The sequence below is a fragment of the Pseudomonas sp. 28 E 9 genome (assembly GCF_900004785.1).
GTDB lineage: Bacteria > Pseudomonadota > Gammaproteobacteria > Pseudomonadales > Pseudomonadaceae > Aquipseudomonas > Aquipseudomonas orientalis_A.
Genome location: NZ_CVTK01000040.1, coordinates 274,851 through 332,521 on the forward strand (window position 1 = coordinate 274,851; position 57,671 = coordinate 332,521).

Here is a 57,671-nt window from a genome sequence, read left to right on the forward strand (position 1 = left end):
CGAGCGGCCTCGTTGATAGATGGCACCCTTTACGCCCATTATTACGACATCGACACGAACCAACTGGCGATCCTTCCCGATAAGCCGAAATCAAAGAGCAGAAACTATTTCCAGCGTGACTTGGATACCAGTGATGCATTGGCGAACCTGTGCGCACAGCGGGCTAATGCACCCTTGGGTGGACGGCATTCAGCAACCAACGGCAGGATCATCGAGCAACAACAGATTTTGACGACGCAAAACCTTTCGCTTCTATTTGGTGATCTCGGTTTGAAAGCGCTGCTACATCATCGCTTGGGCTCACTTGCTCAGGAGTGCTTTCAATGGATATGCATGCGGCAGCAGATGAAAATCAAGTTCTATCACTCTAGCTTGGTGATGCTCAAAAATACCGCTTATGCCTGGCGCCAGATGGTGTTTTATTTATCCATGCAGGATGACGCCGAGAGGCGTTGCGCAATCGATAGCATCGAAGCTCATTTCGCGGCTCAACCCATTGCATTCCGAGAGAGATTTCTACCGGCAATTATGGGGTTGCGTGTGGCAGCTTCCGGGCTCCCGTTGACCCTGAACCGCCGGAAAAGTGAGGGGGCTCAGGTTTTTCTCGGATGGACCACCGAACGACATTGGTTGTTACCGCCGCAAACGAATGACATCAGTTAACCGCTCGGCTGTATCGATGAGGCGTGCTTGAACGCCTCAAAAGCGATATCTGTTAGCTGGCTGGAGTTCTTGTACAGACGGGGTAAAACTTTTATGCATACATCAGGGACCGAAGTCAGGAAGGACGTCCAACGATAAGAGCCTGAACGTCTGCAAAAATCGGAAGGTGGTGGCGCGTGACCTCAAGCACAAGTATAGAGAGTTCCACCCTGACACCTAATTTAACATAATATACATTATGCGAACTGTTCTATACGGAGACCGGGTGCTCTGGCGGTCAGATTCCAAGGCCGGGAATCCCTCTCCGATCCCTGCAACGATGCCCTGGCACGATTTGCTACGCACACGCTACGTTCTCTGTTCGAGTCTCGGCATGCCCAGCGGTTTTCTGCATAATTACAAGTTTTGCAGTGAGCTTGTCTGCCAGCACTCCAATGGGATGAAAGGTGATTAGAAAATTCGAGCATGACGACACGGAACGCGTTCTGGAAATCTGGTTGAGCGCATCAATCAAGGCCCATGACTTTATTGATGCTTCGTTCTGGCAATCCCATGTTGCAACGATGCGTGAAGTTTATATCCCGGCATCAGAAACGTTTGTCATCGAAGACAAGTCCCAGGTTCTGGGTTTTTGTAGCTTGCTGGATGACCAACTGGCGGCATTGTTTGTAGATCCTGATCACCAAGGCATTGGCCTGGGCAAGCAATTACTTGGGCATGCTAAAACGTTGCGCAGTGAGTTGAGCCTGGCGGTTTACAAGGAGAATGCGCCCAGTTTTACCTTTTATCAGTCACAGGACTTTGTGCTGCTCAAGGAGCAGATCGACTTGCAAACAGGCCATGCTGAATACCTGATGCACTGGCCATCGGACCGTTTTTTTGACGACTGACGAACATCTTGCTCCGCCGATATTGACTTCAATCACGGCGCCCGCTCATTTCCTCTTGGCCGAGGGTTGATTTATATGCCAGAAAACGATAACTCAACTAAATGACTATTTAGTTGAGTTATAACGCTTCAATAACCACTCGCCGCCGTCATCGCCCCGCCCACAATCGCAATCCCTGAGCTGCTGCCCAAGCGTGTGGCCCCGGCCTCAATCATCTTCAATGCAGTCGGATAATCGCGCACGCCACCAGAAGCCTTCACCCCAACCCCGGCACCCACAGTTCTACGCATCAGTGCCACGTCTTCGACCGTAGCTCCGCTTCGACTGAACCCGGTGGACGTCTTGACGAAGGCCACACCCAGGTCACGGCAAATCTCGCAGGCTTGAACCTTCTGCTGGTCGTCCAGCAAGCAGGTTTCCAGGATGACCTTCAACGGCACGGTGCCGCAAGCCTGGTGGACCAGGGCGATGTCTTCGCGCACGGCGTCCAGCAACCCGTCCTTCAACCAGCCGATATTGAGCACCATGTCGATCTCCCCTGCCCCGGCTGCAATCGCCTGTTGGGCTTCGAACGCCTTGGTATCGCTCAGGCCGGCGCCGAGTGGAAAGCCGACCACGGCGCAAATCACCACCCTGTCGTCGGTCAGGCACGAAGCCGCGTAAGGCACCTGACCGGAATTGACGCACACCGAATAAAAGCCATGCTCGCGGGCTTCCTCGCACAAGGTGCGGATCTGTGCCTGGGAGGCGTCGGGCGCCAGTAATGTGTGATCGATGTACTTGGCCAGTGCAGCGGGTGGGAGACTGTTCATTTAATGGGCCCTTGCCTGTATGTTGCCAATGATAGTGAGGCGCTTGTCACAGCGCTCACGTTAATTAGTTATAATAATAACAAATAATGTTACTTATTTAACACTAACAATCAAGCCCTGGAAGACTCGTGGACAGTAGAAAAGCCGAGCGATTGAAGCTTATCCAACAAGCCCTGCAGGACCAGAACGCCATTCACCTGAAGGAAATGGCCGCACTGCTGGACGTTTCCGAGATGACCCTGCGCCGCGATCTCAACCACTTCAGCGATCACCTGCGGTTGCTGGGTGGCTATATCACCCGCATCGGCAATGAGAGCGGCGATTACCGGGTGGCCGAGCAGGACACCCGCCACGTCGAGGAAAAACGCCGCATCGGCAAACTCGCCGCCGCGTTGATCCAGGCCGGCGATACGGTATTTTTCGACTGTGGTACCACCTCACCTTTTGTCGTTGATTTCATCCCCGATGCGCTGGAGTTCACTGCGGTGTGCAGCTCATTGAACGTGCTGCTCAAACTGCAGAACAAACCCAATTGCCACATCGTGTTGTGCGGCGGCACCTTTCACCGCAAGAACCAGGTCTTTGAAAGCAGCGCCGAAAGCAGCATCCTCGATAGCGTGCGCCTGACGTGGGCCTTTGTGACCGCGGCCGGCGTCAGCCAGGCGTTTGGCGTAACGTGCTTCAACTTCAATGAAGTCGAGGTCAAGCAAAAGGTCATGCGCCAGGCTCAGCAAAGCGTATTGCTTGCCGATTTCAGCAAGTTCGACACAGTGCGCACTGCGCACTTCGCCGCTCTTGAGGATTTTCAGTACGTGGTCAGCGACAAGAAAATCCCCCGCAGCTATAAGGACGTCATTCAGGCCAGTGGCGCGCAACTGCTGGTTTAATCCAGCAACCGTCGCCGTTCCTGCGCACTTAAATACCCGGTACTGACACTGAATGAAGCGCTGGCTCCGGCCGCCAGCGAACGCACATGGCCTTTGGCTTTCTCGGCGTTATAGCCCTCGGGTTCACAGGTAGACGGCAACACGAACGCCGCCACTTGTTGATCTGGCGTGTGCAGGATCCAGCGTGCGGCGTGCGCAAATTGCTCGGGACGGTAGCGGGTGTAGAACGCCGCACCGCTGGGATGATCCAGCAGAAAATGCGCCTGGCCCGTGGGATCTGTGCCAACCCCGTCGAAGAAAAACACGATCTCGGGGTCGTACAATGCCGGTTGCTCCAGGCAGGCCAATTGCGCAGGCTGCTCGGCCAGCTGCGCCATATAGGCACTCCATGCCGGCGTCGGCTTGACATGGTCCGGCACGCTGGTGCGCAGACGCTGGCGCTGTATGCCCAATGGCTCGACAAAGCGGGCGCCGTCCACGTACGCGTAGTTCATGTGGGCCATGTACATCAGGTCCATGGGCTTGCCGGCCAGGTTCGTCACCTGCATGTCGATATCGAACACGGCCGAATCGGCGCGCAGCGTCACGCTGGGACTCGCTCGGTAGCGATCGCCGAATCCCTTGGCATATTCATACGAGCCGCCCAGGCGTACAACGCCCTCGTCCACCTCCAACCAGGCCGTATCCATGGGCGCGCAGGGCATTTCGCCGTGCAAGACATGCGTGTCATCCGACGCGGGGCAGCCGTTGCGCAGCAGGCCACTGTGAAACATGAAGCAGCCGTAAGTATCGATAATCGTCGGACTGGGCCGAGGTTGCTCGAACAGGTTGCTCATGGTCAAGTCGCAACCGTCGAACACGGCTGACCAGATCATCTGCCCTTGAAAAGGCAGTATCACCAGTCGCCCACGGCTATTCTCCAGGCTCACGGCCAGCACGCCGGACGGGTAGACCCAGGCACTGACCTTGAAGGCCGACGATTGCAGGAGGATCTTCTCCTGCTCGGCAAACACCGCAGGGTACAGCGCGATATGTGTATTCATGAGGCTACCGCCCTGGTCGCGCCCACCGGTAAGGTGCCGGATTGGCGCATGCACTTGAGCGCATACATCACGATCACAATGAAACACAGCAACGGCACGCTGTAAGCCAACTGCATGTTGCCGCCGCTGGCGTCGGACAACAGGCCCTGGAAGATCGGGATCACCCCGCCGCCGACGATGCTCATCACCAGCAATGAACCGCCGACGCCGGTGTCTTCACCCAGGCCATCGATGGTCAGGCCGTAGATGGTCGGCCAGCAAGGGCCGAGGAAGATGCTCACGCCAACCGCTGCATACACCGCCGAAATGTTCGGCACCAGAATGGTGTAGGCCAGCAGCACGATGCACAGTACCCCGTAGATCGCGAGTACCTTGGCGGGGTGCAGGCGACGCATCAACAGGTTGGCAATCAACTTTCCGACAAAATAGGCGGCAAACGTAGTCAGCAGAAACCATGATGCGCTGCGTTCATTCATACCGCCCATTTGCATGGCCAGGCGAATGGTGAAGCTCCATACGCCGACCTGTGCGCCCACATAAAGAAACTGCGCCAATACGCCAAAGGTAAAGCGCGGATTACGCCACAGCCGCCCCAGGCTTTGACCCAGGCTGCCGGGCTTGCTGCCGGCGGGCTTGTTGCCCTTGCACGCAGGGAACCGCGTAATGGCGATCAGGATAAAGATCAGCACCAGCACCGCAATCATCCATTTGTAGGGCAACAGCGTGGACTGGATCATTTGCAACTGCTGCACCGCTGCCTCGGAGGCGCTCATCCGAGCCAGTTGTTCAGTGGTGGCGTCGGTGTCCTTGAACATCACGAAACTGCCCACATACACCCCTGCCATGGCACCGAAGGGGTGAAAGGTCTGCGAAATATTCAAGCGCCGGGTCCCGGTTTCTCGGGGCCCCATCAGTGTCGAGTAGGTATTGCAGGCGGTTTCCAGGAACGACAGGCCGGCGGCGATCACAAACAGCGCCAGAAGGAACATGCCGTACTTGGCCGTGGAGGCGGCCGGAAAAAACAACAGGCAACCCAACATGTATAGCAGCAGCCCGATCAGAATCGTGCTCTTGTAGCTGAAACGACGCACCACCATCGCGGCCGGAATAGCCACAAAAAAGTAGCCCAGGTAAAACGCCGACTGCACAAAGGCCGTCTGGAAATCACTCAGCAAAAATGCTTTCTTGAAGTGGGCGATCAGCACGTCGTTCATGCTCGCTGCCGCAGCCCATAGGGCAAAGATGCTGCACAGCAGGATAAAAGCGAACCAGGGCGTGCGGTTCAGGTAGAAACCGTCGGGTGTCTGTTGCAGCGCAGGTGTGTTCATTATTGTTCTCCGGGCTGGGCTGGGCTGAGGGTGTCAGCGCTGTTGTTGCTCAAAGCGATTGAACGTTTCACTGTCGGGATAGGAACTCTGCGTACCCAGCCCCATGACCGAGCAGGCGGAATACGCCACCGCCCGCTCCATGGCCTGGCGAATATGGCGGTCGCGGTTCCAGTGGTGAATGAAACAACCGATAAAGGCATCCCCGGCACCGGTAGTGTCGCGGGCTTCAACCCGTACCCCCAGCACCTGGAACTCGCCCTCCTCCCCCACGTACAGCGCACCGTGTTCGCCGAGTGTCACGATCACGTGGCGGATGCCGCGGGTCACCAGGCTACGGGCGGCGGTCCGGGCTGATTGCGGCGAGTCCACAACGTGGCCGCTGATCAACGCCAGCTCCGATTCGTTGGGGATCAGGAAGTCAAGGTGCGCCAGGTGCTCACGACTCAAACCGGCCAGGGCCGGTGCAGGGTTGAGGAGCACCGCGATACCGTGCCGGTGAGCGAATTCGATGGCGTGGTAGACCGTTTCAAGATTGATCTCCAGCTGCAGCACGATCAGCGTGCATTCGCGAAGGTCGGCGGCAGCCGCCTCGATGTCCGCCGGCAGCAAATGCGCATTGGCACCCTTGACGATCAAAATGCTGTTGTGAGAGTCGGCCCGAACAAAAATCGGCGCGACGCCGCTGGAAACGCCAGGCACGCGCTGCACATGACGAGTGTCGATACCAAAGCGCTGGAAGTTGGCCACTGTGTTGTCGGCAAACATATCGTCGCCGACCTTGCTCAGCATCAGGACATCAGCCCCAAGCTTGGCGGCAGCCACCGCCTGGTTGGCCCCCTTGCCGCCGCAACCCATGGCAAAGCCAGGCGCTTCAAGGGTTTCGCCCTGAACCGGCATGCGGTCGATATAGGTAATCAAATCCACCATGTTGCTGCCGATGACTGCGATCTTGCTCATTGCTATTCCACCTTGTTGCGACCGGACCAGGCAGGCCATGCCGCTCTTGTTTTGTTATTTAAATAACATAAGGTGTGAATATTCAATCTTTTTTTTACGCGAACGATTCAAAGCGTCGTACGAACTGGCACGGACGATGGTCGGGCATCAAGCGCCGGGACGCGACCTTGAGCCGTTGCTGAATGATAATTTCACGCAAAAAAAAACCGGCCCACCAGGAGCCGGCCACGAAGACGCCCGCGTTACAGTCTGAACCGATCCACGGACTGCGACAGTTTGCTGGCCAAGCCAGCCAACTCATCGGTGGTCAAGGCGGTATCGCCAATAACGCGACTATTGCTTTGCGACATGCCGGCAATCATCTCCACCTGATGGGCGATCTCGTTACTGGCCAAACTCTGTTCACTGATGGTGCGGGAAATATCATTCACCAGCTCCGTGGTATTGAGCGTGGCCTGGAGGATCTCGCGAATAGCGCGTTCCACGTCGGCGGTGACGGCCATGCCCTTGTCGACTTGAGCAACGCCCTCCTCCATGCTGGTCACCGCTTCACGGGTGTTCTGCTGGATACGCCCGACCATGCTGGCGATTTCCTGGGTCGAGGCGCTGGTGCGCCCTGCCAGGCTGCGCACTTCGTCGGCCACCACGGCGAAGCCGCGGCCCTGCTCGCCGGCGCGGGCGGCTTCGATGGCGGCGTTCAGGGCCAGCAGGTTGGTTTGGTCGGCGATGCCCTTGATCACCTGGATAATGCTGAAGATTGCTTCGGATTCTTTGTCCAGGGTGCGAATCACCTGGGCCGATTGCTGGGCCGAACGTGCGATGCCGTCCATGTCGCTGACCACTTGATGAATGATCCGGCCGCCGTCCTTGGCCAGGGTTTCAGCCTGGTTGGCCATGTCCAGCGCCTGCCCGGCATGACGGGTGATTTCTTCGATGCTGGCGGTCATTTCACTCGCGGCGGCGGCCATGGTGCTGGCGGCCTCGCTTTGCTGCTGGCTGCTGCCTGCCACCTCATGACAGCCCTGGCTCAGGCGTTCGCTTACACCGTTGACCTCATGGGCATTGCTGCGTACCACGTCGATCATGCCGCGCAAATCGCGCTGCATGGTGGCGAGGCTGCGAATCAGCGTACTGGCTTCGTCCTGGTTGCGCGGCTCGACAATCGGTTCGCTCAGGTTGCCGCGGGCGATGCTGTCGGCAATGCGGCTGGCGGTGCGCAGCGGTCCCATGATGCTCATGATCACCCAGCGTCCCTGGGCCAGCAGCAGCAAAAGGCTGGCGCCCAGGACCACGCCCAGGATCCAGTTGGCGTTGCTGATCGCCTGCCGGGTGCCGGTGCTGGTTTGCTGGGTATGGGTTTCGATCAGCTCACTCAGCGTGGCCATCTGTTCCTCCAGCCGGCTGAACGCTGCATTGAAGGTCTCAAGCTCCCCACGCGCCGCCTCGGGGTTGGCCAGGGCCAGCGCGACGATGCGCTCGCCGGCGCTGACGTAAGTCTCCAGGCTGGGTTTGATTTTTTCCAGGCTGGCCTTGATGGTGGCGTCCAGCGGCAGCTGGAAATTATCCGCCAGCATCTGCCGGAAGTGCTCGGCATGCTCCTTGAGCGAGGCGCTGACGTCGGCCGGCGTGCTGGTGCTTTTGCCCAGCCCCACCAGCATGGCGGACAACACATCGGCACGCAGGGCGTCGTGCATCATGTCGGCTTCCATATGATTGCGCAGCACCGTCATGCTGACCTCATTGTCCTGCACGGCGGCGCCCATCCGGGAATTTCCCAGGTAGCCGGCCAGGCTCATGATCAAGGCGGTCAGCAGCCCGGTCGCAATCAACAGCATCAAGCGTAGTTTGATCGTCATCTGGTATCCCCATACCTGGACCGCCGGTTGGGAAACCAACCGTTCGAGCGCGTCATTAGTACCGTTATCGGCAAAGGCCTCTGTTAGTGAAGCCCAAGTTTGCGGATCTGCGCGAATCCCTTAAGCTGGGCGTCTTTTGCTCGGACTTGCCCATGCCTCGTAGCATCGCCCACCTCGCCCTGCTGTTGGGCTTGATCACCGCCGTCGGACCGTTTGCCATCGACAGTTACCTGCCGGCGCTGCCAACCCTTGGCGCCAGTCTCAACGCGTCGCCGGCCGCCGTGCAGATGAGCCTGACGGTGTTCTTCATGATCATCGGCGTGTGCCAGTTGTTCTACGGCCCGATCAGCGATGTCTTTGGACGCAAATTGCCGATCTATGCGGGGTTGGTGATCTTTACCGTGGGCAGCATCGGCTGTGCGTTGGCCCCCAGCATCGAAGTGCTGATCGGCTTTCGCGCGGTGCAGGCCTTTGGCGCATGCGCGGGGATGGTGATTCCACGGGCGATTGTCCGCGACCTGTACACCGGCCATGAAGCGGCGCGCTTGATGGCCTTGTTGATGCTGGTGATGAGCGTTTCGCCGATCCTTGCGCCATTGGCCGGCAGCCTGGTGATTTCGCTGTGGAGCTGGCGCGAGGTATTTGCCGCGTTGGCGGTGGTGGCGATGCTGTGTCTGGTGATGACGATCGTGCAACTGCCGGAAACCCATCCGGCGGAGCGGCGTCTGGGCAAGACCCTGGGCAGTGCATTCGGCAGCTACGGCGCCCTCCTCCGCGATCCGGTGTTCACCGGGCTCTCGGTAGTAAGCGGCTTTGGCCTGGCCACGTTCTTCGTGTTCATCGGCAGCGCGCCCTTCGTGTACATCGAATACTTCGGCCTGACGCCGACGCAATTCAGCCTGTGCTTTGCAGTGAATGCGGCGTCATTTTTCGCCATGAGCCAGCTGACGGCACGCCTGAGCGCGCGTTTTGGCCTGCCGCCGCTGATTCGCTGGTCGGTGATTGCCGTGGCAGCCGTGATGGCGCTGTTGGCGGCCACGACACTGTGGGGCAATCACCTGGCCTTGATGATGACCCTGCTGTTTATCGGCTTCGGTTTTCTCGGCCTGTTATTACCGGCCGCCGGCGTGTTGTCGCTGGAAGACCATGGCGCGGTGGCGGGTTCGGCATCGGCCCTGCTGGGCGCGATTCAGATGGTCACCGCCGCTGTCTCCATGACCCTGGTGGGACTGTTTGCCGACCATACGCCCGCGCCAATGCTGGTGGGCATCGCGCTGTGCGCGACCGCCGCCATGCTTACCGTGCTGTGGACGCTGCGCCGCTTGCCGCCGCACCTGGCGAGCGCCTGATCGCCGCGTCACGCCTACAAATCAAACCGGTCCACCGCCCGCCTCCGCTCGTTGTCGTCACGTACGTCATAGCTGGCGGTGGTCTGGATATTGGTGTGATGGGCCAGCTTTTGCGCAATCGACAGGTCATGTTCCTCGATCACCCGCGTGATGAATGAGCGGCGAAAGTCATGGGGCATGATCTTCACGCCCACTTGGTCCCCACGCTGGCGGGCGATGTAGTAAATCGCGTGCTTGGTGATACGTTCCCGGGTGATATGACTGCCGCGTCGAATGCGGTTGAACAGGAACGCGTCGTCCTCTTCGCCTTCCTTGAGTTGCCCGCGACGGAACTCCAGCCAGGCCTGCAGCTTGGCGAATGCCCAGTCCGGCGCGTATTTGACCAGTTCTTTGTTGCCCTTGCCGATCACGCGCAAGCTGCGCTGCTCGAAGTCGATCTGCGCCAGGTCAAGGTTGACCGACTCCGATTTGCGCATGCCCGAGCCGTACAGGAGGCCGATGACGGCGGCGTCGCGCAGGCCCTGGGGGCGTGGGTCGGCGGCGCAGACTTCCATCATTTCGCGGATCAACGTGCGGCGCAGGTTGCGTCCCTGCCCCAGCCGTGTCCCGGACGCGGCCTTGACCGAACGCATCTTCAACAGATGTTCCTGGCTGATCAGGCTCATCCGCCACGCTTCATTCATCACCCCGCGCACGGCATTCACATACAGGGACGAGGTGTTCGGCGCATAGCCGTCCTCACGCAACGCGGCGACCAAGGCAATCACCTGTTCGGGCTGCAGCAGGTGCCAGTCGATGTCTTCCAGGTTGACCTCGTCAAGGCCGAGGCGGTCGGCGGCGTCCTGCAGCACGTAACGCATGGTCAGTTGGCTGGACGGCGCAAGGCGGGTGAGGTAGAGGGTCAGCGGGTTGCGGATGGACTCAGTCAAGGTAGATCAGCCTTTGGATTAAATATCACGAGCAATCCATTGATTAACCGTAATATTTATTGAATTGGCGAAGGCCGAGTCTAGCGCAGTCCCGGCCCTGCCATCAAATCAGGGCGCCACCTCTTCTTCTTCGGCAGATGGCTGAGGTTGAGCCTGGGATTGGCTCCAATCGGCGTCCTGTTTCTGCATCAGGGCAAACCAGTGGCGACGCATGAAGGTCAGGTAGCTGTCCGGTGCCTTGGCGAAATCCTTCTCATCGGCGTAGCAGCCTGGCAGCGGCAGTTCGGTGCCCTGCTCCTTGTACTGGCTGACCAGCGCCTGCTGGGCGGCCACGCTGCAATCGGTCGGCAACGGCATGCCACGCAGGGCACCGGCGTCCTCGTCCCACCAGGCTGCGCCGTAGCGGTCAACGCCGCGCAGGCGATACTTCTCCGACTTGCCGACATGCATGATCAACTTGAATTCATTCGGGCTGACGTCGCTGGTACAGGTGCGCGAATAGCCAACGGTCGCCTGGGTAGTGCCGTCACCCAGCAGGTCGGTGACCTGGGTAGCCGCCCTGTCAAAGTGCAGCCTGGCGTCGAACTGGCACTGGCGTACGTCGTCATAGAGCATCCACACGCGCTTGGGATGCTCGCCCGCCAGCAGGTACTGGGCCGCGTAGACAAAGGCCGACTGGGTGCCATCGTCGTCCCGCTCGCCGACCTGTTCGGCCAGCACCAGCAGGTTCTTGCCCTGGCGGTCGTCCCAGGTATAGGCGGCGACTTGCTTGCCACGCACTTCGACACCCTCGGGTACCTGATCAATGTTCGCCAGGGCCACGCCTTCATCGGCCCGCACGGCCGTGACACAGGCGACGCATACCCACAATCCCATCAACACCGGCCGCAACTGGCCGCGTAAAAGCTGCACGCTATTCATCCGAGTACCCTGGCAAGAGATGGCTTACTTTACCGGCACTTGAAGGGCAATGCAGAGAAGATTGTTGAATAGATACACAGCGCCCCTCACGGGCGCTTCCCACGTGAACCAAATACTCGGCGGGCTGTTCCTATCTGCCTGAAAATTACAAGGTTTAACACCTTGGCCACATAGCTGAACCCTAGCTGTCTACCTGTCAAATAAACGAGTTTTTCATCCGCCTTTCATATTCGTTGAACATTTTTGCGCTTAACCTTGTATGCAACACTTCAGAGCAATCCGGGGTTAATCGACTAAGCTGTTGATTACGCTTTATCTTTATCGCCGCTTTGTCATCTGCGGGCTGTAGTTTTGCCCAATAAACGCTGCTGTATTTCGCGCTCCAAGTTGCTCCAGCCGAGGTCTTGAATCTTTGAAACCCTACCCTATTCATTGCGTATCGATCGTTATTCCGGTCTATAACGAGCAAGAGAGCCTGCCCGAATTGCTGCGCCGCACCACGGCCGCCTGCAAACAGTTGGCCTACGAATACGAAATAATCCTGGTGGATGACGGTAGCCGCGACGATTCGGCGCAGTTGCTCGAAGACGCCGCCGCCGAGGACGGCAGCAACGTGGTCGCGGTGATCCTCAACCGCAACTACGGCCAGCATGCGGCAATCATGGCCGGTTTCGAGCAGTGCCGCGGCGAAGTGGTGATTACCCTCGACGCCGACCTGCAAAACCCGCCGGAAGAAATCCCGCGCCTGGTGGAACAAGCCGCCCTGGGCTACGACGTGGTCGCTACGGTGCGTAACAATCGCCAGGACTCCGCGTTCCGTCGCTGGCCTTCTCGCCTGATCAACCTGGCCGTGCAGCGCTCCACCGGCGTGGCCATGACCGACTACGGCTGCATGCTGCGTGCCTACCGCCGCACCATCGTCGACGCGATGCTTGCCTGCCGCGAGCGCAGCACCTTTATCCCGATCCTGGCCAATGGCTTTGCCCGTCACACCACGGAAATCCTGGTGCACCATGCCGAGCGCGAACACGGTGAATCCAAATACAGCGCCATGCGCCTGATCAGCCTGATGTTCGACCTGCTCACCTGCATGACCACCACGCCGCTGCGCCTGCTGTCCATCGTCGGCTTCAGCCTGGCGGCGCTGGGCGTGCTGTTTGCCATTGCGCTGATCGTCATGCGCCTGGCCTTCGGTGCCGGCTGGGCGGGTGACGGCCTGTTCGTGCTGTTTGCCGTGCTGTTCGTGTTCACCGGTGGTCAGTTCATCGGCATGGGCCTGCTGGGTGAATACCTGGGCCGCATGTACAGCGATGTGCGGGCCCGCCCGCGTTTCTTCATTGAAAAAGTGCTGCGCAACCAACCGGCAGCACCGGCTCCCGTGGTCGTCGTTGATGGCCTGGTGTCTTCCCATACTTCTACTTCTACTTCTACTTCCGATCAGGTCCAGTCATGAGTTCAAAAGCCGTTGTCTTCGCCTACCACGATATTGGCTGTGCCGGTATTGAAGCCCTGCTCGATGCGGGTTACGACATCGCTGCGGTGTTCACCCATGCCGATGACCCCAAGGAAAACAACTTCTACGGCTCCGTCGCCCAGCTGTGTGCCCGCAACGGTATCCCGGTGCACGCCCCGGAAGACGCCAACCACCCGTTGTGGGTCGAACGCATCGCCAAGCTGAACCCGGATTTCATCTTCTCCTTCTACTACCGCAACCTGTTGAGCGAGCCCCTGCTGGCCACCGCCCGCCACGGCGCGTTCAACCTGCATGGTTCGCTGCTGCCCAAATACCGTGGCCGCGCACCGGCCAACTGGGTGCTGGTCAACGGTGAAACCGAAACCGGCGTGACCCTGCACCGCATGGTCAAGCGTGCCGATGCCGGTGCGATCCTGGCCCAGCAGACAGTCAGCATCGAGCGCAGCGACACCGGCCTGAGCCTGCACGCCAAACTGCGCGATGCGGCCAGCAACCTGCTGCGCGACGCCCTGCCGCAACTGGCGCTGGGCAAACTGAGCGAAACCGCCCAGGACGAAAGTCAGGCCACCTGCTTTGGCCGCCGTACCGCCGCCGATGGCAAGATCGACTGGAAAAACCCCGCCGAACAACTGTTCAACCTGGTCCGCGCCGTGACGCAGCCTTACCCCGGTGCCTTTTGCGCGGTCGGCGAGCACAAGCTCATCGTGTGGCAGGCCGAGGTGGTCAAAGGCAACGAAGGTTTGGCGCCGGGCCGCGTAATCAGCGTCAACCCGCTGCGCATTGCCTGTGGCGAAGACTCACTGGTGGTCAAGTTCGGCCAGCGCAACGACAACGGCCTGTACCTGACCGGCCCTTCCCTGGCCGATGAACTGGGCCTGGTGGACGGTTCCGTGCTGCGCGGCGCCGAGTCGGGCCGCAAGCCACGCCGTACCCGCGTGCTGATCCTGGGGGTGAACGGCTTTATCGGTAACCACCTGTCCGAGCGCCTGCTGCGCGACGACCGTTACGAAGTCTACGGCCTGGACATCGGCTCCGACGCCATCGAGCGCCTGCGCAGCCACCCCAACTTCCACTATGTGGAAGGCGATATCAGCATCCACACCGAGTGGATCGAGTACCACATCAAGAAGTGCGACGTGGTGCTGCCGCTGGTGGCCATCGCCACCCCGATCGAATACACCCGCAACCCGCTGCGCGTGTTCGAGCTGGATTTCGAAGAAAACCTCAAGCTGGTGCGTTACTGCGTCAAGTACAACAAGCGCGTGATCTTCCCATCGACTTCCGAAGTCTATGGCATGTGCCAGGACCAGTACTTCGACGAAGACACCTCCAACCTGGTGGTCGGCCCGGTCAACAAGCAACGCTGGATCTACTCGGTCTCCAAGCAGTTGCTCGACCGCGTGATCTGGGCCTACGGCGACAAGGGCCTGAAATTCACCCTGTTCCGTCCGTTCAACTGGATGGGCCCGCGCCTTGATCGCCTGGATTCGGCGCGTATCGGCAGCTCCCGTGCCATCACCCAATTGATCCTGAACCTGGTGGAAGGCACGCCGATCCGCCTGTTCGACGGGGGTGAGCAGAAGCGTTGCTTCACCGACATCGCCGACGGCATCGAAGCCCTGGCGCGCATCATCGATAACGAAAACGGTGTCTGTGACGGCCAGATCATCAACATCGGCAACCCGGAAAACGAAGCCAGCATTCGCCAGTTGGGCGAAGAGCTGCTGCGTCAGTTCGAAGCCCACCCGCTGCGCCACAACTTTCCACCGTTCGCCGGTTTCCGCGACGTGGAGAGCAAGGCGTTCTACGGCACCGGTTACCAGGACGTGGCCCACCGCAAGCCAAGCATCGACAACGCCAAGCGCCTGCTGAACTGGGAGCCGACCGTGGAGATGAGCGAAACCATCGGCAACACGCTGGATTTCTTCCTGCGTGAAGCCATGCTTGAAATAGCGGATAAAAAGTAATGCAGGCAGGTCTTCGCATCGACGTCGACACCTACCGTGGCACCCGTGATGGTGTGCCGCGGCTGCTCGAGTCCCTGGACGAAGCCGGGGTCAAGGCGACGTTTTTCTTCAGCGTCGGGCCGGACAATATGGGGCGCCACTTGTGGCGCCTGATCCGCCCGCAGTTCCTGTGGAAAATGCTCCGTTCCAATGCCGCCGGCCTGTATGGCTGGGACATTTTGTTGGCCGGCACCGCCTGGCCGGGCAAACCGATTGGCCGCGACCTGGGGCATCTGATGCGCCAGGCCAAGGCCGCCGGGCATGAAGTCGGCCTGCACGCCTGGGATCACCACGGCTGGCAGGCCAATACCGGGCGCTGGAGCGACGCACAGCTGGTCGAGCAGATCCGGCGCGGCGTCGACACCCTGAGCGACATCCTTGGCGAGCGTATCGACTGTTCGGCGGCCGCCGGTTGGCGCGCCGATGAACGCGTGGTGCAAGCCAAACAAGCCTTCAATTTTCGCTACAACAGCGATTGCCGGGGCTCCAGCCTGTTTCGACCAACCCTGGCCGATGGCAGCGCGGGCACCCCACAAATTCCGGTGGACCTGCCGACCTTCGACGAAGTCGTCGGGCCGGTGGTGGCTGCCACAGACTTCAACCGTTTCATCCTGGATCGGTTCAGCGCCTCGACGCTGAACGTCTACACGATCCACGCAGAAGTAGAAGGGATTCTGATGGCCAACGATTTTCGCCAGTTGCTCGCCCAGGCAGGGCAGCGCGGCATCGATTTCAAACCCCTGGGCGAGCTGCTGCCTGCGGATGTGACCACCCTGCCCCAGCAACAGTTGGTACGTGGCGCATTGAGCGGCCGCGAGGGCTGGCTTGGAGTACAGCAGGCATGATCCGGCGCTGGGCATTGCCTCTGCTTTTGTTGGCGTTCGGGGTGGTTTACCTGTTACCGCTGGCGACCCACGGGCTGTGGATTCCCGATGAAACCCGCTACGCGCAGATCAGCCAGGAAATGCTGCTGACCGGCAAGTGGGCCGCGCCGCACTTCATGGGCATTCGCTACTTCGAAAAACCCGCCGCCGGCTACTGGATGATCGCGCTGGGCCAGGCGATCTTCGGGCAGAACCTGTTCGGAGTGCGTTTTGCCTCGGCCTTGAGCACCGGGTTGAGCATTCTGCTGGTTTATCTGGTGTCACGGCGCTTGTGGAACGACCCGCAAAAAAGCCTGGTCAGCTGCGTGCTGTACATGAGTTTCGTCAGTGTGGCGATGCTGGGTGGCTACGCCAACCTGGACCCTCAATTCACGTTCTGGGTCAACCTGACAGGCGCTGCCTTGTGGTTCTGCTTCGACAGCACTACCCGTCGTGCTCGACTGGGGGCCTGGGCCTTGTTGGGCCTGGCCTGCGGCATGGGTTTCATGACCAAAGGCTTCCTGGCGTGGCTGCTGCCGGTATTGATCGCCCTGCCCTATGCCCTCTGGCAGAAACGTTCGGTTGAACTGTTCAAGTTCGGCCCGGTGGCCGTGGCCGTGGCGATCCTGGTCAGCTTGCCCTGGGCATTGGCCGTGCACCTGCAAGAACCGGATTACTGGCACTTCTTCTTCTGGCATGAGCATATCCAGCGTTTCGCCGGTGCAGATGCCCAGCATGCCGAACCGTTCTGGTACTACCTGCCGTTGCTGATCGCCTTCACGTTGCCGTGGGTGGCCCTGTTGCCGTCCACGCTCAGGCAGGCATGGTCGGACAAGCGCCTGGCGAAAACCGCGTTCCTGCTGCTGTGGCTGCTGATGCCGCTGGCATTCTTCAGCCTGGCCAAGGGCAAGCTGCCCTCCTACATCATGCCGTGCCTGCTGCCCCTGGCATTGCTGATGGGGTCGACCCTGAGTGACAAGCTCGCTCAAGGCCGGGGCCGCGTATTGCGCATCAACGGTTGGTTGAACCTGGCGATCGGTGTGCTCGTGCTGTTGGCGCTCATCTGGTTCCAATGGAAAAAGCCGCTGTACGAACCCGGTGAGGAAACCCTGAGCCTGGTGCTGGTATTTATCGGCGTGTTCGGCTGGATCCTGGCCAACCTGCTGCAGGCGTTACGCCCGGTGAAACTGTGGGCCGCGCCGCTGATCGGCAGTGGCTTGCTGGTGGTCTTGTTGCCCGCCGCCCTGCCCCATTCGGTGGTTTATAACAAGACGCCGGACCAGTTCATCATCGATCACGCCGAAGAGCTCAAGCCCTCCATTGCGCTGTTGAGCAACGACCTGGGTGCGTCCGCAGCGCTGGCCTGGCGGCTGAAACGGCCCGACATCACCCTCTACAACACCTCTGGCGAGGTGAAATACGGGCTGGCCTACGCCGATACCGCCCAGCGCCTGGTTGACCGCAATCAAATCCAGGCCTGGATGGCGCAAACCCGCCGCAGCGGTGCGGTGGGCGTGGTGATGCGCGTCAACAGCCAGGGCGAGAAGGAAGAACTCGCACTGCTGCCTCCGGACGGCCAGCGGTATGCCCAAGGCAATATCGTGATTCTGATTTTCCCGCAGGTCGCGCCATGATCACCTTGCTTCTATTGCTCACGGCCTGCCTGCTCACCTGCATGGGCCAGGTCTCGCAGAAGTTTGCCGTGGAAAGCTGGCGTGACGTGCCCGACGCTTGGGCGCTGAAGTTGCGCTCACCCTGGTTGTGGTCGGCGCTGGTGTGCCTGGGCCTTGGCTTGCTGGTGTGGTTGCTGGTGCTGCAGCGCCTGGAAGTGGGCATTGCCTACCCGATGCTCAGCCTGAACTTTGTGTTGGTCACGCTGATGGCGCGCTTTGTGTTTGCCGAGCCCATCGATGGCCGCCACTGGCTGGGCGTGGTGCTGGTCATCGCGGGTGTCGTGCTGTTGGGGCGCCAGGTATGAGCCGGACACGCGGTTTCACCCTGGCCCTGGGCAGCGTCGGCCTGGTCAGCGCCGCCCAATTGGGCATGCGCTGGAGCATGACGCGGCTGCCGCTGCCGGATCAGTGGCCCAACGCCCTGAGCACCGGCAGCATCGACCCCAGCGCTCTTTGCGTGGTGATCCTGGCGATCATCGCCTATGCGCTGTCGATGCTCTGCTGGCTCGGCGCGCTGAAGCACCTGCCCCTGGGGCGTGCCTATTCACTGCTCAGCATCAGCTACGCGCTGGTGTACCTGCTGGCGGCCTGCCTGCCGGTCTTCAACGAACACTTTTCGCTTTCGAAAACCCTGGGGGTGGCGTTGGTCATCCTCGGTGTACTGGTCATCAACTCTCGTCGTGCTAGCACCTCAATTCCCAGGAATACCCCATGAAAATCAGTGTATTTGGTAGTGGTTACGTCGGCCTGGTACAGGCCACGGTATTAGCCGAAGTCGGTCACGATGTTATTTGCATGGACGTTGACCAGCGCAAGGTCGAGTCGCTGCAGAAGGGCCACGTGACCATCTTCGAGCCCGGCCTGGCGGCCATGGTCAAGGAAAACCTGGAAAGCGGGCGCCTGCATTTCACCTACGACGAAAAACTTGCCGTCGAGCATGGTGAAGTGTTGTTCATTGCGGTGGGCACGCCGTCGGATGAAGACGGTTCGGCCGATCTCAAATATGTGCTGTCGGTGGGTGATGCAGTCGCCCGCCATCGCGTGGCACCGGTGATCCTGGTGGAAAAATCCACGGTGCCGGTGGGTACCGGCGATACCCTGCGCGACCACATCCGCAAGAACCTGCGCGCCGCCGGCCGTGAGTTGCAATTCGATATCGTCTCCAACCCGGAGTTTCTCAAGGAAGGCTCGGCCGTGGCCGACTGCCGCCGCCCGGACCGCATCATCATCGGCTGCGAGCGCGAAGAAGTACGGGAGGTGATGCGCGAACTGTACGCGCCGTTCAACCGCAACCATGACCGCATCATCTTCATGGACCTGCGCAGCGCCGAACTGACCAAGTACGCCGCCAACTGCATGCTCGCCACCAAGATCAGCTTCATCAACCAGATTGCCGAACTGGCCGAACACCTGGGCGCCGACATCGAAGCCGTGCGCCTGGGCATTGGTGCCGACTCGCGCATCGGCTACCACTTCATTTATCCAGGTTGCGGCTACGGCGGCTCATGCTTTCCCAAGGACATGCGCGCCCTGATCCACAGCGCCAAACAGGCCAACTGCTCCAGCGACCTGCTCGAAGCCGTCGAAGCGATCAACCAGCGTCAGAAAGGCAAGCTGTTCGAGCGTATCAACGCGTTCTTCAAGGGTGACCTGCGCGGCAAGACGTTCGCCCTGTGGGGCCTGGCCTTCAAACCCAATACCGACGACATGCGCGACGCGCCGAGCCGCGTGCTCATGGAAGCGCTCTGGGAGGCCGGCGCCAACGTACGTGCATTCGACCCCGAAGCCATGCAGGAAACCCAGCGCATCTATGGCGATGACCCGCGGTTGATGCTGATGGGCACGCCGGAGTCCACCCTGGGCGGCGCCGATGCGCTGATCGTCTGCACCGAGTGGCAGCAATTCAAGGCGCCGGACTTCGACCTGATCCACCAGCGCCTGAAAACCCCGGTGATCTTTGACGGGCGCAATCTGTACGACGGCGAGCGCCTGACGCGCAAGGGCTTCAAGTATTTCCCTATCGGCCGTGGTGACTCCTGCGACTTGCCGATACCCCAGCAAAACTGGATGCCACAGGCCAAGGCAGGCTGATAAGTGAACAACGCTCACCCGCCCCTGCTCAATCCGACACTCCGTCTACAGTCACTGGGTTTGGGGCTTCTGGCACTGGTGTTATTCATCGCCGGCAACTGGCACCAGGCAATTATCGGCTTCGACTCGCGCTTCGTGGTGTTTGCCCAGGAGATGCTGCGCCATGGGCCGAGCTTTTTTCCCACCACCTACGGCCAGCCGTATGCGGACTACCTGGCCACCTCAACCCTGCTGACCTGGTTGTTGTCCCTGCCATTGGGCGAAGTCACCAGCCTCACGGCCTGGCTGCCCAGCGCTGTCGCCTCGGCGTGCATCGTGGTGCTGGTGTATCGACTCACCGCGCCGTACTCCCCGCGCTGGGGCCTGCTGAGCATCGCCATGTTGCTGCTCAGCAGCACCTTTATCAGCGAAACCCGCGCCGTCTCCCTGGACCAGATGCTGGCGGCGGTGACGCTGGCCGTGTTTTACCTGGGTTATGCCCATGATCATTTCTCGGCGGGCAAGCGCCTGCACTGGGTGTTTGCGCTGTTGATGCTCGGTTTTGCGATTCGCGGGCCGATTGGTCTGGTCATCCCTACCGGAGTGCTGTGCAGCTATTACCTGATCAACCGTCAATGGCGGCAGTTGTTCAGCTTCGGGCTGTTGGCGCTGGCGCTGCTGGCGGCGTGTATCGGCCTGTTGCTGCTGCTGGCCAAGCTCAGCGGTGGCGAAGACTTCCTGCATGAAGTGATTCGCATGCAATTTCTGGGGCGCATGGATGGCAGCGAAGGCTCCAGCGGCGTGCTGTATTACTTCACCAGTTCCCTGGGCAACTACGCACTGGCCTACCCGGTGGCGCTTCTGGTCTTGCTGGCCGTGATGAGCGGTGGCCGCCGAGCCGCGGACCCGGCGCTGAAGCTGGTGCTGTACTGCGCGGCGGCCGGTGCCTTGGTCATGCTTGGCTTGTCGGTGCCCCAGGCGAAAAAGGCGCGTTATATCCTGCCGATGCTGCCAATGGCCGCGATCATTGCTGCGTATCCGTTCCAGGTCGCTCAGGGCCGAGTGTTCAGCGGGTTGCGCGGTTTGATGCTGGTGCTGTGGACGCTGCTACCTGCGCTATTGGCGGTCGGCCTGATCGCGGCGCGACGCCGTTACCCGGAACTGCTGGCCGATCTGGGGCTGATATTCGGCCTGCTGGCGGTACTGCAGGGGCTGGCGGTGCTGGCACTGTTCAAGGCGCGACTGCGCGCGGTCGGTCCGGCTTTCGTTGCGGTGGCGGCGGTCTGGACGACTTACATCTCAGTGGTCGAACCCCTGGAGCGCAGCCTTTACGACACCCGCACGTTCACGCTGGCGGCCAAGGAGCAGATCCTGCAACAACCGGCACCGCTGGTGTTGCATGCATTGGGCAAAGACGCAAAAGCCATCAAGTTCATGGTCAACTTCAATTGCGACAAGGTCCCGCTGTTTACCCAATTGCCCGTTGAACTCCAGCCTATTCAGGCGCCGGCCTGGCTGGTGATGAGCCAGGAGGACTTCCAGAACCTGACTGACCCGCGCTTGCGTTCCCTCACGCCGACGCTCACTGGGGCATTCGATAAGACGCCTTATGTGCTGCTCCATCTGGAAAAAAACGCCTCTCCTTGAGCATGTTTCCAACGAGCTCGTAAGACATAACGCCCACTTATAAAACAGTGGGCGTTTTTCATCAGAATCACCGAGAAAACACCTACAGAGCTTTGCGTAAGAGCCGGGGCACTTTGCCTTCCGACGCCTGGAACCCGACTGTAGACTCGCTTGCCAAGTGCACTAATTATTTACCACTTGCTTCAGGCGCTGTCTGGCACAGCGCGGGTAGCGAACCTGCATCACAACAAGGAGTCAATGCCGTGCGAGAGGATAGGCTGGCTGTAGCGGCGCCGAGGCTGGATCGGCTGATGGGGTTACGCGACGCGCTGGTGGCGCTGAAGGGCCCGCTGGCTGACGAGCCAGGTATGCAGGAGAACCTGCACAAACGCTTGTTCAACGAAGAACTCGATAGCCTTGTGCTGGGCAAAATCAGCACCCCCTCTCCGTTGGGTGCCGCTCGAACACCGTTCGGCGAAGCCTCTTGAATACATAATTTTTGCATTCAACCCTCATTAATATGCATTGGCGTCGCTGCAACCCAGTTGGCACACTGCACGCGTTCCTCCCCCAATAACGTTGGAACGTTCAAGGCTTTCCAGGGAAACCAGGCAGGCCTTTTTTTCGCCCCCCGTTTCAGGACCTTTTTCAATGCTCGCTCGCTGGTTACCTGCCGCCATCAATACCCGTCCCGCTGAATGGAGCCGCGCCGCCATCGGCATGGCGTTGGGCGCCCTGTTCAGTGTGTGGGTGTGTGGTCAGGTGTTTGGCATGGAAGTCGCCCTGCATCTGCTGGGCCCACTGGGAGCGTCGGCGGTGCTGCTGTTCGCCGTGTCGTCGGGGGCATTGGCGCAACCCTGGTCGATCATGGGCAGTTACCTGTGTGCGGCCGTGGTGGCGCTGCTCGTGGCACGCGTGTTGGGACGCACCCTGGGCAGCGCTTGCCTGGCGGCGGGCATGACCGTTGTGCTGATCTGCTGGCTGCGTTGCCTGCACCCGCCGGCCGGTGGCCTGGCGATGACGCTGGTATTGGCCGACCCGGCCTCCATCGCCCTCGGCTGGCACGAGCTGGCACCGGTCATGCTCGGGGCCGGTGCGCTGCTGACGTGCGCGCTGGCCTACAATAACGCCACCCGCACGCGTTACCCCAAGGCGCCTGCCGCACCGCTGCCGGTGGTGATCGGCAGTACGCCAGCGACCGACCCGGCCATCACGGCGGCCGACCTCAAGCTGGCGCTGGCCGATATGGAGCAGTTCTTCGACGTCGAGCCCACGGCGCTGGAGGAATTGATCCATACCGCCGAAGGCCACGCGCGACGCCGCAGCATCGGCGAGGTCCTGGCCGGCCGCGTGGTTTGACGCGCTCTGCATAAATGCAACAACGACCTGCATGATTCCGGGTTGTACGCGGCAAATTTGCGCTGGTACGATCAGGCGATGGTTCGCCCCCGAACATCTTGATAAAGAACAATAAAAGCAGGGAGTTAGTGATGACTGCTCAGGTGTCCCCCGAAGCAAGCCACACCGATATTCAGCAGCAGGAAATACTGAGTGAGGTGCGTAACCATATCGGTTACCTCACCCTCAACCGCCCCGCCGGTTTGAATGCCATCACCCTGGACATGGTGCGGCTGATGACAACGCGGCTACAGGCCTGGGCCGATGACCCGAGGGTCTACGCCGTTGTGCTGCGCGGCTCCGGCGACAAGGCCTTCTGTGCCGGCGGCGATATCCGTTCCCTTTACGACAGCTTCAAGGCTGGCGACACCTTGCATGAAGACTTCTTCGTGGAGGAATACGCACTTGACCTCATCCTCCACCACTACCCAAAACCCGTACTGGCATTGATGGACGGCTTCGTGCTCGGCGGCGGCATGGGCCTGGTGCAAGGCGCCGACCTGCGCGTGGTGACCGAGCGCAGTCGCCTGGCCATGCCGGAAGTGGCCATCGGGTATTTCCCGGATGTGGGTGGCAGCTACTTCCTGCCGCGCATCCCCGGGGAGCTGGGGATCTACCTGGGCGTTACCGGCGTGCAGATCCGTGCGGCGGACGCCCTGTACTGCGGCCTGGCGGATTGGTACCTGGACATCGCCCGACTGACCGAGCTTGCGCAAAGGCTCGATAGCCTGCAATGGCGCGATTCTCCCCTCAAGGACCTGCAAGGCGTGCTCGCCCAACTGGCCGTGCAGCAATTGCCTGATCCGCCGCTGGCGGCCTTGCGCCCGGCGATCGACCATTTCTTCGCCCTGCCGGACGTGCCAAGCATTGTCGAGCAACTGCAGCAAGTCACCGTCGCCGACAGCCACGACTGGGGCCGGGCCACCGCCGACCTGATGCAGACCCGCTCGCCCCTGGCCATGGCTGTCACCCTGCAGATGTTGCGCCGTGGGCGCCACCTGCCGCTGGAACAGTGCTTTGCCCTGGAGCTGCACCTGGACCGCCAGTGGTTCGCCCGTGGCGACCTGATCGAAGGGGTCCGCGCCTTGATCATCGATAAGGACAAAAAACCGCAGTGGAATCCGCCAACGGTGCATGCGCTGGACGCCAGCCATGTCGATAGCTTCTTCCGTGACTTCGCGCAGATTGAGAAATAAGCCATGCAAGATCTTGAATACACAGAAGAACAAGTGATGATCCGCGACATGGCGCGTGATTTTGCCCGTGGTGAAATCGCACCCCATGCCCAGGCCTGGGAAAAGGCCGGCTGGATCGACGATGCGCTGGTGGCCAAGATGGGCGAGTTGGGCCTGCTCGGTATGGTGGTCCCGGAAGAATGGGGCGGCACTTACGTGGATTACGTCGCCTATGCCCTGGCCGTGGAGGAAATCTCTGCGGGTGATGGTGCTACTGGCGCGTTGATGAGTATCCATAATTCAGTGGGTTGCGGCCCGGTCCTCAACTACGGCACAGACGCACAGAAGCACACCTGGCTGGCCGCTCTCGCCAGTGGCCAGGCCATCGGCTGCTTCTGCCTGACCGAGCCCCAGGCCGGCTCCGAAGCCCACAACCTGCGCACCCGCGCCGAACTGCGCGACGGCCAGTGGGTGATCAATGGTGCCAAGCAGTTCGTCAGCAACGGCAAGCGCGCCCAATTGGCCATTGTGTTTGCCGTGACCGACCCGGAGCTGGGCAAGAAAGGCATTTCGGCGTTCCTGGTGCCCACTGACACCCCGGGATTCGTGGTCGACCGCACTGAACACAAGATGGGCATTCGGGCGTCGGACACCTGCGCCGTCACCTTCAATCAATGCGCGGTGCCCGAAGCCAACCTGCTCGGCGAGCGCGGCAAAGGCCTGGCCATTGCCCTGTCCAACCTGGAGGGTGGCCGTATCGGCATCGCCGCCCAGGCCCTGGGCATCGCGCGGGCCGCCTTTGAAGCGGCCCTGGCCTATGCCCGGGATAGGGTGCAGTTCGACAAAGCGATCATCGAACACCAGAGCGTGGCCAACCTGCTGGCCGATATGCAAACCCAACTGAACGCGGCTCGCCTGTTGATCCTGCACGCCGCACGCCTGCGCAGCGCCGGCAAGCCATGCCTGTCCGAAGCGTCCCAGGCCAAGCTGTTCGCCTCGGAAATGGCCGAAAAGGTCTGCTCCAAGGCGATGCAGATTCATGGCGGGTATGGGTATCTGGAAGACTACCCGGTGGAACGCTACTACCGGGATGCGCGGATCACGCAGATTTACGAAGGCACCAGCGAGATTCAACGCATGGTCATTGCCAGGGAACTGAAGCACTACCCACTCTGACTGACACACCGCGGGCAAAACTGTGGGAGAGGGCTTGCCCCCGATGGCGGCGGATCAGTCATATCTTGGTTGACTGTCACACCGCAATCGGGGGCAAGCCCCCTCCCACATTGGATCTGCTGTGTTGTTGAAGTCTGGATTACCTGCATTGAATATCGGCGCCTGGCCGATCATGCAGAGCTACCCGCTCTGACTGACATACAGGGGGCAAACTGTGGGAGGGGGCAAGCCCCCTCCCACATTTGGATCTCCATGGAATGTGAGAATCTCGTTATTTGTCCTTGAACGCGGGCGTACGTTTGGCCACGAACGCCGCCATCCCTTCTTTCTGGTCCTGGGTCGCAAACGCTGCATGGAATACGCGCCGCTCGAAACGTACGCCTTCGGACAGGCTCACTTCAAATGCGCGGTTTACGCTTTCCTTGACCATCATGCTGATCGGCACCGATTTGCCGGCGATCAGGGTGGCGACTTTCAAGGCTTCGTCCAGCAGTTCGTCGGCGGGCACGATGCGTGCGACGATGCCGCAGCGTTCTGCTTCCACCGCGTCGATAAAACGCCCGGTCAGGCACATTTCCATGGCCTTGGCCTTGCCCACCGCCCGCGTAAGGCGCTGGGTGCCGCCCATGCCAGGCAGTACGCCAAGGTTGATCTCCGGCTGGCCGAATTTGGCGCCGTCACCGGCCAGAATAAAGTCGCACATCAGGGCCAGTTCGCAGCCGCCACCCAGGGCAAAACCGTTCACGGCGGCAATGATCGGCTTGCGGCGGTTGGCCACGCGGTCGCTGTCGCTGAACAGGTCGTCCAGGTAGATCTGCGGGTAGGTCAGCTCGGCCATTTCCTTGATGTCGGCGCCGGCGGCGAAGGCTTTCTTCGAACCGGTCAGCACGATGCAGCCAATCTGCGGGTCGGCTTCCAGGCCATCCAGCGCCTGGTTCAGCTCACTGACCAACTGGGCGTTCAAGGCATTCAGCGCCTGCGGACGGTTGAGGGTGATCAGCCCGACGCGGCCCTGGACGTCGAGCAAAATGGTTTCGTAACTCATGTATCGGCTCCTTAAAGATTGCGTGAGATGACCATACGCTGGATATCGCTGGTGCCTTCGTAAATCTGGCAGACCCGCACATCGCGATAGATCCGCTCCAGGGGGAAGTCGCTCAGATAACCGTAACCGCCCAGGGTTTGCAAGGCGGCCGAGCAGACTTTCTCGGCCATTTCGGACGCGAACAGCTTGGCCATGGACGCCTCGACCAACGCCGGCTTGCCGCTGTCGCGCAGGGCTGCCGCGTAGTGCACCATCTGCCGGGCAACGGCAATCTGCGTGGCCATGTCCGCCAGGCGAAAGGCGACGGCCTGATGTTCGATCAGGGCCTTGCCGAAGCTTTCACGCTCACAGGCGTAATCACGGGCCGCTTCAAACGCCGCACGGGCCATGCCCACCGATTGCGCGGCAATGCCTACGCGCCCGCCCTCAAGGTTGGCCAGGGCGATCCGGTAGCCCTCGCCCTCCTCGCCCAGGCGGTTGGCGAGCGGCACCTTAAGGTCTTCAAACAGGATCTGGCAGGTATCCGAGGCGTGCTGCCCCAGCTTGTCCTCGACCCGCGCGACGCTGTAGCCCGGCGAATCGGTGGGCACGATAAACGCACTGATGCCACGCTTGCCCGCCGCCGGATCGGTGACCGCAAACACAATCACCACGCCGGCGTTCTGCCCCGAGGTGATGAATTGTTTGCAGCCGTTGAGCACGTAATGATCACCCTCAAGGCGTGCGCGGGTTTTAAGACTGCTGGCGTCGGAGCCGGCCTGGGGTTCGGTCAACGCAAAAGCGCCAAGCATCGCTCCGCTGGCCAGGGGCTTGAGGAACTGTTCTTTCTGCTGGTCATTGCCGAACTTGAGGATCGGCACGCAGCCCACCGAGTTGTGCACGCTCATGATGGTCGAGCAGGCGCCATCGCCGGCGGCAATTTCTTCCAGGGCCATGGCGTAGGCCAGGTAACCGGTGTCGCAGCCACCCCAGTGTTCCGGCACCAGCATGCCGAAAAAGCCCAGTTCGGCCATCTCAGCGATGGCCTCCCGGGGAAAGCGATGGTCGCGGTCCCATTCGGCGGCGAACGGTTTCAAGCGTTCCTGGGCAAATTGCCGGGCCGCGTCGCTGATTTGCAGTTGTTCGTCATTAGGCAGCATGGTCAGTCCTTAATACAGGCATTCAACGGCCATGGCCGTGGCTTCACCGCCGCCGATGCAGATCGCCGCAACGCCGCGCTTGAGGCCTTTCTGGCGCAGGGCCGAGAGCAGCGTCACCAGGATGCGCGCGCCCGAGGCACCGATCGGATGGCCCAGGGCACAGGCGCCGCCGTGCACGTTGACCTTGTCGTGGGGAATTTCCAGTTTGCTCATGGTGACCAGGCTGACCACCGCGAACGCTTCGTTGATCTCGAACAGGTCGACATCCTCCAGGCTCCAGCCGGTTTTGCCCATCAACTTACGGATCGCCCCAACAGGCGCCACCGGAAACAGCCCCGGCTCATCGGCAAACGCCGCATGCCCATGAATCACCGCCAGGGGCTTGAGGCCGCGCTTGCTTGCCTCGGATTCGCGCATCAGCAACAGCGCCGCCGCGCCATCGGAGATCGAGCTGGAGTTGGCTGCGGTGACCGTGCCGCCTTCGCGGAACGCTGGCTTCAGGCTGGCGATCTTGTCCAGCCTGGCCTTGGGCGGCTGTTCGTCATGCAGGATGGTTTTCTGCTCTTTGCCGACAGTGACCTGCACCGGGACGATTTCAGCGGCAAAACTGCCGTGGGTGATGGCTTCCTGCGCACGCGTCAGGGAGGCAATCGCAAAGGCGTCCTGGGCTTGGCGGGTAAACCCGTTGTGCTCGGCGCAGTCTTCGGCAAAGGTGCCCATCAGGCGGCCCTTGTCGTAGGCGTCTTCCAGGCCGTCGAGGAACATGTGGTCGAGGACCTTGCCGTGCCCCATGCGATAGCCGCTGCGGGCGCGGTCGAGCAGGTACGGCGCGTTGGACATGCTCTCCATGCCGCCGGCGATCACCACGTCGACACTGCCGGCGCGCAAGGCATCGTGAGCCATAATCGTCGCTTGCATGCCCGAGCCGCACATCTTGTTGAGCGTGGTGCAACGGGTGGATTTGTCCAGCCCGGCGCCCAGCGCTGCCTGGCGTGCCGGCGCCTGGCCGAGGCCTGCGGGCAGTACACAACCAAACAACACTTCGTCGACGGCGTCGGTGGCGATACCGGCGCGCTCGACCGCCGCACGAATCGCGGCGGCACCCAGTTGCGGTGCGGTCAAGCCCTTGAGGTCGCCCTGGAACCCGCCCATGGGCGTGCGCACGGCGCTGACAATAACGATAGGGTCATTCATGAAGATGCCTCCTTACCTGGCTGCCATGCGCAAGGCGCCGTCGAGACGGATCACCTCGCCATTGAGCATGCTGTTTTCAATGATATGCCGCACCAGGGCCGCATATTCGACGGGTTTGCCCAGGCGTGGCGGGAACGGCACGCCGGCGGCCAGGGCCTCGCGTACCTGCGGGGTCATGCCGGCCATCATCGGGGTTTCGAAGATGCCGGGGGCGATGGTCATCACGCGGATACCAAAACGTGCCAGTTCGCGCGCGGCCGGCAAGGTGAGGCTGGCAATCGCGCCCTTGGAGGCGGCATACGCGGCCTGGCCGATCTGCCCGTCGAACGCCGCCACCGAGGCGGTATTGATGATGACACCGCGTTCGCCATCGGCATCCGCGTCGGTTTCAGCGATGGCCGCAGCGGCCAGGCGCAACAGGTTGAAGCTGCCGATCAGGTTGACGTTGACCACCTGGGCAAAACTGGCCAGGGCGTGCGGGCCGTCCTTGCCGAGAATCTTCTCGCCACGCACCACACCGGCGCAGTTGACCAGCCCGTGCAAACCACCAAAGGCGGCAACCGTGGCGTGTACGGCGGCTTCGGCCGCCGCTTCCTGGCTGATGTCCGCCACGGCGCTGCGGGCGTTGTCGCCAAGCTGGCCGGCCTTGGCGGCAACGGCGTCGGCGTTGAGGTCCACCAGCATGACCTTGGCGCCCGCCGCGATCAGCATGTCAGCCGTGGCCGCGCCGAGACCGGAAGCGCCGCCGCTGACCAGGAATACCTTGTTTTCAATCTGCATCACTGTTTCCTTTTGAAAGGGTCACGCCACGGCCGCCTGGGCCTTGGCGATTTCCTGATTACGCAAGATGAAGCGTTGCAGTTTGCCGCTGGGGGTCTTGGGCAAGTCGCTGACGAATTCGATTTCCCGCGGATACGCATGGGCCGCCAGGCGTTGACGCACGTGCAGACGCAATTCTTCGGCCAGCTCCGGGGTGGCGCGGTATTGCTCGTTGATCACCACAAAGGCTTTCACCAGTTCGGTGCGCTCCGGACAGGGTTTGCCGACCACGGCGGCTTCGATCACGGCCGGGTGTTCGACCAGCGCGCTTTCCACGTCGAACGGCCCCACGCGGTAGCCGGAGGTGGTAATCACGTCGTCACTGCGCCCGACAAAACTGATGCTGCCGTCCGGGTTGAGCTCCACGGTATCGCCACTGAGGTAATACTTGCCGACAAAGGCTTTGGTTTTCACCCCGTCGTAGCCTGCGAACCAGCACATCGGCGATTGCTCGCGGTCGATGGCGAGAATGCCGGGCTGGCCGGCAGGCAATTCCTGGTGGTTGTCATCCAGTACCACGATGCGATGCCCGGGCGAAGCGAACCCCGCCGCGCCGACATGCACCGGATGCGCCAGGCCGTGGTGATTGCACAGCACCATGCCCAGCTCGGTTTGTCCGTAGTGGTCGTGAATGGTCACGCCGAGGTTGTCGGCGAACCAGCGAATCACCTCGGGGTTCAAGGGCTCGCCGGCGCTGCTGACGATGCGCAACCGGCCCTTGATCGAACGGGCGAACTGCTCGCCGCCGGCAATCAATAGGCGATACGCGGTGGGCGAACCGGTCAAGTTGGTGATGCCGTACTTGTTGATGACCCGGCAGGTGCTTTCCAGGGTGAAGGGGCCATCGTAGAAGGTAATCGGATGCCCCATGGACAGCGGCCCGGTCACACCAAAATAGATGCCGTAGGCCCAGCCCGGATCGGCCACGTTCCAGAATGCGTCTTCGGGGCGCAGGTCCACCGCGTCGCGGGTATAGGCCTGGAATGCGACAATCGCCTTGAGCGGTACCGACAGGGCTTTGGACGGCCCGGTGGTGCCTGAGGTGAACATCAGCAAAAAGGGCTCGTCCGCCCCCAGCAGTACGGGCTCGCAGGTATTGGAATATTGGGGCAGTTCGGCCCAGAAGCTGAAATCGCCGCGCACCAGGCCTTCGCCTTTGGCCCCGGTGACCGTCACGATGGTCGGGCAGCCCTCCACGTCCGCGAGCTTGGGCCGATTCACCGCATCGGTGACCACCAGGGCGGCGCCGGAACTGTTCAGGCGGTGCTCGATGGCCTTGGGCCCGAATGCGGTGAACAAGGGTTGATAGACCGCGCCGATGCGCCAGGTGGCCAGGACCACCACCAGCAGTTCGGCCGTGCGCGGCAACAAGCCGGCGACTTTGTCACCGCGCTTGATGCCCTGCCCCAGCAGGAAATTGGCAAAGCGTGCGGCCTGGTCCTGCAAGTCGGTAAAGGTGACCGTGGCGCTGCGCCCTTCCTTGCCCTCCCAGAACAGCGCAATACGCCCGGGCAGTGCGTGACGGTCACAGCACTCCACACAGGCGTTGAGGGCCTGCAGGTTGCCGGCCAGCGTCATGTCGACGGTGTGCTGGTAATCGAATTCGGTGATGGCGGCCAGGTAATCACGCATCGCTTCGGTTCCTTGTGTGTTTTTGTTTTAAGGACACTTTTTCAACCAGGTCAATCGCCTGCAAATAGTCGCTCCGCAGCGTTGCGCCCAGCAATGGTCAAAGCCGCCAACTTGGCTGACTGGTTTGGCCAATCCGGTTTGACACTCGCCCTGCACTGGCCGAAGCTTGCGACTTTGTACCCGTACCCTGCCTTCGGACGCCTGCATGTCAAAGTCACGCCGTTACTCCATCATCGGCCTGTGCGCCCTGTTGTCGATTGTGTTGATCACCTGGTTTTTCTCGCGCACAACGCCTGTGGCCGCGCCCCCGGCGATTGCCCAGGGTTATTCCAAGGCCTTGAAGCAGGCGCGCAATGGCGAGCCGGGGGCGGCGCGGGTGTTGTATCAACAGCTGGGGCGGCCGGACCTGTCACCTGAACGGCGCGCCGCGCTGCATGCCGAGCTCCCCAACTACCCCAGCCCCCAAGCGCTGAAGCTGGCGGATAAAGACCTGGCTGATGCCTCGCCCGTGGTGCGTGAAGCGGCGATCCACAGCATTGTCGGCCTGGTGCCGAGCGGCCAGCGCACCTTGCTGCTCGGGCCGGTGCTGGAGGACCCCGAACAGCACGTGCGCTTTGCCGCCGCCAACGCCCTGCTCGGCCTGTCGCCGGATACGTTGGGCCTGTATTTCGGCCCGCTGCAGCAAGTGCTCGACGAATTCGCCAAAACCCTCAAGGCCCAGCCCGAGACCGCCGAAGGCTGGATTCAATTGGCGCGTCTGTATATCCACAGCGCCCTGCTGGCGGATGCGCAACATGCGCTGCAGCAGGCCATGCGTTTGCAACCGGACAACCTGCAAGCGGTGGTGGCGCAGATCGAGTTGCTGGATAAACAGGGCAAGACCGACGAATCGCGCCAGCTGCTGGCGCAGCAATTGGCGGCACACCCGGAGTCGGCCTACCTGCAACACGCCCTGGGTATGTGGCTGCTGCACCATGGCGAGCGCCCCTATGCCCTGCTCGGCCTGTCCAAGGCGGTAGAGCTTGAGCCGGCCAATCAGGATTACCGCTTCGACCTGGCCACCACGTTGCACGACCAGGACGAGCTTGAGGCGGCCCAGCGGCAGTTGGAAGACATCGTCCAGCGCCACCCGGCCAATCGAAAAGCGCGTGTGTTGCTGGTCAATTACTGGAAAGAAAGCGGCCAATTGCAGAACGTCCAGGTGCTGCTGGCGCAGCTGGAGCAGCAGAATCCGGATGACCCGGCGCTGCAACAGGGGCTGTGAGCGCCCTGCAAGAACCTGCGCAAGTCGCCAGGTTTCTCACAAATAATCCAAAACGTTGAACCGCCACAAGCCGATAGGGTCAAGTGAATATGACGCGTCCAACGGCGCGCACCCAATTCGTACGTGACCTGAGGGCACTTCTTGTCTACATCAAATTCGCTCTTAAGTGAAAAGGCAGCCACCGGCATCGAAGGTCTTGATGACATTCTTTCCGGGGGCCTCTCACGCAGCCATTTGTTCTTGCTGGAAGGCGAGCCTGGCACGGGCAAAACCACGGTCGCCCTGCACTTTTTGCAGGCCGGCGCGAAAAACGGTGAAAAGTCGCTGTATATCACCTTGTCCGAAACCGAACGTGAGCTGCGCCAAGGTGCCAAGTCTCATGGCTGGGACCTGGACGACAACATTCATATCTTCGAGTTGACCCCGCCGGAAAGCCTGCTCAACGCCGAGCATCAGCAAAGTCTGCTGTACTCCTCCGATCTGGAACTGGGCGAAGCCACGCGGCAGATTTTCGAAGTGGTCGAACGCGTCAAGCCCACCCGCGTGGTGGTCGACAGCCTGTCGGAGATCCGCCTGCTGGCGCAAAGCTCCCTGCGCTATCGCCGGCAGATTCTGGCGATCAAGCACTACTTCGTGCGCTATGACGCCACGGTGCTGCTGCTCGACGACCTGACTACGGAATCCCTCGACAAAACCGTGCACAGCGTGGCCCATGGCGTGATTCGCCTGGAAGAACTGACGCCCAGCTACGGTGCTGAACGTCGCCGTGTGCGGGTGGTGAAGTACCGGGGACAGAAGTACCGTGGCGGCTTTCACGACTTCACAATCATGGGTGACGGTGTGCACGTGTTCCCGCGCCTGGTGGCGGCCGAACATCGCGGCGGCTACACGCGCCAGACCATGAGCAGCGGTATCGCCGAACTCGATGCATTGATGGGCGGCGGCGTCGAGACCGGCTCCAGCAGCCTGATTCTCGGCCCGGCCGGCACCGGCAAATCCCTGATCTCCATGGTCTTCGCCGCCGCTGCGGTGGCGCGAGGGGAAAAAGCCGCGCTGTTCATCTTTGACGAAGAGATGGGCCTGCTGTTTGAGCGCATGAAGAATATGGGCATCGACCTGGCGGCGCTGCAGGCCACCGGCAACCTGCTGATCGAACAGGTCGACGCGGCCGAGCTGTCGCCTGGTGAATTCTCACACCGTGTACGCCGCTGCGTGGACGAAGGCGGCATCAAAACCGTGGTGATCGACAGTATCAACGGTTACCAGGCGGCGATGCCGGAAGAGAACGCACTGATCCTGCATATGCACGAACTTCTGCTGTACCTCAACCGGCGTGGCGCTGCGACCTTCATGACCGTCGCCCAGCATGGCCTGGTCGGCGATATGCAGACCCCGGTAGACATCACCTACCTGGCCGATACCGTGATCCTGCTGCGTTATTTCGAAGCGCTGGGCAAGGTGCGCCGGGCCATTTCCATCATCAAGAAACGCACCGGTACCCACGAATCGACGATTCGCGAATACCGCATCAGCAGCAATGGCATGACGGTCGGCGAACCGCTGGATAACTTCCAGGGCGTGCTGCGCGGCATTCCGATCTACATGGGCGCCGGCTCGCCTCTGCTCAAGGAAGAGGGAGTGTGACGTCCCTGTCCCCGGTGTTTGAACGCGCCATTATCCTCGCGCCTTTGGGCCGCGACAGCTCGTTGGCGCTGATGATGCTCAATGAAGCCGGCTACCAGGGTATGGTCGTCGGCAATCTCATCGATTTGTGCGAAGCGCTGAACGAAGGTGCCGGCCTGCTCATTGTGGCGGCTGAAGCCTTGCGTGGCGTGGACCTGGAACCCCTGCTGGAGTACCTGCACCAGCAACCTGCCTGGTCCGACCTGCCGATCGTGCTGATGACCCATCACGGCGGCAGCGAGCAAAACGGCTCGTCGCACCTGAGTGGGTTGCTGGGCAATGTCACCTTCCTTGAACGCCCGTTCCATCCTGTGACTCTGATCAGCCTGGTCAGTACGGCCTTGCGCGGGCGGCGGCGGCAATACGAAGCACGGGACCGCCTGCTCGACCTGAGTGCCAGTGAGTTGCGCCTGCAACGCACCCTGGAGTCCCTCGAGCAGCAGGTGGAAGAGCGTACCGCGCAACTGCGCAGCAATGAAGAAGCCTTGCGCCAGTCGCAGAAAATGGAGGCCGTCGGCCAATTGACCGGCGGCATCGCCCATGACTTCAACAACATGCTGACCGGCATCATCGGCAGCCTGGAGTTGCTGCGAAGGCGTGTAGCGCGGGGCAAGCTGGATGATCTGGACGGCCTGATCGACCTGGGTGTCACCTCGGCCAACCGTGCCGCCGGCCTCACCCACCGCCTGCTGGCGTTCTCGCGCAGGCAGTCGCTGGACCCGAAACCCGTGGAGATCAATCAGCTGGTCAGCTCCATGGGCGAATTGCTGCAACGCAGCATCAATGAAAGCATCTCCCTGCAAATGCGCCTCAGCGACAGCCTGTGGACGGCCGAGGCCGACCCCAATCAACTGGAAAGCGCCCTGCTCAACCTGGTGATCAATGCACGTGACGCCATGCCCGGCGGCGGCATCCTTACCGTTGAAACCACCAACCGCCACCTCGACAGCGTATTCACCGCTGCCTATGGCACCTTGAGCCCTGGCGATTACGTGGAGTTGAGTGTCAGTGACAACGGTTGCGGCATTCCGGAAAGCGTCATGGGCCGGGTGTTCGACCCGTTCTTTACCACCAAGCCCATCGGCCAGGGCACCGGCCTCGGGCTGTCGATGATCTACGGGTTTGCCCGTCAATCCCGTGGGCACGTCACCCTGCACAGCGAAGTCGGTACAGGCACTACCGTCAGCCTGTTCCTGCCGCGCTTTGTGGGAGAGGTCGTCGCTGACGCCGTGGTTAACCCGGCCATGCTGCCCTTCGCCAATGACGGTGAAACGGTGCTGATCGTTGAAGATGACCCGGCTGTCCGGGTGCTGGTCAGCGCCGTACTGAAAGAGTTGGGCTATGCCTTTGTCGAAGCCGGTGACGCCACCACTGCGGTGCCGATCATCGAGTCGGAGCAGCGTATCGACCTGCTGATCAGTGATGTCGGGCTGCCCGGCATGAATGGCCGGCAGCTGGCGGAAATTGGTCGGCAGATCCGCCCTGATCTCAAGGTGCTGTTCATCACCGGTTATGCGGAGCATGCAGCCGTACGTGGGGGGTTCCTGGACCCGGGAATGCAGTTGATTACCAAGCCCTTTACCTTCGATTTGCTGACCGCCAAGGTGCGAGAGATGATTCGGGCGTGACGGCCTGAACCTGCTGCGGTGCAAGGTCGCCTGCTTCGTACGATTTACTTACGCAAAGTTGAGGCAAAATTGGAATCGAGCTGACGTTCAGGACACCAAGAGACTACGCCTGCCCTGCAGAAAAGGCCTGGCTATTCTCTGGATTCCGAGCGAGGCCCTTGATGACGCTGACTGTAGATCGTACTAATCCGAACGTCGTCTCCCCGTCTTTAAACGAAAACCAACCCGTTGTTACACCACTCTCCTCCCAGAGAACGCCGAGCGACCAATCGGCGCAAACCCGAGGCGACGCTGAGCTTGCTCTCCTGTACGCCGACGGTTTAGTGCGAGGTGCGCAGCCAGGTCAGCCATATCCAGGGCCCAGTATGATTGGGCCAATACCGCTGCAGTCGACATATGGCCAATATCGTCAACAGCTCAAGGCGCTTCTTGATGGCCCGGACTTTACGAGCTGGGCGAAAGCGCAAAATGTCGATTTGTCCAAGCCCTTCAAGCTATTGCCACCGAGAGGAGGCAAACCTGGCTACGCGGTCCTGAGTGTCAAGTCTGTACCGACCGCCTCCGGCGGAATCGCAGGCACTGCGCGCAGGCTGCTGGCGCTGGAGTCTTCGCTGAAATATTTCGGGGAATCCACGCTAACACATGTACATACGCTGCCTCTGTCTTGGCCGCTCATCATGCAAGCTACCGAGCAGCTGGCGAATGGCGCTTTTTACGTCAACGTGGATAACGGACACTCAGCCGACTTATCTGCAGTGGCCAGCTTCTACGGAGAAACCGTTCCTGCCACCCGGGAGAGCGCCGCCGAGCGTGCTGACCAGCTAAGGCAAAGTAATGCCTTCGGCGAGGCGGTACACCGTCGACTCAACGCTGACGACGTCTTGGAGAGTCAGAAACAAGCGGCGGATATCAATAATCTGTACGTGTTTCGTAATGCACCTGATGGAAAGTTCCTGGAAAACTTCGAGGATGACCACGCACGCGCGGAGCGCGACACCCGGTTACCGAAGTCCCACATCAATTACCGTAATCCGACGCAGCACAAAGAGCGTATCAAGAGGCTCTTGGCGCGAAGCCTCCGGGAAACCATGATGCCGATCGATTACAAGTCTTCCTATCGGCAGGAAAATGGCTTGGAGACTGGCGAAAAAGTCAGTCTGATGCGTTTTATTGCAGACAACGGCTGGCCAGTGCCTGCCAGCCTCAAAGAATTCAAGGATCTTGGGATCAACGTGACCGCTGCGGTGCCAGCCACCCCGTCACACGGTAATTTCAGCGGCGCACTGTCCTGGCCGGTTCCGTTAAGCCAACAGGATCAGGCAAAGCTTTATTTCCATCCTCTACAGATATTGCCAGGGGTCGAGGAACATGGGCTTTTCAACGTACTGACGCGTAACCAGACCTGGGATAAAACGACACTGTCGCAGCCTCGCCGGATCCTTGAAGGCATCCTATCGTCACGCTTGGGCAAGGCGATCGGCGAGCAATTGCAACGGGAATTCGGGGCGCTCACGACGCCCGACTCAAGCGCCGACTGGTTGTTCGCCGCGCTTCACGCTTCGCTCGACGAAGCGTCCATCGTGAACGGGACAGGCACGCGCAATACGGTGGCAGGCTTGCAATTGGATAAACCGGTGTACTACGGCGTGCCGATTTGCGAAATGGCCGGGAAGTTAGCTGCGCACCTGCAGGCTCAGGGCAAAGCAAGCGGTGAATGCGCGCGAGCCGCAGCGCATTGTCTGTTGTCACGGCGGGCGCCGGCTTATCTGGTTAACGATATCCCTGCCCGCGTCACGTCCAGCTGCCACTCCTGGGTCAGTCTTCAGGTCGCTGTAGCGCGGTTGGAATTCAAGGCTCCCGGCTCGACTGCCTTGATGAGCTACGGCCAGGTGATGAGCCTGGCGACCTCGCCCCCCAACAGCCTGGAAGAGCAGGCCATCGAATATCGAGCTCAAACCAATGCGCTGAAAGACTGGGGCGTCGCCCGAGGCCTGATTCCTGTAAATCCCCAGGACCAATACACCACAGCCCAGATGGACGCAGTGCGCTTGGCGTTTGCCGAGATGATGAAAGAGATAGGCAGTGCATCGACAACCTTGGCCGCCCCTATGCCTTTACGACATGAGATGGCCAAGGAGAATTTGCGCCAGGAGTATGGCGACAATATTGACTACGAACTTGAATGTTTCTATTCCACCAAAGATGACAAGGGGTTTCACTCGCTGATAGATCTTTACCTGAGACGCGGCACCGGTGGGGATCTTGTCGCAGGTTGGTCGTCAAAGGATGCGCGACTGCCCACGAGCCTGATACACCGCGCCAATGACTTGCCGCCGATCAACCTTATGTTCGATCAGGTATTCGACGATTACGCAAAAGATATGGACAAGGCCACTGCTGTACAAGTGAAGCACCTCATTGCCACACTGCCGCTTAAAGATCGAAAAATCATTGAGGTTGGCAAACTCGCTATATTCAAGGACATCGAGATCACCATTGGCAATTATGGCAGCGTCACGAAAGTGCAATTACCTGGCAAGCAAGCAGTAATGTTACGCGTCGTGTGCAACGGGCAGCGATATACCTACGAAGTTGACCTTGCGCAAAACAGGATCACGCAGCGGCAAGATCTGAACGACGCAACGCCAGGGCTCAAGAGGGACCGCCAGAGTATGCGCGCGGGACATACTTATCATGAATATCCAACCGTCACGCCCACGGGTAACTTTGCAGCTACGGTTACCCACGAAAAACCCGCCATCGAATCGATCCCTGACAGCTTTGCCAGCGAGCGCTCAGCCTACATCGCTGCCGCATTGGTGAAAAACGCAAATATTCAAGGTTTGAAAGCGCAAGCCAAAGGACTGTCAACGTTTGAAAGCAGGCAGCACTTTTATCAAAATTTCGCGAACCTCACCCTCAATCTGGTGCCTTTCTACTCTGCCATCAAACACTTTCAGGAAGGAAATATCGTTGACGGGTTGGTGGACCTCGCATTCGATGTGCTTAGTGTTGTGGTCGCCGTGGGGGCCACAGCCAAAGGGATCAAGGCTCTAAAGGCTGGCACGTCAACATTTGCCACTGGCATCAAGACGACGCAGATTGTCGGGCGGGCGGCCGTTGGCGTACTCAACCCGCTGGACGGTATCGGCAGCGCGGCAGCCAGGGCAACCAACCATTTAAAGCGTGGCCTGGTTTTCGAATACAAAATGCTCACCCAGGGCGCGGACGTCGGCGAACTGTTCAAGGGAGTGAAAAACATCGACGCTTCGGCAGTCGGTACGTTCAGATACAACAATGAATTCATGGAGGGACCTTCGGTTTTCAAACACGATAACTGGTACGCCTACAATCCGGTTACCCGCCAGCCTTACGGCCCTCCGCTGAGCGATTTCATTCCTTCCATGCGTTTGAACGGCAAGGCCCTAGATACCTGGACGCGAGCAACCGACCCGGTAAAGCAAATTGATGATGCTGTTGAAACGACCTGGAAGCGTACGGTCGCCAAGTACCGTGACACTGCAGACACGACTGCGTTTGAGCAGGGTTATCAATTTGGCCTGCCATCAAGTGTGCCGGGGCTGAAGGCTTCAGCCACGCTTGAAGACTTGATGAAGCTTGCCGCAAGGGACGATATCACCGCCCAGCAAGTCGGGGTTCTGGTTAAACGCTACGACGAGATAGCACTCAAGTTTGGGCGACAAGGCTCACGCCGGTTCTTTGATTGCATTGAGCCTCACTTCGGCACCTTCCAGCCTATGCCGCAAGTTGTTTATCTCAGCCAGACAGGCCAGTTATCAAGGGGCCAATGTGCCGCGCTTTCGCGCGTTATGGCGAGCGCCGTTGCAGAAGGAAAAGAAGCTCAGTTATTGCAAAACATGATGGACGCCGCCGCTTTCCCCAAGGCTCCCGAGTCGAGGGCATTCATGCAGCGTCTGCACGATCTACAAAAGAAAATCGACCTACCCACCTTGTTTCGAGCAAATCAACCTTTTGAGCAGCGGTCATATCGAAACATGGTCACGCATCTAAGTGAGGCAAGCGCTTCCAAATCCATCATGATCGACTCTCCCGGTCATGCAATGGCCGCGGGCGTAAGAATCGATGACTCTGGAAAGACCTTCTATTTTTATGATCCCAATCATGGTCTGGCAAAATTCGCCAACGCCAAGGCCATGGAGGGGGCGTTGCACAAGGTATTCACTGACAAGCAATTGGGCAAACACTATAAAACCCACAGCGTTGACCCGCATAAACTGGAGTTTAAAGTGTTTGACCATAATGATGCCTGGCAGCGCGTCGTCACGGTGCAGAGTTCGCAGATAAAAGCATTTTATGAGGCGCCCATTCTCAATCCAACTACACAACCCATCCGGTATTTGCCACCACCGGTCAATGTAGTGCGTCACCCGATCAAAATAAAACCGCAGGCTACGCCCAATGATGTGCAGGCCATCGTCAATAGCCATGTCAACCTCACCGATGTCGGCGGACATAAAAAAAATATCTATTCAGGCCTGGTCTTTCGTGGGGATATGCGACCGCCGTTGAAAGCCGACGCAGCCGAGGCCGGGATATTTGAAACCGGATTCACTTTACGTACGCCTATCAGTGATGTGCGAGAGGTCAACGGTACTCGAGGCGGGTTTGGCGGAGGGCATGACGCGCTCGACCCTGACGGGCGTGGGATTTCAACGTCGGCGTATTACGACAACAGTGGCGCCGGTGCTTATTATTATGGTGGGCACAAGGGCGGCCATACGTATCTTGTGGATGGCCGGAATATGGAGGGTTTCCATTTATATGCCAATCGGCATACGGTCGAACATCCGGCACACCGGGCGGTTAGTTTAAGTCCCTGGGAGATAAACTACGGTAGCGATATTCCCGGCCACCGCATCATTGGTGCTTTCGACTCATCCGGCAGCTTTATTTCCAATCCCGGGTATGCCGCGAAAGAGGCAAACAAAGTGACAGCCTGATCCCAAGACAGAGGGTACGGGAGATCACGCCAACAGGCGCTGGATATGCTCCTGCAGTGTATCCAGGTCGAACGGCTTGGCCAGAATCGGCGCATTGCGCGTAATCGGGCTGTTGCAGTCGAGGATTTCCTGCGGGTAGCCACTGATAAAGATCACTTTCAACTCCGGCCTCACCTTGAGCGCCGGCTCGGCGATCTGCACGCCGGAAATGCCACCGGGCAGGCGGTAATCCGTGACCATCAGGTCCAGGTGCGGTTTGGTGGCGAGAATTTCAAAGGCTTCTTTGCCATTGACGGCTTTCAATACCCGGTAACCCAGGCCGGCCAGGTATTCACCCAGCACAAACATAATGGATTCGTCGTCTTCGACGATCAGTACGACATCTTGTGCATCTTCACTCATGGGAAGCCTTCGTCCAGTCGGTAGCTGGTGTTACGACCATGGGGTCACGTAGAGGTTGCGTCGAGCTGACGATTGATTTCATGCCGTTTCCTGGAGTGGCAGACAGACCCGAAACAACGCGCCCTCGCCTATCTGGCTCTCGACCTCGATGGTGCCGCCATGGGCCGCGACGATCTGTTCGGAGATGAAAAGCCCCAGGCCCAGGCCAGCCGCCGCATGGCTGACGGAAACCCGCTCGAATTGCTGGAAAATGCGCTTCTGGTTGTCCTCGCTGATGCCGATGCCATGGTCGCGCACTTCCACGCAGGCCTCGCCATGTTCTGCATACACCCGCACTTCGATCGGGCTCTTGGCGCCGTAGCGCAAGGCATTGGTCAGCAGGTTGGTGACGACCTGCTCGATGCGAAACTCATCCCAATTACCCTCGACCGGCTCGTCAGCCAGCAATTGCATCGACGATTCGGCGGCGGCGACCTGCGGCTCGAAGTTATGCACCAGGTTGCGCACCAGCTGCGCCAGGTCGAAGCGCGCCGGACGTATCGACAGCTTGCCGGTGCGGATGCGCGACACGTCGAGCATATCTTCGATCAGGCGGATCAGGCTCTTGATCTGGCGCTCATCGCGGTCGACCATTGCGTGCATCTTGTCCAGGGTAAAGGCCGCCGCGTTGTCCCGGGCCAGGTGCATTTTGCGCAGCTGGGTTTCCAGGATCAGCCCGTTCAGTGGCGTACGCACTTCGTGGGCGACGATCGACATGAAGTCATCGCGCATGCGCACCGCCTGCTCCAGCTCGGCCTGGGTGGCCTGCAGGCGTGTGAGCAGCAGCTCCTGCTCGCGGCGGCTGCGCTCCAGGGCTTCGACCTGCAGCTTCATCGCCTTGCTCTGGCGGTACAGGTCAACGAATACGTTGACCTTGCTTTTCACCGCGTGGATATCCAGCGGCTTGTGCAAGAAGTCCACCGCGCCGCTTTCATAACCCTTGAAGGCGTAATTGAGTTCGCGGCCGGCGGCACTGACAAACACAATCGGGATGTTTTTGGTCTTTTCGGTGCCGCGCATCAGTTCGGCGAGTTCGAAACCGTTCATGCCAGGCATCTGCACGTCGAGGATCGCCATGGCGAATTCATGTTCCAGCAACAGGGACAATGCTTCGTCGGCACTCAATGCCTTGAATACCTGGCGGTCTTCACGCTTGATCAGCGCTTCGAGGGCCAGCAGGTTTTCCGGCAGATCGTCGACGATCAGCAGTTTGGCCTGGACAGTACTTAACATGGGGAAGGTTCCAGGGAAGCCAGCAGTGAGCCAATGCGGCTCAAGGAAAGAATATGGTCGGGTGTGTGCAGCGCCAGCGCGGCCAGGGGCATCACGGCAATCCGGGCCTCGACGGGGTCTTGTACAACGGTCGTGCCGCCCGATTGCTTGACATAAGCCAACCCGCGCGCGCCGTCCTGGTTGGCGCCGGTCAGCAGGATCGCGAGCAGGCCTTTTGCGTAGGCGTCGGCGGCCGAGGTGAAGAGAAAATCGATGGCCGGCCGGGAATGGTGCACGCGGTCCTCCTGACTCAACGACAAGCTGCGGTCCTGTTCCACCGACAGATGATAGCCGGGACCGGCGAAATACAGGGTGCCCGCCTCGATCGACTCCTTGTCCCGCGCCTCCTTGACCGGAATGCGCAAGCGCCGCGCGAAGACTTCGGCCAACTGGCTGCGACGTTCATCCGGCAGGTGCAGCACCGCAATGATCGGCAGGCCGAACGTGTCCGGCAACCCGCCAAAAATACTCAGCAGCGCCTCAACGCCGCCGGCGGAAGCGCCGACGACGATGGCTTCAATCCCATAAATCGGGGGGCTGGCGGCATCGCTCATGATTTGCGGTAGATCCGTTCCTGTTTGACCAAGGGTTCGAATTGCTTGCTATAGGCTGAAAAATCCAGGGTTTCCTTGCTGCCCAACACCAGGAAGCCGCGATGACACAGCGACTCATGAAACAATCCAAACGCCCTGTCTTGCAAATTTTTATTGAAATAAATCAGTACGTTGCGGCATGAAATTAATTGAGTTTCTGAGAATACACTGTCGGTCGCCAGGCTGTGGTCGGCGAACGTGACGTTCTCGCGCAAGGTCTTGTCGAAGATCGCATTATCGTAAGCTGCGGTGTAGTAGTCGGCAAATGAGCGCTGGCCACCGGCCTGCTGATAGTTGGCGGTGTAGGCGCGCACGTTCTCCAGGGAGAAGATGCCCTGCTTGGCCTTGTCCAGCGAGGCCGGATTGATGTCGGTGGCGTAGATGATGGTGCGTTCGAGCAAGCCTTCCTCGCGCAGCAGGATCGCCATGGAGTACACCTCCTCGCCGGTGCTGCAGCCGGCGATCCAGATCTTGATCGACGGGTAGGTCTTGAGCAACGGCACGACTTCCCGGCGAATCGCCAGAAAGTGCGACGGGTCGCGAAACATCTCGCTCACCGGGATGGTCAGGAACTGCAGCAATTGCATGAACGCCGCCGGATCGTGCAGCACGCGCTCCTGCAGCGCGGAAATGGTCGCACAGTCGAACTGGCGCAAGGCATGGGCCACGCGCCGCTTGACCGACGCGCCGGAATAGTCGCGAAAGTCGTAGCTGTACTTGAGGTAAATCGCCTCGATCAACAGGCGCAGCTCGATGTCGCTGCTTTTGTCCAAGAAACTTCGCTCCACTTAAATGCGTTCCATCTTGGGTAACCACACGCGAATCAACGAGAACAGACGGTCCAGATCAATCGGTTTGGCCAGGTAATCGTTGGAACCTGCCGCCAGGCAACGCTCCTGGTCATCTTTCATGGCCTTGGCGGTGACGGCAATGATCGGCAGCTTTTTCCAGCGCGGGTCCTGCCGGATCAGCGCGGTCGCTTCGTAGCCATCCATCTCCGGCATCATCACGTCCATCAGTACCAGGTCGATATCATCGACTTCATTGAGCTTGTCGATGGCTTCACGGCCATTGCGCCCGATCACCACCACGGCGCCTTTATGCTCCAGGGCACTGGTCAGGGCAAAGATATTGCGCACATCGTCGTCCACCAGCAGGATCTTGCGCCCTTCGAACACCTTGTCACGGCTGCGCGCGGTCTTGAGCATCTTCTGGCGGTCATGGGACAGCTGGGATTCGACTTTGTGCAGAAAGAGTGTGACCTCATCGAGCAGGCGCTCCGGGGACCGCGCACCTTTGATGATGATCGAGCGCGAATACTTGCGCAGCTCGGCTTCTTCGTCGCGTGTCAGGTTGCGCCCGGTATACACGATCACCGGCGGGAACGAGCAGATATCCTCGGTGGCCATGCGCTTAAGCAGCTCGTTACCGAGCATGTCCGGCAGCTTGAGGTCGATGATCATGCAGTCGTAGACGTTGGTGCGCAGCAGGTCCAGCGCCGCCTGGGCGTAACCGACATCGGTGATTTCAATGTCATCGTCGCCGATCAGGCGGGCGATGCTGTCACGTTGCAGGTCGTCGTCCTCCACCAGCAGTACGCGCTTGACCTTTTGCGTCAGCTTGGCTTCCAGGCGCGCGAACACGTCCTTGAGCTCTTCCCGGGTGGTGGGTTTGACCGCGTAACCGATGGCGCCCATGTGCATGGCGGCTTCGACGCGGTCTTCCACGGAGATCACGTGCACCGGAATGTGCCGGGTATTGGCGTGCTCCTTCAGACGCTGCAGCACCGTCAAGCCGGAATGATCCGGCAGACGCATGTCCAGCAGGATCGCGTCGGGGATGAATTCTTCGGCCAAGCTGTAGCCTTCGTCGGCACCGTGGGCGACCAGGCAGTTGTAGCCCAGCTCGTGGGCCAGGTCGAAGAGGATGCGCGCGAAATTCGGCTCATCTTCCACCACCAGGATAGTGCGGGTGGTGAATGGCGCTTTGTCGCGGTCATCGGCAAAGCGCGGGATCGGTTCGGCATCAGCCGCCGGCAGCGACGCAACCTTGACGGGCACAGGCGCCGGTACCGCCACGGCTTGGCGCGGGGCTTCGATCGGCGCGGCATCTTCGCCGCGTTCGACGTACTGTTCCGGCAATACCAGGGTAAAAATGCTGCCCTTGCCCGGTTCGCTGGTGACGCTGATGTAGCCACCCAGCAAGGTTGCCAGATCACGGGAAATGGACAGGCCCAGGCCGGTGCCGCCGTAACGCCGATTGGTGGTGCCATCGGCCTGGCGGAAGGCTTCGAAGATGCTTTCCTGTTGATCCTGGGCGATACCTATCCCTGAATCGCGTACGGTAAAGGCGATGCCCTCCCCCGGCGCCCGGGATACCGACAGGCTGACCTGGCCCTGTTCAGTGAACTTGATGGCGTTGGACAGCAAGTTCTTGAGAATCTGCTCCAGACGCTGGCGGTCAGTGAACAGCAGGGTCGGTGAACCTGCCTGCACATCGATCTGGAAACCCAGCTTGCGATCCCTGGCCAGCGGTTCGAACATGCCGCGCAGGCCGTCCACCAGGCGCTCGACGCTGGAATTTTCCGGACGCACTTCCAACTTGCCGGCTTCTACCTTGGAAATGTCGAGAATGTCATTGATCAGGTTGAGCAGGTCATTGCCGGCCGAATAGATCGACTCGGCAAACTTGACCTGCTCGGCACTGAGGTTTTCCTGCGGGTTCTCGGCCAGCAACTTGGCCAGGATCAGCGAACTGTTCAGCGGCGTGCGCAGCTCGTGGGACATGTTGGCCAGGAATTCGGACTTGTACTTGCTGGAGCGTTGCAACTCATCGGCGCGGTCTTCCAGTTCCAGCTGGACCCGGTTGAGTTCGACGTTCTTGCGGTCCATGGCGTCGCGCTGTTCGGCCAGGGTCTGGGTCTGTTCGGCCAACTGTTCGTTGGTCTGCTCAAGCTCCGCCTGCTGGGTTTCCAGGTGCGCCTGGGACTCCTTGAGGATGCGCGACTGTTCCTCCAGCTCTTCGTTGGCGGTCTTGAGTTCTTCCTGCTGCACTTGCAGCTCTTCGTTGAGCTGCTGGGTCTCGGCGAGGACTTCCTGCAAACGCTGGCGATAACGTGCGGCTTCGATGGACGTTCCGATATTGTCTGCGATCAGCTCCAGCAGCTCGACGTCGCGCTCTTCCAGGGGGCGCAGGAAGCCAAGCTCGATCACGCCGTTGACGCGGTCGTCGTCGCTGGTCGGCACCACCAGTATGCTGCGGGTGGCGCCCTCGCCCAGCCCCGAGCAGACCTTGAAGTAGTCCACCGGTACGTCGTCCAGGCGGATCAGGCGATCGAGCTGGGCGGCCTGCCCTACGATGCCTTCGTCGCTGTAGATCGACTGTTCCAGCTGCGCCTGTTCGCGGGAGAAGCCGTAGGTGGCGACCCGCCGCAGGCCACCGTGCTCTTCGCGCACATACAACGCCCCCACGGCTGAGCCCATGTATTGAGCGAAGAACTGCAGGATGTTGCGGCCCAGCAGGTTCAAGGTCAGTTGGCCAAGCACCTGTTCGGCCAGTTCGGTTTGGCCATTGCGCAGCCAGGCCTGCTGCTCCAGGCGTTTGGCGATCTTCTTTTGGGACGCGAGGTTTGCGCTGTAGCTACTTGAAAGCGCTAGTAAATTCTTTCTGCCAATGTACGCCAGGAAACCACTGAGGCCGAGGACGAACGCCAGGTACAGCGTGACGCTGAGTACCGTGGTGCGGGTCACTTCCTCGTTACGGGAGATGCGGAACTGTTGTTCCATCGATACCGCGTCTTCATATTCCTTGCGAATCTCGTCGGTCAGGCGCTTGCCTCGGCCCGCCTTGACGGCACCACGGAAATCGCCACTGCTGCGCTGCAGCTCAATCATCGACTGCGCGTAGTTGTTCCATTCGGCCTGCAGGGCTTCCAGGCGCTTGAGGCGGTCGACCTGCTGCGGGTTGTCGGCGACCAGCTCCTGCAAGTTACGCAGGTCGGCAATGATCCGCGGCTTGGCCACTTCATAAGGGTCGAGGAAATGCTCGTCACCCGTAATCAGGAAACCGCGCATGCCGGTTTCCAGGTCGACCGTCAGTTTGGACGACTCATTGAGGTTGTTGATGACCCGGTCGGTGTGCTCCACCCACTGGATCACCGACAGCAAATAGGTGATCAGGCACACGAAAAACACCGCGCTGAGCACGCCCACACTCAATGGCAGGGCCACGTTACGGCTCAGGAGTTTACTGAAGCTCTTTTCATCAACTGACGACGCGGGAGTCATGGGCATGCCTTGGCCAAGTGCGGAAAAACCGGGAGTTTGCCCCAAAGTGACGATCAAGACCATTTTTCTGGGACGTTTTTGTACAGATTCCTACAGCAGAACAGGCTATTCTGCCTGGTCTTTTGTACTGCATTGTTTTAACGCCCTGGGAACTTGTGGATAGCCCGCGCTTACTCAAGTACAGGCCTGTGAGAATGGCCAGCGTTAAACACTCGTCTTTTTTTGGGAAAGCCTTCTATGTCCGCAATTGTCTCCATCATCCTTGTTGTCGAAGACGACGCTATCGTGCGCATGCTGATCGTCGATGTGCTTGAGGAGTTGGAGTTCACGGTGCTTGAGGCTGCCGATGCTGCAGAGGCCCTGGCACAGGTGCAAAAAACTGACCAGGTAATCGACCTGATGATGACCGACGTCGGCTTGCCCGATATGGACGGCAAGCAACTGGCAGCCCAAGTGCGCGAACTGCGCCCTGACCTGCCTATCCTGTTCGCCAGCGGCTATGCCGAGAACATCGATGTGCCCGCCGGCATGCAGGTGATTGGCAAGCCGTTCTCGATCGACCAGTTGCGCGATAAAGTCAAATCGATGTTGCCCTGAATATCCAGTGTCCTTTTGCAGGTTTTAACGTGACGTCCGGGAAAGAAAACAGGAAACTCAGCGCCTGCATCTCCCCGTCAGTCAAAAGAACCCTGGAAGGACGCAACAACATGATTGGACAACCTGCGCGCCTGGTGTTGGCGAGCCTCTCGATACTGCTGAGCACCGGCGCCTGGGCCGACTTCACGGCCACCCCTGCCGAAGCACGGGCCATTGCCAAGCAAGCCTACTTGTACGGCTATCCCGTGGTTGAGATGTACAAGACGCTCTACACCCAGGCCGTGGACAAAGGCGGGGCCAATTTCAAGGCACCGTTCAATCGCATCGGCAACAGCGCGCAGGTGTTTACCCCCAAGGACACCGCGTTCACGACCCCGAACGCGGACACGCCCTACTCCTTCGTCTGGATGGACCTGCGCAAGGAACCGCTGGTGCTGACCCTGCCCAAGGTCGAAGACAACCGCTACTACTCGGTGCAGTTGCTCGACCTCTACACCCAGAACATCGCCTACCTGGGCACGCGCAGCACAGGCAACAACGGCGGTCACTACATGATCGCGGGGCCTGACTGGAAGGGTCAGCAGCCCGTCGATATCGACCGCGTGGTCTACAGCGAAAGCAATATCGCCTATGCCTTGTATCGCACGCAGCTGTTCGATGAAAAAGACCTGGGCAAGGTCAGGCAAATCCAGAACGGCTATAAAGTGCAGCCGCTGAGCAGCTATGTGAAACAAGCGGCCCCGGCCAAGGTGCCGAAGATCGAGTGGCCCAAGCCGATGGCGAACATGAGCGACAGCCCGCAGTTGTTCCGCTACTTGAACTTCATGCTGGCCTTCGCTGCGCCCCAGGACAGTGAAAAAGACCTGCTGGCGCGCTTCGCCACGATAGGTATCGCCCCCGGCGCACCTTTCAAGCTGAACCAACTGAGCGCCGAGCAGCGCAAAGCGTTGGAGGACGGGATTGCCGATGGCAAGGCCGAGTTCGCCACGTTCAAGAAAGACAAAATCGACACCCATCAAGTCTCCAGCGGCGAGCTGTACGGCAGCCGTGACCGGCTGAACAACAATTACCTGTACCGGTATGCCGGCGCCAACCTGGGGATGTTCGGCAACTCCACCGATGAAGCCGCTTACTTCACCTGGTTCGATGACAGCGAAGGCAAGCCGGCCAACGGTGCACGTCGCAGCTACACCGTCCATTTCGCCAAGGACCAACTGCCGCCTGCCGATGCGTTCTGGTCGCTGACCATGTACGACGCCAAGACCAAGTTGCTGGTGCCGAACCACAAGAAACGTTACCTGATCAACTCACGCATGCTGCCCGGCCTGAAACTGGACGCCGACGGCGGCCTGACCCTGGCCCTGCAGCATCATGAGCCACCGAAGGCCGAACAGAGCAACTGGCTGCCCGCTCCGACCGGGCCGTTCTTTGCGGTGCTGCGTATTTACCTGCCCAAGCCCGAAGTCACCAGCGGCCAATGGCAGTTGCCGCCGCTCACGCCGCTCAAGTAACCCAGCCGGGAATCCATGCACGGCGGGTGGCAATTGACCTACGCTTCCCGCCACGCCAGCTGGTTATTTGAGCGACTCGCCCTCAGCCGCGTTCGCGGGGGATCAGGCTCTGCAACTGCGCCGCCAGGAAATTGGCGTCGAATGTGAAGGTGTCCGGGTCTTTCAGGCCATTGGTCTTCTTCCAGAGCCAATCGTTTTTATCTGCAGGCAATACCAGGGAGACGCTGCCGTGCCGGGCAGCGGTCAGGCCCATTACCGCCACGCGAATATATCCGTCCGTGCCCATCACCTCCGGCACGAACTCCACGCTTTTACCCGTGATCAACACAGTCAACTTCTCGGTCTTGAAGGTCGATGTTTCCACCGGCACGCTCGGCCCACTGGCGACATAGACTTCACGATGCACCTCCAGCAAACCGGCGCTCTTGACCGGTTCCAGCCACTGTTCGACTTGCTCGAACAACTCGCCCAGCTTGTGTGCCCAACGCGCCGACTGCACATCGAATTGCTGTTTTTTATGGGTTTCGCTCTCGGCGTAACGACGAAGCATCTCGCCCAGTTGCTGTACATCGTCCATTGCGGATCTCCTTGGGTGAGTCAGGTTGCGAAGCCCGATCATCGCAGATACGGCTGCCTGGCGTACGAGTTAAAGCTGATTGCAGTGGGTTCGGCAGCAGGCAGCTCACAGGCCTGACCTCCCCCGTAAACATCGGCGCTTCCAACAGGCGAGCGTGAGTCCACTTAACCTTATTGAACTGCTCCGGTGAATTGGCCGGCAACTGCCTATGACTCATCCACTTTCGGTGGGTATGGTGACGTGACATTCCCCTGTCCGGAGCATCGCATGCGCACCATCGGCCTTATCGGCGGCATGAGCTGGGAGTCCAGTGCCGAGTATTACCGCATCATCAACCAGCAAGTCCGCGACCGGCTCGGCCCGCTGCGTTCGGCGCAGCTGTTGATGTACAGCGTGGACTTCGGTCCGGTGGAACAGGCCCAGCACGCCGGGCGCTGGGATGATGCCGCGCAGATCCTGGAAGACGCTGCGCGCCGTCTGCAGGCAGGCGGCGCCGAGTGTGTGGTGTTGTGTACCAACACCATGCACCGGGTGGCGCCACGTATTGAGGCGGCGGTGTCGATTCCCTTCCTGCATATCGCCGATGCGGCCGGGGCTGCGGCCCTGCAGGCCGGCACCTTGACCGTGGGCTTGCTTGGCACTGCATTCACCATGGAACAGGACTTCCTCAAGGCCCGCCTGATCGCGCAGGGCCTGACTGTGCTGGTGCCGGATGCGGATGAACGCAAGGACGTGCACCGGATCATTTATGAAGAGTTATGTGTGGGGGTAATCAGCGACTCATCACGCGCCGTCTACCAGCGGGTGATCGAGTCCCTGGCCGCACGCGGCGCCCAGGCGGTGATTCTCGGCTGTACGGAAATCAGCCTGCTGATCAAGCCCGAGCACAGCGACCTGCCGCTGCTGGACACCACCTGGCTGCATGCGCGGGCTGCGGTGGCGTTTGCGCTGGAGGATTAAACCGGCTTGCGCAGGCGCGCCATGCTCAGGGTATCGACAAACACACCGTCACGCAGGGCGTAGTCGCGCAAACGCCCTTCGACCTCGAAGCCGAATTTACGATACAGGTTGTGTGCCGCTTCGTTGTCGGCGTACACCGTGAGTTCTACGCGGTGCAGGTTCATCCAGTTGTCGGCCACGTCCAGCGCGGCCGTCAACAGCTTCGAACCGATGCCCCTGCCCTGCCACGCCGTCGCCACGCCCATGCCGAAGGACCCCACATGCGCCTGGCGTACGCGCAGGTACTGTTCCAACCCCAACTGGCCAATCACTTCGCCGCCGTGCAGCGCCACCAATTGCAGTCGGCGCTCGTTATCCATCACCAGGCGTTTGCGCCACGCTTCCACCGACTGGAAAGGCATCTGCAGCACCTGACGGCATACCGCCGGTTCGTTGTAGAGCGCCGCGACGCCCTCAAGGTGGGCCTCGGTGAAGCGCTGGATCACGATAGGGAGGTCAGGCGTGTGCATTGTGTTTCATCCTTTGAAAGACACGTGGCCGATCAGTGTAGGAGCAAAGTAGGCGCCCTGGCGAGCCTCAACCTTGCGTGCACATTCAGCCTCGCAGCGCTGTGCGCCAAAGCCGGGCGATGTCCGCCGCGCGCTCGCGCAACAGTCGCGGCGCCTCGCTGCACGCCTGCTCCAGGCTCATCGGCGCCGATGGCAAGGCAAACGCGGCATCCACGCCGTGGGCGTACATTTGCTCGTAACCATCACCCAGGGTGCCGGCGATCACGATCACCGGGACCTGGTGATGGCGCGCGATACGCGCCACGCCAAACGGGGTTTTACCGCGCAGGGTCTGGGCGTCGAAGCGGCCTTCGCCGGTGATGACCAGGTCGGCACCGCGCACGGCGGCGTCCAGTCCGACCAACTCGGCCACCACCTCAACGCCGGCACGAAACTGGGCACCCAGAAATGCCTTGGCGGCAAACCCCAGGCCACCGGCGGCGCCGCTGCCGGGTTCGTCGCGCACGTCTCCGGGCAGCACTCGCGCGCAGTGGTCGGCAAAATGACCGAGAGCGGCATCCAGCTGTAGAACCTGCTCGGGAGTGGCGCCTTTCTGGGGGCCGAAAATGGCCGAGGCGCCATGGGCCCCGCACAACGGGTTATTTACATCCGCCGCGATTTCAAAGCGCACCTGAGCCAGACGCGAATCGAGGTTTTCCAGGCTGATGCGGGCCAGGCCTGCCAACGCCAGGCCTCCAGGTGCCAGCGGCTGATCCTGGGCATCGAACAACTGCACGCCGAGCGCTTGCATCGCACCCGCGCCGCCATCATTGGTCGCACTGCCACCAATTGCCAGAATGATGCGTCGGGCGCCCAGATCAAGGGCCGCGCGGATCAGTTCGCCGGTGCCATAGGTGCTGCTGGAACACGCATCGCGCTGGCCCGGCGCAACCAGCTGCAGGCCGCTGGCCTCAGCCATTTCGATGATCGCGGTGTGGCTGTCGGCCAACCATCCCCAGTGCGCCTGCACCGCAGCACCCAGCGGCCCGCGCACGGTCTGGCTGCGCAGCTGGCCGTTACACGCAGCGAGCACTGCCGCGACCGTGCCTTCACCGCCATCCGCCATCGGGCATTGCACCAGTTGCGCGTCAGGCCAGACCTTAACCAGGCCATCGGCAATGGCCTGGGCGACCCGTTCGGCACTGAGGCTGTCCTTGAACGAGTCGGGGGCGATGATGATTTTCATGGGCGTTCTCCGTTTTTTATAACGCCCATGCTGACAGTTGGCACCGCCGCTGACGCCAGTCCGATGCACAAGTGCGGGTGAGGTTTGTTGTTCATTTTTACAAAGCAACAGGCTCACGACGAATAAAAGCCAGGCGCCTGAGCCAGTTGTTTGATTTATCTGACAGCTGCTGCCTCCGGCAATGTAGGACGCCTCTTGAATCGCCTCTCTGCCTTGAGATTCCAGACATCTCACTTCAGGTTACCCATCCGTAGAAACCACGCCGAATGGCAACAGCTCATTGTCGAGTCGAGGAGCGTCTCATGGCTGACACCCCTTCAACACCGCGTATTGCCCCCATGCACTACAACGCGCGAGGCAATCCCGTGCATACCTGGACCCTCACGCCCAGCCATATCACCGACCCGGTGCACTGCATATTGCCCCCGGATGGGATATTGCCGGTGATTTTTGTGCCGGGGATTATGGGGTCGAATTTGAAGAGCAAGCCTGTTGAGCAGGAAGGTGAAGATTTGCGAGAGGAGGGAGTTCCTATCTGGCGGTTGGATGCCGGATTTATGGGGAAAAACATATGGTTGGCCACAAACTGGTTCAACAAAAAGCCAGGAGTGCGGCAACGTTTGTTACATCCTGACAAGGTGGAAGTGGATAAAGAAGGAGCAGTGCCCAAACGCGCCGTAGGCACGGTCATTACCCAGCCCGAGCGGGACAAGAAAAAGGCCGCCCTGGCGTTGACCCAGCGTTATAGAGAGCGCGGATGGGGCGAAGTCAGCGAAACCAGCTACCACGCGTTTCTTCTGTGGCTGGAAGACACCCTTAACAGCGAATTCATGCCGCACAAATGGCCGCAGTTCGACATTCGTCCTGAGCATCTACATACCCGCAGTGTCGAGCCCGGCCCGGTTCAACTCACCGAGTTGAAACCCGAAATGCCCATCGCCATGCCAGGGTTGGGCGCTAATCTGTCGACCCAATTGCCGTCGATTATTTCGGATGAGTTGGCGGCACGTGGTGGCTATCGCATGCCGGTACATGCCTGTGGTTACAACTGGTTGGACTCCAACGAGGAGGCCGCGTCAAGGCTGGCTGAGCGTATTGATGAACTCATGCACCAGTACGGTCGCAACTGCCAACAGGTGATTTTGGTTACCCACTCCATGGGCGGACTGGTGGCACGGCGATGCGCGCATCTACCGGGCATGGCCGATAAAATTGCGGGTGTCGTGCATGGCGTGATGCCCGCCACCGGGGCACCGGTTGCTTACCGTCGCTGCAAGATCGGCATGCGCGACGAAGATCCCGTTGCCGGCGCGGTCATTGGCCCGACCGGTCAGGAAGTCACCGCTGTATTTGCGCAAGCACCCGGTGCCTTGCAATTGCTGCCCACCCAGAACTACGCCCCGGGTTGGCTGCGGCTGATTGACGAACGTGGAGCCCCGGCTATGCCGCGTCAACCGGTAAAAGATCCTTACGAAGAGATTTATCTACGCCGTGATCGCTGGTGGGGATTGTTGCGTGAAGAGTGGTTGGCACCGAGGGATGGGGATCCGATTACGTGGGAAGATTTTGAGGAAAACATGTCGGAAGCGAAGCGGTTCCATCAGAAAATCGCTGGCTCCTACCACCCTCAAACCTATGTTTACTACGGCAACGACGATAAGCACCCCAGTTTCGAATCCATCACCTGGGAAATGCGTCGTGGGTCTCGTCTCAATGGGCCTTATACCTCAAGCCCGGATGCTTTCACGGTGTCCAGCTTGCAAATGCACGAGGTGCGCGACGACGGGCGAAGCCCGTTGTACGTGGGCGGGCAAGCCGAAAGCGTAATGCCCCCACGGGGTGACCCCAATGCGCCAGTAAAGACCGTACAGACCAGCTATTGGGAACTGCATTGCCGTATGCAGGACGGCGCTGGCGACGGCACCGTGCCGGTGAGCTCTGGCCGGGCGCCGATCAGGCAGGTCCGCCAGGGTTCTGTCCGCCAGCAAGTGCAGGCACCGGGTTTCGATCATGAAGCGTCCTATGCCAACCCGCTCACCCAGCAATTCACCCTCTACTCCCTGATCAAGATTGCGGCGAAAGCCAAGAAACCTCTATGCGCAGACTGACCGTTTTTTTTACATGCCTGCTGCTTGGATCGGTTGCAGGGTGCACCACCTTCAGACAACCCAGTGAACAGGAGAAAAAAACCGTGCACGAATTGACCAGCAACATGCGCACATGGGCGCTGGGCCGTGGGCTGATCGACCTGCCTTCCAGTTGGACCGGCGTCGGGGATGTGAAGTTGTATTACGGGCTGGGGGCCGATCATGCATCCGTTGAAGTGCGGGTGCTGGGCGAGGGGGTTTCACAGCAACGCTTTTCCGCTGCCTTGCAGGAACGGGCCAGCCGGATCGCCGCGGTCAAAAACTATGAGATGGATGACGTATCAATGCTGGTGTCAGCCAAAGCGCAGACACCGCAAAGTGTCATGTTGCAATACTACCGGCGTCCAACACCGCGTCAGACTTTCGTTCACGAACTCCACATGCTGATCGATGACGTCTACGTCATGCTCCGAGCTGACTCCTTCAAGGGTAATACCGCCCCTGTTGAAGATCGTCTGTTAAAACTCTCAAAAGAGATCTTCAAAGTCACCCCTGAAATCGCAGGCGCGGGGTTTGCACTTGGGCCGGTTGTCATTCGCAGTCATCACGACCATGAGATCGCCAGTTTCTATTTTCGCCCCCCTGCTTCAGACGTATCGCTGAACGTCTACATCAACGCCTTATCACCTGATGATGGAGAGCGTTTGCATGTCCGAACCCAAAAAGATGGGAAAATATTCCTTGCGGGCGATTATGAACAACTGCGGATAGGCCAAGTAACATTAGCCGGAATGCAAGCCGAGGAATCCTTGATCGGCTTCAGTGATGACACACATCGTCAAATACTTTTCGTCAGTGAGAACTATCGAGATAACCCATCTCTAAGCCGTCCAGCCATGAGTATTCGCCTATCGGCAGGCGGAAAGAAGCGTACCGCCATAGATCCTGATAAACCCAGGGATCTTGTCCGCTGGACCCTTCCCCAGTTCGCCAACAAAGGCTACGACCTCCCTCTTTGGCAACAGCCCGCGAGCCCGGAACCCGTCAACCCCTCCCTAACCGACTATGAAGCCATGGCCGTCTGGGACGCAATCCTCAAGTCCGTGCGCATCCGTTACGGCGCGGTGGTGCCCAAGCCGGATCCGTGGTTCAACCCCCGCGGGCCCACTGCCGAGGACGCTGCCGAAGGCAAACGCATCCTTGATGAGTTCATCGCCAGCTTTGAAAAGCCCAAGCCATGACTTGGCAGCATGATCCCCATAGCGACGTGCGAATGTTTACGCTTGATTGCAGGGCAACAACTGCACGCCCAGGTACAGCGCAAGCATGCCGTCCAGAGTCAGCGGGTCGACGCCGCTCAGTTCGGCGATCCTTTCCATGCGGTAGCGCAGGCTGTTGCGGTGGATGCCCAGGGCGTCGGCGCAGGCCTGGCTTTGCCCGTCGTGCTCGCACCAACTGCGCAGCGTGGCCAGCAGTTGACCGTTGCTGTCCCTGGCCAGCACTTTGCGCAGTGGGTTGAGCAATTCGTCCAGGGCGTCATCGTTGCGGTGGCGCCAGAGCATGACCGGCAGGCGATAGCGGTTGAGGAGCAACAGGCGCGCGTGGGGCAGGATATCGCGACCGTAGGCCAGCAAGTCACCCACGCGGCGGTAGCAGCGGCGCAGGCCGGCCAGCCCTTGCGCCTGCCCGCCTACGGCCACCCGCAGGATATTCCAGCCCAGGCCGTCGAGCTTTTCCAGCAGGCGTGGGTCGTCGACTTGCAGGGCGGCGGGACGGCACCAGAGCAGGGAAAACTGCGCGGAGCTCACGCACCAGCTGTCCGGATAACGCGACATCAGCCAGGCGCTCAAGGCTTCGGCCGACTGCCCCGCGCCCAGTTCGAACAGGTACGGCGTGCGCGCCAGTTGCGGCTTGAGGCCCAACTGTTGCGCTTCGTCGACCAGGCGCGGCGAGTCGCCCGTGTCGGCCAACAGCAAGGCCAGCAGATCGTCACAGCGCTGGCGTCGCCATTGCAGCTCGGCCTGCTGGTGCCGCTGGCTGACCAGCATTTCGGCGGTCATGCGCACCAGTTCGGCGTAGGTGCGCAACCCGTCCGGTTCGCCGGTGATACCCAGTACACCGATCAGGCGCTGGTCATGCATCAGCGGCAGGTTGATGCCCGGCAACACGCCCTTGAGGTGCTTGGCGGTCTGCCCGTCGATTTCCACCACGCGCCCGTTGGCCAGCACCAGTTGCGCGCCTTCGTGACGGGTGTTGATGCGCTCCGGCTCGCCGCTGCCGAGAATCAGGCCCTGGTTGTCCATCACGTTGACGTTGTAGGGCAGGATCGCCATGGTGCGATCGACAATATCCTGGGCCAGCTCATGATCCAGCTCGAACATGGGGGCTATTTTCCTCGAAACGGGTTGGTCAGCGGCACAGCGCAAGGCGGGCTTGACTGTGCGCGAGCACAAAGACAGTTGCCCATCGCCTCACCGAGACTGTTCAAGCGATCAACGTTACCCTCGCATCGCCAAAAATCATAATAAAGAGAGACTCGCCATGTCACAGAGCGCCGCTGCAGCACTGGCCACCGATGACGATAAAAACGCCATCTACAAGCGCGTAACCCTGCGCCTGATCCCCTTCATTTTTATCTGCTACCTGTTCAACTACCTTGACCGGGTCAACGTTGGCTTTGCCAAGTTGCAGATGCTCGACGCATTGAAATTCAGTGAAACCGTGTACGGCCTGGGTGCCGGGATTTTCTTTATCGGCTACGTGCTGTGTGGCGTGCCGAGCAACCTGGCGCTGACCCGGTTCGGGCCAAGGCGCTGGATCGCGCTGATGATGATCGTGTGGGGCACCCTGTCCACGTGCCTGCTGTTCGTGACCACGCCGACGCATTTCTACACCTTGCGCCTGTTTACCGGTGCCGCCGAGGCGGGCTTCTTTCCCGGCGTGGTGCTGTACCTCTCGCAGTGGTTTCCAACCTTTCGCCGTGGCCGCATCATGGCGCTGTTCATGTCGGCGATTCCGGTTTCCGGCCTGCTCGGCAGCCCGTTCTCCGGCTGGATTCTCAACCACTTCGCGGCCGGCCAGGGCGGGCTTGCCGGGTGGCAGTGGATGTTCCTGTTGCAAGGCATCCCCAC

Annotated in this window: 47 protein-coding genes and 1 pseudogene (2 of these 48 cut by a window edge); 26 read left to right on the forward strand and 22 right to left on the reverse strand. The window is 60.2% G+C overall.

The window, feature by feature from the left end; all coding sequences use genetic code 11:
• On the forward strand, window positions 1-663 hold the 3' end of the coding sequence (locus tag BFQ00_RS08805) for a hypothetical protein (protein ID WP_065933227.1). 1,626 nt of this gene lie to the left of the window's left edge; 663 of the gene's 2,289 nt are visible here — the last part of the coding sequence; its start codon lies off the left edge, out of view; the stop codon is at window positions 661-663.
• Window positions 664-1,109: 446 nt separating this feature from the next.
• The gene (locus BFQ00_RS08810) at window positions 1,110-1,553 is read left to right on the forward strand and encodes an N-acetyltransferase (RefSeq protein ID WP_065933228.1); all 444 of its coding nucleotides are present in this window, start codon (window positions 1,110-1,112) and stop codon (window positions 1,551-1,553) included.
• Window positions 1,554-1,681: 128 nt separating this feature from the next.
• On the opposite strand, the gene deoC is transcribed toward BFQ00_RS08810, so the two are convergent.
• On the reverse strand, window positions 1,682-2,365 hold the full coding sequence (gene deoC / locus BFQ00_RS08815; protein ID WP_065933229.1) for a deoxyribose-phosphate aldolase: 684 nt from the start codon (window positions 2,363-2,365) through the stop codon (window positions 1,682-1,684).
• Between the two features lie 128 nt (window positions 2,366-2,493).
• Between deoC and deoR the strand changes: the two genes are divergently transcribed.
• Entirely contained in the window at window positions 2,494-3,252 is a 759-nt protein-coding gene (gene deoR / locus BFQ00_RS08820; protein ID WP_065933230.1) for a DNA-binding transcriptional repressor DeoR, read from the forward strand.
• On the opposite strand, the gene BFQ00_RS08825 is transcribed toward deoR, so the two are convergent.
• From BFQ00_RS08825 to BFQ00_RS30400, 5 genes and pseudogenes are all read right to left on the reverse strand, one after another.
• Entirely contained in the window at window positions 3,249-4,295 is a 1,047-nt protein-coding gene (locus tag BFQ00_RS08825; RefSeq protein WP_065933231.1) for an aldose 1-epimerase family protein, read from the reverse strand. The genes deoR and BFQ00_RS08825 overlap by 4 nt on opposite strands.
• The gene (fucP, locus tag BFQ00_RS08830) at window positions 4,292-5,623 is read right to left on the reverse strand and encodes an L-fucose:H+ symporter permease (protein WP_065884316.1); all 1,332 of its coding nucleotides are present in this window, start codon (window positions 5,621-5,623) and stop codon (window positions 4,292-4,294) included. Before fucP ends, BFQ00_RS08825 begins: the two co-directional genes overlap by 4 nt.
• Before the next feature lie 33 nt (window positions 5,624-5,656).
• Window positions 5,657-6,580: a ribokinase gene (gene rbsK, locus BFQ00_RS08835; RefSeq protein WP_065933232.1), complete on the reverse strand. Its 924-nt coding sequence runs from the start codon at window positions 6,578-6,580 to the stop codon at window positions 5,657-5,659.
• Window positions 6,581-6,822: 242 nt separating this feature from the next.
• On the reverse strand, window positions 6,823-7,686 hold the full coding sequence (locus BFQ00_RS30395) for a methyl-accepting chemotaxis protein (protein ID WP_371914190.1): 864 nt from the start codon (window positions 7,684-7,686) through the stop codon (window positions 6,823-6,825).
• Window positions 7,681-8,436 (reverse strand): annotated as a pseudogene (locus tag BFQ00_RS30400) (MCP four helix bundle domain-containing protein); the annotation flags it as partial. The pseudogene BFQ00_RS30400 and the gene BFQ00_RS30395, both read right to left, overlap by 6 nt.
• 152 nt (window positions 8,437-8,588) lie before the next feature.
• Here BFQ00_RS30400 and BFQ00_RS08845 point away from each other — a divergent pair.
• Window positions 8,589-9,785: a multidrug effflux MFS transporter gene (locus BFQ00_RS08845; RefSeq protein WP_065933393.1), complete on the forward strand. Its 1,197-nt coding sequence runs from the start codon at window positions 8,589-8,591 to the stop codon at window positions 9,783-9,785.
• Window positions 9,786-9,799: 14 nt separating this feature from the next.
• Here BFQ00_RS08845 and xerC read toward each other — a convergent pair whose 3' ends face one another.
• Window positions 9,800-10,714 (reverse strand): site-specific integrase, encoded by a 915-nt coding sequence (gene xerC, locus BFQ00_RS08850; RefSeq protein WP_065933234.1) that lies wholly within the window; start codon window positions 10,712-10,714, stop codon window positions 9,800-9,802.
• 108 nt (window positions 10,715-10,822) lie between these two features.
• The gene (locus tag BFQ00_RS08855) at window positions 10,823-11,635 is read right to left on the reverse strand and encodes a M949_RS01915 family surface polysaccharide biosynthesis protein (RefSeq protein ID WP_065933235.1); all 813 of its coding nucleotides are present in this window, start codon (window positions 11,633-11,635) and stop codon (window positions 10,823-10,825) included.
• 412 nt (window positions 11,636-12,047) lie between these two features.
• On the opposite strand from BFQ00_RS08855, the gene arnC reads away from it, so the two are divergent.
• From arnC to BFQ00_RS08910, 12 genes are all read left to right on the forward strand, one after another.
• Window positions 12,048-13,088: an undecaprenyl-phosphate 4-deoxy-4-formamido-L-arabinose transferase gene (gene arnC / locus BFQ00_RS08860; RefSeq protein WP_065933236.1), complete on the forward strand. Its 1,041-nt coding sequence runs from the start codon at window positions 12,048-12,050 to the stop codon at window positions 13,086-13,088.
• Window positions 13,085-15,076 carry a bifunctional UDP-4-amino-4-deoxy-L-arabinose formyltransferase/UDP-glucuronic acid oxidase ArnA gene (gene arnA, locus BFQ00_RS08865; RefSeq protein ID WP_065884309.1) on the forward strand — a complete coding sequence of 664 codons (1,992 nt, stop codon included), beginning with the start codon at window positions 13,085-13,087 and terminating at the stop codon, window positions 15,074-15,076. The genes arnC and arnA overlap by 4 nt, the downstream gene beginning before the upstream one ends.
• Complete coding sequence (gene arnD / locus BFQ00_RS08870) at window positions 15,076-15,960, forward strand: 4-deoxy-4-formamido-L-arabinose-phosphoundecaprenol deformylase (RefSeq protein ID WP_065884308.1); 885 nt, start codon at window positions 15,076-15,078, stop codon at window positions 15,958-15,960. The genes arnA and arnD overlap by 1 nt, the downstream gene beginning before the upstream one ends.
• On the forward strand, window positions 15,957-17,612 hold the full coding sequence (arnT, locus tag BFQ00_RS08875; protein WP_065933237.1) for a lipid IV(A) 4-amino-4-deoxy-L-arabinosyltransferase: 1,656 nt from the start codon (window positions 15,957-15,959) through the stop codon (window positions 17,610-17,612). The genes arnD and arnT overlap by 4 nt, the downstream gene beginning before the upstream one ends.
• The gene (gene arnE, locus BFQ00_RS08880; protein ID WP_065933238.1) at window positions 17,609-17,956 is read left to right on the forward strand and encodes a 4-amino-4-deoxy-L-arabinose-phosphoundecaprenol flippase subunit ArnE; all 348 of its coding nucleotides are present in this window, start codon (window positions 17,609-17,611) and stop codon (window positions 17,954-17,956) included. Before arnT ends, arnE begins: the two co-directional genes overlap by 4 nt.
• Entirely contained in the window at window positions 17,953-18,366 is a 414-nt protein-coding gene (gene arnF / locus BFQ00_RS08885; RefSeq protein WP_065933239.1) for a 4-amino-4-deoxy-L-arabinose-phosphoundecaprenol flippase subunit ArnF, read from the forward strand. The genes arnE and arnF overlap by 4 nt, the downstream gene beginning before the upstream one ends.
• Window positions 18,363-19,742 carry a UDP-glucose dehydrogenase family protein gene (locus tag BFQ00_RS08890; protein ID WP_065884304.1) on the forward strand — a complete coding sequence of 460 codons (1,380 nt, stop codon included), beginning with the start codon at window positions 18,363-18,365 and terminating at the stop codon, window positions 19,740-19,742. The genes arnF and BFQ00_RS08890 overlap by 4 nt, the downstream gene beginning before the upstream one ends.
• A gap of 3 nt (window positions 19,743-19,745) precedes the next feature.
• Window positions 19,746-21,368, forward strand: coding sequence for an ArnT family glycosyltransferase (locus tag BFQ00_RS08895; protein WP_065933240.1), 1,623 nt, complete (start codon window positions 19,746-19,748; stop codon window positions 21,366-21,368).
• A gap of 290 nt (window positions 21,369-21,658) precedes the next feature.
• Window positions 21,659-21,835 carry a hypothetical protein gene (locus BFQ00_RS29610; protein ID WP_122464181.1) on the forward strand — a complete coding sequence of 59 codons (177 nt, stop codon included), beginning with the start codon at window positions 21,659-21,661 and terminating at the stop codon, window positions 21,833-21,835.
• 163 nt (window positions 21,836-21,998) lie between these two features.
• A complete protein-coding gene (locus tag BFQ00_RS08900) occupies window positions 21,999-22,706 on the forward strand; it encodes an HPP family protein (RefSeq protein WP_065933241.1) in 708 nt (235 codons plus the stop codon).
• 131 nt (window positions 22,707-22,837) lie between these two features.
• The gene (locus BFQ00_RS08905) at window positions 22,838-23,941 is read left to right on the forward strand and encodes an enoyl-CoA hydratase/isomerase family protein (protein ID WP_065933242.1); all 1,104 of its coding nucleotides are present in this window, start codon (window positions 22,838-22,840) and stop codon (window positions 23,939-23,941) included.
• A 3-nt stretch (window positions 23,942-23,944) separates the two neighbouring features.
• The gene (locus BFQ00_RS08910) at window positions 23,945-25,096 is read left to right on the forward strand and encodes an acyl-CoA dehydrogenase family protein (protein WP_065884300.1); all 1,152 of its coding nucleotides are present in this window, start codon (window positions 23,945-23,947) and stop codon (window positions 25,094-25,096) included.
• Window positions 25,097-25,367: 271 nt separating this feature from the next.
• Here the strand turns inward: BFQ00_RS08910 and BFQ00_RS08915 are convergent, their stop codons facing one another.
• The 5 genes from BFQ00_RS08915 to BFQ00_RS08935 are packed head-to-tail and all read right to left on the reverse strand — an operon-like array spanning window position 25,368 to window position 30,925.
• Window positions 25,368-26,141, reverse strand: a complete 774-nt coding sequence (locus BFQ00_RS08915) for an enoyl-CoA hydratase (RefSeq protein ID WP_065933243.1) — start codon at window positions 26,139-26,141, stop codon at window positions 25,368-25,370.
• 11 nt (window positions 26,142-26,152) lie between these two features.
• Window positions 26,153-27,280, reverse strand: a complete 1,128-nt coding sequence (locus BFQ00_RS08920) for an acyl-CoA dehydrogenase (RefSeq protein WP_065933244.1) — start codon at window positions 27,278-27,280, stop codon at window positions 26,153-26,155.
• Window positions 27,281-27,289: 9 nt separating this feature from the next.
• Window positions 27,290-28,474: an acetyl-CoA C-acyltransferase gene (locus tag BFQ00_RS08925; RefSeq protein ID WP_065897985.1), complete on the reverse strand. Its 1,185-nt coding sequence runs from the start codon at window positions 28,472-28,474 to the stop codon at window positions 27,290-27,292.
• A gap of 12 nt (window positions 28,475-28,486) precedes the next feature.
• Window positions 28,487-29,254 carry an SDR family NAD(P)-dependent oxidoreductase gene (locus tag BFQ00_RS08930; RefSeq protein ID WP_065933245.1) on the reverse strand — a complete coding sequence of 256 codons (768 nt, stop codon included), beginning with the start codon at window positions 29,252-29,254 and terminating at the stop codon, window positions 28,487-28,489.
• A 21-nt stretch (window positions 29,255-29,275) separates the two neighbouring features.
• Window positions 29,276-30,925: an AMP-binding protein gene (locus tag BFQ00_RS08935; RefSeq protein WP_065933246.1), complete on the reverse strand. Its 1,650-nt coding sequence runs from the start codon at window positions 30,923-30,925 to the stop codon at window positions 29,276-29,278.
• Window positions 30,926-31,130: 205 nt separating this feature from the next.
• On the opposite strand from BFQ00_RS08935, the gene BFQ00_RS08940 reads away from it, so the two are divergent.
• From BFQ00_RS08940 to BFQ00_RS08955, 4 genes are all read left to right on the forward strand, one after another.
• Window positions 31,131-32,189 carry a hypothetical protein gene (locus BFQ00_RS08940; protein WP_065933247.1) on the forward strand — a complete coding sequence of 353 codons (1,059 nt, stop codon included), beginning with the start codon at window positions 31,131-31,133 and terminating at the stop codon, window positions 32,187-32,189.
• Window positions 32,190-32,330: 141 nt separating this feature from the next.
• The gene (locus BFQ00_RS08945) at window positions 32,331-33,833 is read left to right on the forward strand and encodes an ATPase domain-containing protein (RefSeq protein WP_065933248.1); all 1,503 of its coding nucleotides are present in this window, start codon (window positions 32,331-32,333) and stop codon (window positions 33,831-33,833) included.
• The gene (locus BFQ00_RS08950) at window positions 33,830-35,500 is read left to right on the forward strand and encodes an ATP-binding protein (RefSeq protein WP_065933249.1); all 1,671 of its coding nucleotides are present in this window, start codon (window positions 33,830-33,832) and stop codon (window positions 35,498-35,500) included. The genes BFQ00_RS08945 and BFQ00_RS08950 overlap by 4 nt, the downstream gene beginning before the upstream one ends.
• Before the next feature lie 161 nt (window positions 35,501-35,661).
• Entirely contained in the window at window positions 35,662-40,482 is a 4,821-nt protein-coding gene (locus tag BFQ00_RS08955) for a hypothetical protein (RefSeq protein ID WP_130183914.1), read from the forward strand.
• Between the two features lie 24 nt (window positions 40,483-40,506).
• Here the strand turns inward: BFQ00_RS08955 and BFQ00_RS08960 are convergent, their stop codons facing one another.
• The 5 genes from BFQ00_RS08960 to BFQ00_RS08980 all read right to left on the reverse strand — a co-directional run bounded on the left by BFQ00_RS08960 (window position 40,507) and on the right by BFQ00_RS08980 (window position 47,074).
• Complete coding sequence (locus BFQ00_RS08960; RefSeq protein WP_017528049.1) at window positions 40,507-40,884, reverse strand: response regulator; 378 nt, start codon at window positions 40,882-40,884, stop codon at window positions 40,507-40,509.
• Window positions 40,885-40,962: 78 nt separating this feature from the next.
• Window positions 40,963-42,156, reverse strand: a complete 1,194-nt coding sequence (locus tag BFQ00_RS08965; RefSeq protein ID WP_065884290.1) for a hybrid sensor histidine kinase/response regulator — start codon at window positions 42,154-42,156, stop codon at window positions 40,963-40,965.
• Complete coding sequence (locus tag BFQ00_RS08970; protein ID WP_065933251.1) at window positions 42,150-42,749, reverse strand: chemotaxis protein CheB; 600 nt, start codon at window positions 42,747-42,749, stop codon at window positions 42,150-42,152. The genes BFQ00_RS08965 and BFQ00_RS08970 overlap by 7 nt, the downstream gene beginning before the upstream one ends.
• Window positions 42,746-43,576: a CheR family methyltransferase gene (locus tag BFQ00_RS08975; protein WP_170827544.1), complete on the reverse strand. Its 831-nt coding sequence runs from the start codon at window positions 43,574-43,576 to the stop codon at window positions 42,746-42,748. The genes BFQ00_RS08970 and BFQ00_RS08975 overlap by 4 nt, the downstream gene beginning before the upstream one ends.
• A complete protein-coding gene (locus BFQ00_RS08980; RefSeq protein WP_065933252.1) occupies window positions 43,577-47,074 on the reverse strand; it encodes a response regulator in 3,498 nt (1,165 codons plus the stop codon). It lies immediately after the preceding gene.
• Window positions 47,075-47,311: 237 nt separating this feature from the next.
• On the opposite strand from BFQ00_RS08980, the gene BFQ00_RS08985 reads away from it, so the two are divergent.
• Together BFQ00_RS08985 and BFQ00_RS08990 are read left to right on the forward strand one after the other, a co-directional pair.
• Window positions 47,312-47,671 (forward strand): response regulator, encoded by a 360-nt coding sequence (locus BFQ00_RS08985; protein WP_065933253.1) that lies wholly within the window; start codon window positions 47,312-47,314, stop codon window positions 47,669-47,671.
• 110 nt (window positions 47,672-47,781) lie between these two features.
• A complete protein-coding gene (locus BFQ00_RS08990) occupies window positions 47,782-49,182 on the forward strand; it encodes a DUF1254 domain-containing protein (protein ID WP_065884286.1) in 1,401 nt (466 codons plus the stop codon).
• An 82-nt stretch (window positions 49,183-49,264) separates the two neighbouring features.
• Here the strand turns inward: BFQ00_RS08990 and BFQ00_RS08995 are convergent, their stop codons facing one another.
• Window positions 49,265-49,759: a hypothetical protein gene (locus BFQ00_RS08995; RefSeq protein ID WP_065892768.1), complete on the reverse strand. Its 495-nt coding sequence runs from the start codon at window positions 49,757-49,759 to the stop codon at window positions 49,265-49,267.
• Between the two features lie 267 nt (window positions 49,760-50,026).
• Between BFQ00_RS08995 and BFQ00_RS09000 the strand changes: the two genes are divergently transcribed.
• Window positions 50,027-50,719, forward strand: a complete 693-nt coding sequence (locus BFQ00_RS09000; RefSeq protein ID WP_065933254.1) for an aspartate/glutamate racemase family protein — start codon at window positions 50,027-50,029, stop codon at window positions 50,717-50,719.
• Here BFQ00_RS09000 and BFQ00_RS09005 read toward each other — a convergent pair.
• Both BFQ00_RS09005 and BFQ00_RS09010 read right to left on the reverse strand, forming a co-directional pair.
• Window positions 50,716-51,228: a GNAT family N-acetyltransferase gene (locus BFQ00_RS09005; protein ID WP_065933255.1), complete on the reverse strand. Its 513-nt coding sequence runs from the start codon at window positions 51,226-51,228 to the stop codon at window positions 50,716-50,718. The two genes, BFQ00_RS09000 and BFQ00_RS09005, sit on opposite strands and share 4 nt — an antisense overlap.
• Before the next feature lie 85 nt (window positions 51,229-51,313).
• Entirely contained in the window at window positions 51,314-52,453 is a 1,140-nt protein-coding gene (locus BFQ00_RS09010; RefSeq protein ID WP_065933256.1) for a glycerate kinase, read from the reverse strand.
• Window positions 52,454-52,755: 302 nt separating this feature from the next.
• On the opposite strand from BFQ00_RS09010, the gene BFQ00_RS09015 reads away from it, so the two are divergent.
• Window positions 52,756-54,561, forward strand: coding sequence for an esterase/lipase family protein (locus BFQ00_RS09015; protein ID WP_065933257.1), 1,806 nt, complete (start codon window positions 52,756-52,758; stop codon window positions 54,559-54,561).
• Window positions 54,549-55,781, forward strand: coding sequence for a T6SS immunity protein Tli4 family protein (locus BFQ00_RS09020; RefSeq protein WP_065933258.1), 1,233 nt, complete (start codon window positions 54,549-54,551; stop codon window positions 55,779-55,781). The genes BFQ00_RS09015 and BFQ00_RS09020 overlap by 13 nt, the downstream gene beginning before the upstream one ends.
• A gap of 36 nt (window positions 55,782-55,817) precedes the next feature.
• Here BFQ00_RS09020 and BFQ00_RS09025 read toward each other — a convergent pair whose 3' ends face one another.
• Window positions 55,818-56,921 (reverse strand): sugar diacid recognition domain-containing protein, encoded by a 1,104-nt coding sequence (locus BFQ00_RS09025; RefSeq protein ID WP_065933259.1) that lies wholly within the window; start codon window positions 56,919-56,921, stop codon window positions 55,818-55,820.
• 160 nt (window positions 56,922-57,081) lie between these two features.
• On the opposite strand from BFQ00_RS09025, the gene BFQ00_RS09030 reads away from it, so the two are divergent.
• Window positions 57,082-57,671 carry the beginning of an MFS transporter gene (locus tag BFQ00_RS09030; protein ID WP_065884280.1) on the forward strand. Its footprint extends 721 nt past the window's final position, so 590 of the gene's 1,311 nt are visible here — the first part of the coding sequence; its start codon is at window positions 57,082-57,084; its stop codon lies off the right edge, out of view.

What these genes read in the sequence shown, in the direction of transcription:
- deoC (WP_065933229.1), bottom strand. Translation starts at nt 2,365, where the DNA reads ATGAACAGTCTCCCACCCGCTGCACTGGCCAAGTACATCGATCACACA.
- BFQ00_RS08825 (WP_065933231.1), bottom strand. Translation starts at nt 4,295, where the DNA reads ATGAATACACATATCGCGCTGTACCCTGCGGTGTTTGCCGAGCAGGAG.
- fucP (WP_065884316.1), bottom strand. Translation starts at nt 5,623, where the DNA reads ATGAACACACCTGCGCTGCAACAGACACCCGACGGTTTCTACCTGAAC.
- rbsK (WP_065933232.1), bottom strand. Translation starts at nt 6,580, where the DNA reads ATGAGCAAGATCGCAGTCATCGGCAGCAACATGGTGGATTTGATTACC.
- BFQ00_RS30395 (WP_371914190.1), bottom strand. Translation starts at nt 7,686, where the DNA reads ATGCAGCGCGATTTGCGCGGCATGATCGACGTGGTACGCAGCAATGCC.
- BFQ00_RS08845 (WP_065933393.1), top strand. Translation starts at nt 8,589, where the DNA reads ATGCCTCGTAGCATCGCCCACCTCGCCCTGCTGTTGGGCTTGATCACC.
- BFQ00_RS08855 (WP_065933235.1), bottom strand. Translation starts at nt 11,635, where the DNA reads ATGAATAGCGTGCAGCTTTTACGCGGCCAGTTGCGGCCGGTGTTGATG.
- arnA (WP_065884309.1), top strand. Translation starts at nt 13,085, where the DNA reads ATGAGTTCAAAAGCCGTTGTCTTCGCCTACCACGATATTGGCTGTGCC.
- arnD (WP_065884308.1), top strand. Translation starts at nt 15,076, where the DNA reads ATGCAGGCAGGTCTTCGCATCGACGTCGACACCTACCGTGGCACCCGT.
- arnT (WP_065933237.1), top strand. Translation starts at nt 15,957, where the DNA reads ATGATCCGGCGCTGGGCATTGCCTCTGCTTTTGTTGGCGTTCGGGGTG.
- arnE (WP_065933238.1), top strand. Translation starts at nt 17,609, where the DNA reads ATGATCACCTTGCTTCTATTGCTCACGGCCTGCCTGCTCACCTGCATG.
- arnF (WP_065933239.1), top strand. Translation starts at nt 17,953, where the DNA reads ATGAGCCGGACACGCGGTTTCACCCTGGCCCTGGGCAGCGTCGGCCTG.
- BFQ00_RS08890 (WP_065884304.1), top strand. Translation starts at nt 18,363, where the DNA reads ATGAAAATCAGTGTATTTGGTAGTGGTTACGTCGGCCTGGTACAGGCC.
- BFQ00_RS29610 (WP_122464181.1), top strand. Translation starts at nt 21,659, where the DNA reads ATGGGGTTACGCGACGCGCTGGTGGCGCTGAAGGGCCCGCTGGCTGAC.
- BFQ00_RS08900 (WP_065933241.1), top strand. Translation starts at nt 21,999, where the DNA reads ATGCTCGCTCGCTGGTTACCTGCCGCCATCAATACCCGTCCCGCTGAA.
- BFQ00_RS08905 (WP_065933242.1), top strand. Translation starts at nt 22,838, where the DNA reads ATGACTGCTCAGGTGTCCCCCGAAGCAAGCCACACCGATATTCAGCAG.
- BFQ00_RS08910 (WP_065884300.1), top strand. Translation starts at nt 23,945, where the DNA reads ATGCAAGATCTTGAATACACAGAAGAACAAGTGATGATCCGCGACATG.
- BFQ00_RS08915 (WP_065933243.1), bottom strand. Translation starts at nt 26,141, where the DNA reads ATGAGTTACGAAACCATTTTGCTCGACGTCCAGGGCCGCGTCGGGCTG.
- BFQ00_RS08920 (WP_065933244.1), bottom strand. Translation starts at nt 27,280, where the DNA reads ATGCTGCCTAATGACGAACAACTGCAAATCAGCGACGCGGCCCGGCAA.
- BFQ00_RS08925 (WP_065897985.1), bottom strand. Translation starts at nt 28,474, where the DNA reads ATGAATGACCCTATCGTTATTGTCAGCGCCGTGCGCACGCCCATGGGC.
- BFQ00_RS08930 (WP_065933245.1), bottom strand. Translation starts at nt 29,254, where the DNA reads ATGCAGATTGAAAACAAGGTATTCCTGGTCAGCGGCGGCGCTTCCGGT.
- BFQ00_RS08935 (WP_065933246.1), bottom strand. Translation starts at nt 30,925, where the DNA reads ATGCGTGATTACCTGGCCGCCATCACCGAATTCGATTACCAGCACACC.
- BFQ00_RS08940 (WP_065933247.1), top strand. Translation starts at nt 31,131, where the DNA reads ATGTCAAAGTCACGCCGTTACTCCATCATCGGCCTGTGCGCCCTGTTG.
- BFQ00_RS08955 (WP_130183914.1), top strand. Translation starts at nt 35,662, where the DNA reads ATGACGCTGACTGTAGATCGTACTAATCCGAACGTCGTCTCCCCGTCT.
- BFQ00_RS08960 (WP_017528049.1), bottom strand. Translation starts at nt 40,884, where the DNA reads ATGAGTGAAGATGCACAAGATGTCGTACTGATCGTCGAAGACGACGAA.
- BFQ00_RS08965 (WP_065884290.1), bottom strand. Translation starts at nt 42,156, where the DNA reads ATGTTAAGTACTGTCCAGGCCAAACTGCTGATCGTCGACGATCTGCCG.
- BFQ00_RS08970 (WP_065933251.1), bottom strand. Translation starts at nt 42,749, where the DNA reads ATGAGCGATGCCGCCAGCCCCCCGATTTATGGGATTGAAGCCATCGTC.
- BFQ00_RS08980 (WP_065933252.1), bottom strand. Translation starts at nt 47,074, where the DNA reads ATGACTCCCGCGTCGTCAGTTGATGAAAAGAGCTTCAGTAAACTCCTG.
- BFQ00_RS08985 (WP_065933253.1), top strand. Translation starts at nt 47,312, where the DNA reads ATGTCCGCAATTGTCTCCATCATCCTTGTTGTCGAAGACGACGCTATC.
- BFQ00_RS08990 (WP_065884286.1), top strand. Translation starts at nt 47,782, where the DNA reads ATGATTGGACAACCTGCGCGCCTGGTGTTGGCGAGCCTCTCGATACTG.
- BFQ00_RS08995 (WP_065892768.1), bottom strand. Translation starts at nt 49,759, where the DNA reads ATGGACGATGTACAGCAACTGGGCGAGATGCTTCGTCGTTACGCCGAG.
- BFQ00_RS09000 (WP_065933254.1), top strand. Translation starts at nt 50,027, where the DNA reads ATGCGCACCATCGGCCTTATCGGCGGCATGAGCTGGGAGTCCAGTGCC.
- BFQ00_RS09005 (WP_065933255.1), bottom strand. Translation starts at nt 51,228, where the DNA reads ATGCACACGCCTGACCTCCCTATCGTGATCCAGCGCTTCACCGAGGCC.
- BFQ00_RS09010 (WP_065933256.1), bottom strand. Translation starts at nt 52,453, where the DNA reads ATGAAAATCATCATCGCCCCCGACTCGTTCAAGGACAGCCTCAGTGCC.
- BFQ00_RS09015 (WP_065933257.1), top strand. Translation starts at nt 52,756, where the DNA reads ATGGCTGACACCCCTTCAACACCGCGTATTGCCCCCATGCACTACAAC.
- BFQ00_RS09020 (WP_065933258.1), top strand. Translation starts at nt 54,549, where the DNA reads ATGCGCAGACTGACCGTTTTTTTTACATGCCTGCTGCTTGGATCGGTT.
- BFQ00_RS09025 (WP_065933259.1), bottom strand. Translation starts at nt 56,921, where the DNA reads ATGTTCGAGCTGGATCATGAGCTGGCCCAGGATATTGTCGATCGCACC.